Raw genomic sequence first — 56,445 nt, 5'->3', positions numbered from 1 at the left:
GCGGGCAGCGGGTCGTCCGCCGCACGGAAGCAGTGCAGCGCCGCCCGGCCGGCCTCGGCGCGCAGCCGGCCGGCCAGCCGGGTCGGCAGGACCACCGTGAAGAGCGCGCCCTCGCCCCCGAATCCCTCCACCAGCCAGGAGACCCAGGGGAGTTGCAGGTTGACCAGCGGGCTGAAGAAGGTCGGCCGCTGCCCCTCGAAGGTGATCTCGTAGGCGCCGAAGCGGCTCCAGTTGGAGAAGGTGAAGGTCCGGTTCGCGGGGTCGAAGCCGAGCGGGACGCAGGCCTCCAGCCGGTCCGGGCCGATCGCCGCCAGGAACGCCCGGTTGCTGCGCAGGCTCAGGTGGGCGCCCATGAAGCCGTCCACCGCCACCCGGATGTCGGCCGCCAGCCGCTCCGGCGTGCCGGCCGGCGGGCAGGAGAGGAAGACCTCGCCGAGCAGGTTGCCGACCACCCCGGCGGGCAGGTCCAGGAAGCGGCGGACGTTGACCGGCATGGTCAGCCGGCGGACCTCGGCGTCCTCGTCCAGGGTGCGGACGGTGTCGACCAGATGGGCGCAGAGCGCGTCGTTCGCCGACAGTCGCCGACCTGCGGCTGCGCTGAACTCCGCCCGCATCCGGGCGACTTCGGCCGGGCCGAAGTAGACCTGGGTGGTCCGGTTGGCCCGGGCCGAGACCGCCACCTCGCGCATCAGCTCGGCGGCCTCGGCCGGTCCGGTCAGCCGGAAGCCCGCCCGGCCGCAGTCCTCGGGCGGCAGCACCTCGTCCAGCAGGGCGTCCCGGTCCCCGGCGATCCGCACCGGCGGCAGCGGCAGGCCCTCAACGGCTGCGGACCAGGCCCGCATCAGCACCATGAAGCTCTGCACGTCGCCCACCGCGTGGTGCCACGAGCAGCCGAGGGCCGTGCCGCCGTCCGCCAGCCGGCTGAGCCGGACGGTCAGCAGCGGCTGCCCGCCGGCCCGGGCACCCGTCGCGTCCACATGGTCGACCAGGCCGGAGGCGGGCAGCGTCACCCGTCCCATCGCCTCGACGGCCGTCTCGTCCACGTCGCCGCAGGTCAGCGGCACACCCGCGTCGTCGCAGACGATCTCCAGGCCCCGGCCGGCAGTCCGCAGCCGGCCCGCGAAGACCGGCAGGTGCTCCAACGCCCGCGCCAGCCCGAGCGCCAACCGCTCCTCGTCCAGCGCCTGCGGGAAGAAGAAGACCACCGAGACCGGGAGGTCGGCCAGCATGGTGTCCATCAGCCCGCAGCGCACCACCGTGCCGGCGGCCCGGCCCGCGCGGACCGTCCGGGAGGAGATCGACTGCGGCCAGGCGCTCACCATCGGGACACCCTTCGACGTGGATGCCCGCAACGTTAGGGCAGCGGCCGCCCGCAGACCAGTGGTCCAGTCCAATCCGTCGCGATCGGGTGGCTCGGGAGACTCGGGCGGTTCAGGCGTCCTTCACCTGGACACCCAGCGCCTGCGCGAACTGCGGTGCCAGCTCCAGCAGCTGGAGCGAGGAGATGACCGCGCCGCGCAGCCCCTCGTGACCGTCCGGCAGGCCGAGCCGGGTGGCGCCGCGCAGGTCCACCTTCTTCAGGGTGGCACCGCCGAACCGCACCTCCTCCAGCGAACTGCCCGGAAAGGAGACGTCGGTGAGCTTCGCGCCGCCGAAGTCGACGTCCCGCAGCTGGCAGTCCTCGAAGACCACGTCGCGCAGCACGGCGGCCCGCAGGTTGACCGCCTCCAGCTTGCACTGGCGGATCGTCAGCCGGCGCAGCTGGGAGCCGTAGGCGGAGATCCCGGCCAGCAGCCCGGCCTGCACGGTGGCGTCCTGCCACTCGGTCTCGGCCAGGTCGGTGGCCACCCAGCGGCAGGCGTCCACCCACACCTCGTTGAAGCGCGCCTTGCGCAGCCGCGCCTCGGTGAGCGAGACGCCGGTGAACGCGCACTCCATGAACGTCGCCCCGCCGGCCTCGACGCCCTCGTAGGCCTCGCCCTCGAAGTGCGTGGTGTCGTAACGGGCGTCGCGGCGCAGCGGACCGCGGTGCGGCTGGAGCAGATGGGCGTAGGGCAGGTCGTCGAGCTGCTGGGCCATGACGGGGACCTCGATCGTGGTTCGGGTGCGGTCCCGCGATCGTCGCACGCGGGGCCGACACCGACCGGTCAGGCCTGCGCGGGCACCGGCTCCCGGCTGTGCAGCCAGACCCCGACGGCCACCGTGGCGGCGCCGACCAGCCCGGTGGCCAGGACGCCCGCCGTCCCCGCCGCCGTGCAGGCCAGCACCGCCAGCGAGGCGACCGGCAGCACCCACTGGGCGGCGCCGGTCTTGGTGTGCCGGGAGTGCAGGGCCCAGACGGTGAAGAGGTAGAGCGCGGCCGGCACGGTCACCGCGGCGGTCGCGGCGGCCTGCGAGATGTGCGCGGCGCCGACCGCGTACTCGACGGCGACCTCCAGGCCCGCGCCGATCGCCGCGGCCGATCCGAAGATCAGATAGTGCCCGTAACCCCAGAGGAAGGCCTGCCGATTGGAGCGCAGATGACCGTGGACCGGACGGGCGAAGTAGATCCACCACGCGGAGAAGCAGAGCAGCAGGCCGCCCACCGCGATCAGCACCAGCCTGCCCAGCGCCTCGTGCTCGTCGATCGCCGACTGGGTGGCGACGGTGGCCGCCGAGACCGTCTCGCCGAGCACGATCAGGGTGAACAGGCCGTAGCGCTCCGAGATGTGCTCCGGATGCCAGCTGGTCTGCACACTGCGCTCGGCGACGGCCGGCACCGAGAGCTCGATCAGCACGCCCACCGGGATCACGTAGGGGATCGCCGAGGACGGCAGCAGCAGCATCAGCACCCAGCCGATCTGCACCAGGGTGATCCCGGCGGCGTAGCGCCGGGCCATCGTGCGCGCGGCGCCGCTCTCCCCCTGCGCGGCCCGCAGCCACTGGGTCACCATGGCCAGGCGCATCACCACGTAACCGGCCACCGCCAGCCCGGTCGCACCGTTGGTGAAGAGCCGCGGGATACCCGCCGCCAGGATCAGCACGCCGGTGATCTGCACCAGCGTGGTGACCCGGTAGGGGACGTCGTCGCAGTCGTACGCCGAGGCGAACCAGGTGAAGTTCATCCAGGCCCACCAGACCGCGAAGAACGCGAACAGGTAGCCGACCAGCGCCACCCGCAGGTGCCCCTCACCGAGCGCCGTCGCCAGCTGCCGGCCGGCCTGGCCGACCGCGACCACGAAGCAGAGGTCGAAGAAGAGTTCCAGCGGGGTGGACGCGCGGTGCGCCTCGTCCCGGCTGCGGCGCACCATGTGGCGCACCACCGGATGCGGCGGCGCGGGAGCGGCGGAGGAGGGTCCTACGGTCATCGGGGGCTCTCTCGGGACGGCGGACGAGCGGCTCCCCGCGATGGTGGCACCCCTGACCGACGGGCGCACGCACCGCGACGGCACGCCCGACGTCCCGTCACCTGGCTCGCGCAACCTCCGGTTTGACCACGGGCCCGTCGAACGGGCTACCCCGTCAAGGAGAGTTGACGCCGCAGTGCGCGAACCGGGTGACAGCTCGGCCGCCACCGGGCGCGCCCCGCGCCGCCGGACGCGAACCTCCCGGCCGCCCGCTACATTCCTCGTCAGTGGAACGGCACGAAAGGCGTCCTGCGGGCAACGCGGAAGGTCAAGGCCGGCACGGCACGGACGGGGGCGACGCCTCCGTCCCACTGCCGCACCGGCCTCGTGATCACCGCGCTGCCCGGCAGCGCTTCAGCCTGCCCGTTTACCGACGGCGGGTCACTTCTGCCAGCCCACCTTGGTGTAGTCGGTGTCCGCGAGCCCCGTCGCACCGTAGTTGGCCAGGCCCTTGCGGAACGCGGCCACCGTCGGGCGCTGGTAGAGCTCGATGGTGTGGGCCAGCGCCCAGATGTCGCCGTCCGCCTGGTTGTAGAGCTTCGCGGCGGCGGCCGGGTCCAGGGTGGCGGCGGCCTGCTTGAGCAGACTGTCGATCTCCGGGGTGCTCAGCTTGGAGTAGTTGGAGAAGACGTTGTCGCCGACCGGCTCCTGGTAGAACGGGATGACCAGCGAGGGCGGGAACGAGTTGGTGTTGCGCCAGGTCGCCAGGTCGAACTTGCCGACGTTGATGTACTTGTCGTCGATGTCGTTGTCCGGCACCCGGTCCACGTCCAGCTTGATGCCCGCCTGCAGCAGCATGTTCTGGGTCGCGGTGGCCATGTCCACGGTGGCCTGGGAGGATCCCTGGGCCACGATGAAGTGCAGCTCCAGTGACTGGCCGTCCTTGGTGCGCGGCTTGCCGGCGCCCGCGTCCTGCCAACCGGCGTCGGTCAGCAGCTTCTTGGCCGCGTCCAGGTCGAACTTGCCCCACTCGCCGGAGTTGTCCTGGTAACCGGCCTGGTTGGTCATCAGGATGTGGTTGCCGAGCTTGGAGAAGGTCACCGGGACGCCCTGGTTCAGCACCTTGATCAGGGCGTCGCGGTCGACCGCCTTGTCGATCGCCTGGCGCACGTGCAGGTCGGCCAACGGCCCGTTGGAGCCGAGCGAGATGTGCACCTCGTCCCACGGGCTGGCCGAGCGGATCACCGCGTCCGCGTCGCCCTTCAGCTGGCCGTAGGCGTCCGCGCGGCCCGCGCTCGCCTCGTCGAGCTCGTTGTTCAGGAACGCCTGGGTGATCGCCGAGGTGGACAGCACCCGGTAGGTGAACTTGTCCAACTTGGGCTTGGCACCCCACCAGTTGGGGTCGGGAACGACCGTGATGGTCTGCGCCGCCTTGTCCTGGGTGCCGAGCTTGAAGGCGCCGCCGGTGATCGGGATCTTGCCGATCCAGCCCTTGTTGAAGTCGTCCGGGGTGGATACCCCGGCGGCCGGCAGCAGCGGGTAGAAGAGGCTCTGCCAGTCGGCGAACGGCTTGCTGAAGGTGATCTTGACCTGGGTCGGGTCGGCACCCTGCGAGACGTCGCTGATCTGGTCGTAGCCGGTGGTGGAGGAGACGTTGAACGCCGGGTTGCTGCCGTTGGCGGCCTGCCACTCGGCCTTGAAGTCCAGGTAGCTGAGCGACTTGCCGTCCGACCACTTGGCCTTGGGGTTGAGCGTGTACTGCACCACCTGCGGGGAGGTGGAGACGACCTTGGCGGAGACCAGGAAGTCCGGCACCGGCTGGAAGGTGCCGGTGGCGTCCACTCTGAAGAGCTCCGGCTCGACCATCTTCATGATCTCGACCGAGTCGCCGTAGGTGCCGTCCACCTGGATCGGGTTCCACTGGTCGATCCACTGCTGGAGCGGCAGGCGCAGTTCGCCGCCGTCCTTGACCTGGTCCAGCGGCTGCGGATTGATGTCGGTGCTGTTCAGGCTCGGCTGTGCGCTCTTGGAGGCGTCGGCGGTCGCCCCCGAGCCGCTGGAGCTGCAGCCGGCGACCAGCAGCACCAGGGCGGTTGCGGCGACGGCGCTCGTGGAGCGGCCGATTCGGCGGCGAGGGGCGGTGACGGCCATGGAGGGTTCCCCCAAGAGATTTCGAAGACAGGTTCGGTCGCCAGGTGTGGCGACGCTTGAGCGTGGGCAGCCAAGTCGGTGTCCCAGCCAGCAGAAGGTAACAGCGGATCAGTTCGCCCACCAGGGGTTGATGTTCAGACCTGATCGGATCGAAACAGGCGGAAACACTGCGGACACACCCCGTCCGTAGTGCGCTGAAAGACTCTGACCTGCCGCTTCGCCGTACCCCGCGAAGCGGCTCGCCGCACAGGTCTTGACCGGGCCGATCACCGGTCCCAGAATCCGTGCTGCACGAAGATGACTCGAACACCCCACGAGCGAAGGCAAATCTCCATGTTGATCAGGTCCCGCCGGTCCGGGCGCCGCTGATGCTCCGCTATCTGGCGAAGCGTCTCGCCTACTACCTGCTGCTCCTGGTCGTCTCGGTCTTCCTCGCCTACGCGCTCTCCAGCGCCTCGCTCAACCCCCGGGCCTACTTCGAGGCCAAGCAGCCGCGACCGTCCGCCGCCGCCGTGGACCGCCAGCTGACCGCGCTCGGCATCAACGACCACACCCCGATCGTGGAGCGGTTCGGCCACTGGTCGAGCGACCTGGTACTGCACGGCGACCTCGGCCGGAGCATCAACGACACCTCGGTCAACGCCGAGTTCGGCCGCCGGATCTGGGTCTCGCTGCGGCTGATGCTGATCGGCAGCCTGCTCGGGATGCTGCTCGGCGTGGCCGGCGGGGCGTGGAGCGCGGTGCGCCAGTACCGGATCTCCGACCGGGCGCTGACGATCTTCTCCTTCGTGGTGCTGTCCACACCGGTCTTCCTGATGGCGCTCTTCCTGAAGAACGGTGCCATCGCGCTCAACCAGGCCTCGGGGCATCAGCTGATCAACTTCACCGGCTACGAGACCCCCGGGCTGACCGGCGGGTTCGGCGCGCACCTGTCCGACTGGGCCGTCCACCTGCTGCTGCCCACGCTGTCCCTGGCACTCGGCGGCCTGGCCACCTACAGCCGCTACCAGCGCGGCACGATGCTCGACGTGCTCGGCTCGGACTACCTGCGCACCGCCGAGGCCAAGGGCCTGACCCGGCGCCGGGCGCTGGTCAAGCACGGGCTGCGCACCGCCGTCATCCCGATGTCCACCCTCTTCGCCTACAGCTTCCTGGGCATCCTGACCGGCGCCACCTTCACCGAGACGATCTTCGGCTGGCACGGCATGGGCGAATGGTTCATCAACGCGATCAACGAGAACGACACCAACGCGGTGGTCGCGGTCAACCTCTTCGCCGCCGTGGTGGTGCTGGCCTCCGGCTTCGTCGCCGACGCGCTGCACGCCGCCCTGGACCCCCGGGTCCGGCACTGATGACGGGAGCCGTACCCACCGTGACCACGGCGGACGCAGTGATCGAGAACGCCCCGACGACCGTCGCCGACGCGGCGCCGGCCGGGCGCGGCAGGCTGGTGCTCGGCCGGCTGCTGGCCGCCCGGGGAGCGGTGGCAGGCACGGTGATCGTGCTGCTGCTCTTCCTGCTGGCCTTCGTCGGGCCGTACCTGACGCACTGGCACTACACCGACATCGACTACGCGGCCATGCGCCAACCGCCGTCCGCCACCCACTGGTTCGGCACCGGCGGACTCGGCCAGGACGTCTACGCGCAGACCCTGCGCGGCCTGCAGAAGTCGCTGATCATCGGCCTGCTGGTCGCCCTGCTCTCCACCGTGGTGGCCGGCCTGGTCGGCGCCTGCGCCGGGTACTTCGGCGGCTGGACGGACCGCTTGCTGATCTTCTTCGTCGACCTGATGCTGGTCTTCCCCAGCTTCCTGGTGATCACCATCATCTCGCCCCGGCTGAAGAACACCGGCTGGATCGCCTTCGTGGTGCTGCTCGCCGCCTTCAACTGGATGATCACCGCCCGCGTCGTGCGGTCGATGACCATCTCCCTGAAGGAGCGCGAGTTCGTGCGCGCCGCGCAGTTCATGGGGGTGCGGCCGCTGCGGATCATCCTGCGGCACATCCTGCCGAACGCCGCCTCGTACCTCATCGTGGACGCCACCATCGCGGTCGGCTCGGCCGTGATGAGCGAGACCGCGCTCTCCTACTTCGGCTTCGGCGTCAAGGCGCCGGACGTCTCGCTCGGCACCCTGATAGCCGACGGGACGGACGCCGCGCCCACCTATCCGTGGATGTTCTACTTCGCGGCCGGACTGCTGGTGCTCTTCGTGCTGGCCGTCAACCTGATCGGCGACGGCCTGCGCGACGCGCTCGACCCGACCGCCGAGGCCGGCCGGGCCCCGTCCCGCCGCGCCGCCCGCCTCAGCCGCTCCACTCGCACCCCCAAGGGCTCCCGATGACCTCCCCCGCAGAGCTGTTGACCGTCCGCGACCTGCGGGTCGAGTTCGCCGGAGCCCGCGGCCGGGCCGCCACCCCCGCCGTCCGCGGCGTCGACCTCACGGTGCGCCGCGGCGAGACCCTGGGCATCGTCGGCGAGTCCGGCTCGGGCAAGTCGGTCACCGCGCTGGCCGTCCTCGGGCTGCTGCCCGGCACCGCCGGCATCACCGGCTCGGTCGAGCTGGACGGGCGCGAACTCGTCGGGCTGCCGGGCCGCGAACTGGCCCGGATCCGCGGCAGCCGGATCGCGATGGTCTTCCAGGACCCGCTCTCCGCCTTCACCCCGGTCTACCGGATCGGCGACCAGATCGCCGAGGCGGTGCTGGTCCACCAGAAGGTCGACAAGGCCGCCGCCCGCCGCCGGGCGGCCGAACTCCTGGACCTGGTCGGCATTCCGGACCCGGTCCGGGCCCTCGACAGCTTCCCGCACGAGTTCTCCGGCGGCATGCGACAGCGCGCGATGATCGCCATGGCGGTGGCCAACGAGCCGGACATCCTGCTCGCCGACGAGCCCACCACCGCCCTCGACGTCACCATTCAGGCCCAGGTGCTGGACGTGCTGCGGACCGCCCAGCGGGAGACCGGCGCCGCGCTCGTCCTGGTCAGCCACGACCTCGGGGTGATCGCCCAGATGGCCGACCGGGTCGCGGTGATGTACGCCGGGCGGGTGGTGGAGACGGCCGGCGTGGACGAGCTGTTCGCCGCGCCCCGGCACCCGTACACGCTCGGACTGATCGGCGCCGTACCGCGGTTGGACACCCGCGGCGGCCCGCTGGTGCCGATTCCCGGCACCCCGCCGGCGCCGTCCCAGCTGACCGGCGGCTGCCCGTTCGCCCCGCGCTGCCCGCTGGCCGAGGACCGCTGCCTGACTGGCGAGCCGCAACTCACCGGTCCCGAGTCGCACTTGGCCGCGTGCGTGCGGGCGGACGAACTCGCCGAGCGGCGGCCCGCGCCCGCCGAGGTCTACCCCGTCCCGGACGTCCCGCCGAGCGCACTGGCGCCGCTACGGGCCGACCGCGAGCCGGTGTTGCGGGTCTCCGGCCTGACCAAGACCTTCCCGATCCTCAAGGGCGCCGTCTTCAAGCGCAGGGTCGGCGAGGTGTACGCCGTCGACGGTGTCGAGTTGGACATCCGGCGCGGCGAAACCCTGGGCCTGGTGGGCGAGTCGGGCTCCGGCAAGTCGACCACGCTCTTCGAGGTGCTGGGCCTGGCCCGGCCCGAGGCCGGCCGGATCGAGCTGCTCGGCCAGGACACCGCCGGCCTCGACCGGGCCGCCGTCCACCGGCTGCGCGCCCAGCTCCAGATCGTCTTCCAGGACCCGATGGCCAGCCTCGACCCGCGGATGCCGATCGGCGACGTGATCGCCGAACCGCTGCGCGCCCAGCGGACGCCGAAGCCGGAGATCGACCGGCGGATCCCCGACCTGCTGCGCCTGGTGGGCCTGGAGCCCGCGCACGCGAGCCGCTACCCGCACGAGTTCTCCGGCGGACAGCGTCAACGGATCTCGATCGCAAGGGCGTTGGCGGTCGAGCCGCAACTCCTGGTGCTGGACGAGCCGGTGTCCGCGCTGGACGTCTCGATCCAGGCCGGCGTGCTGAACCTGCTGCAACGGCTCAAGGCCGAACTCGGCCTGGCCTACCTGTTCGTGTCACACGACCTGTCGGTGATCCGGCACCTCGCCGACCGGGTCAGCGTGATGTACCTGGGACGCACGGTCGAGCAGGGCTCGGTGGAGGCGGTCTTCAACACGCCGCGCCACCCGTACACCCGGGCCCTGCTGTCGGCCGTCCCACTGCCCGACCCGGTCGCCGAACGAGCCCGCGAGCGCGTCCTGTTGGCCGGCGACCCGCCGAGCCCGACCGAACGCCGGGCCGGCTGCCGGTTCCGCGGCCGCTGCGCCGTCTATACGGCACTCGCCCCCGAGCTGCGCACCCGCTGCGAGCAGGAGTCCCCCGTCCTGCTCGACGCCGCCCCGGACGCCGACCACGCAGCCGCCTGCCACTACCCCACCGAGGGCCAGGCCTAGAGGTACCCGGCCCGCAGGGCGTACGCGACCGCGTGGGCGCGGTTGCGCAGGTTGAGCCGGCTGGTCAGACCGTGCAGCACGTTCTTCACGGTCCGCTCGGAGAAGAACAGCCGGCTGGCGATCTCGGCGGTCTCCAGACCGTCCGCGATCAGCCGCAGCACGTCCACCTCCCGGTCGCCGAGCGCGGTCCGTGCGGGGACGCCCCCGGCGGGCACGCCCTCGCGCGACATCGCGGCGACCTCGCCGAGCAGGCGGCCCAGCAGGTCGGCGGGGACCTCGCCGCGCCCCTTGGCCGCGGCCAGCACGCCCCGGGCCAGCTGGTCGCTGCCGGCCTGGTGGCGCCACAGGATCGTGCCGACCCCGCAGCTCACCACGTCGAGCAGCCGGGTCTGCCCGATCTGCCCGACCACCAGGACGACGCGCCCGGAGCTCTGCCGGGCCAGCCCGCGCAGCGTCGTCAGGACCGCGTCGTCCACCGTGTCGGCGACCACCACGCCCACCGCCGCGGGCTCGGCCGCGTCCTCGGCCACCACCCTGATCCCCGGGTGGTCGCGCAGCTGCTGCGCCGCGCCGGCCCGGGAGATCGGGTCGGCGGCGTGCACGGCAACGGTCACCGTGTCGACCGCTGGGCCGGCCGGGGCCTCGGTGGGAGCCTGCGACCGTGTCGCCCGCTCACCCGGGTGTGTGAGTGTCTGCTGCATGAACGCCCCTCCGTGCGAGGTTCTCGTCAGTGCGGCCGCCGTCGCCGGCGACTACGCGCCGTGGGTCGGGAAGCTGGGGAACGGCGAGGTCCGGTGGCACGCGTCGTGCTTGTCGCCCGGAATGCAGACCGGCCAGCCCCAGCTGGTGTTCATCGCCGTCACCGAGGTGCCCTGACCGGCCGGAGCCGTCTGCTGCGGACCGGCCGCCTGCACCCCCAGGAACGCCAGAACGCCGATACCCATGACTGCGAGAGTGCGAGCTGTCTTCATCGGTGAATCCCCAGGTCTTACTCGTGCGCCGGCCTCTCGACCAGGCGCTTCAGGTCTCTTTCCCAGCTAGAGGGTCGCAGGGGGTGTGCACGGAGGACCAGAGCGTTCGGGGATCATAAAGGTGACGCCCAACAGGGGAGGGATGGATGAACCGGCCCATTTCGGGCATGCCAGATCGCGCCGAGCGCGCAGCTCCGTCTCCACGGCTGGACGAGCGGGCCCAGTCGCTCTACGGCTGGGTCGTACGCAGCGGACACATGGAAGCCGCGTACGTCGGCACGGCCGCCACCGAGCTGGGCCTGGAGCCGGCCCACTGCCAGGACGCCCTGGACACGCTGGCCGCTCTGCACCTCCTGCGCCCGCACGAGGAGCATCCGGACCGGCTGGTACCGGTCAGCCCGGAGGCCGCGACCGCCCAGCTGCTGGGGGCGGAGGAGGCGGAGCTGCGGGCCGCCGAGGCCGCGATCCGCGACCGGCAGGCCAGGCTCGACCAGCTCAAGGCGGACCTGTCCACCCTCAGCCCGCTCTACCTGGACGGCCGCGACCGTACCGCCGGCGCCTTCCAGCTACTGGAGGACATGCACATGGTCCGGGCGGCGCTGAGCGACGCCGTGGCCAACTGCACCCTGGAGGTGCTCGCCATCCAGCCCGGCGGCGGCCACCCGGAGGCGGCGCTCTACGAGTCCCTCGCCCGGGACACTGCGATGCTCAACCGCGGCGTGCGGCTGCGCAGCATCTACCAGCACCTCACCCGTTTCCACCAGCCGACTCGTTCGTACGCGGATGTGATCCTCGCCGCCGGCGCGGAGATCCGCACCCGTGCCGAGGTACCCAGTCAGATGATCATCGTCGACCGGCTGACCGCCTTCGTCCCGGCCCGTCTGGAGACGGGCGGGGCCTTGGTGGTCCGCGAGCCGTCGATGGTCGCCTTCCTGATCAAGCTCTTCGACAACGAGTGGGGCCAGGCCGTCCCGTTCGCCACCGGTCCGGCCGCCGCCCGCACCGTCTCCGAAGCGGTCAAACACACCATCGCGACACTCCTCGCGGACGGCGTCAAGGACGACGTGATCGCCCGCAGGCTCGGAATGTCCACCCGAACCTGCCGGCGCCACATCGCCGAGCTGCTCGAACAGCTCGGCGCCCAGAGCCGCTTCCAGGCCGGCGCACTCGCCGAACGCCTGGGGCTGACCACCCCGGACCGCCCACTCGACACCACCGAACCCGACGACGGCGCCGACGCGCCGGCCACCGCATGACCCACCCCGACGGGCGTGCGGCGGTCGACTGCGCCAGACGCTAGCCCAGCCACCGGCCAGGACGTACGTGTCCCGGGCGGAATCGTTCACAACTGCGCTCCCGGACGTCCGGACGGGCAGAATCCCTGCCCGTCCGGCCTCCGGGCGGCACGCACCGTGGCACCCCGGCCACGATTCGGTGGATCCCTCATCTGCGTGTAATGTTCTCCGGGTCAGCAGGCGCCGCTAGCTCAGTTGGTTAGAGCAGCTGACTCTTAATCAGCGGGTCCGGGGTTCGAGTCCCTGGCGGCGCACAGCGGATTCAGGGCCTTCTCACTTCGGTGGGGAGGCCCTGAGTCGTTCCCGCCGTCGTTCCCGCCGTCGTTCCCGGCTACGGGCGGGCGGGCTCGGCGCCGAGCCACCAGGTCGGGTTGGCGGTGCCGTCCGTGGTGCGGCCGTCGCGGTGGACGTAGTGCCGCACGTCACGCCCGGGCTCGGCGAACTCACCGTTCAGGGCGCGCTCCAGCCACTCGGCGGCGAACCGGAAGACCTCGGCCGCCACGCCGCCCAGCGGGTGGAACTCGTCCTCGTAGACGCGCATCTCCTTGGGCGCGCGGATCAGCTCGAAGCCGGCCAGCGCCTGTTCCAGCTGGGTGAGCTCGTCGAACTCGCCGATGCCGTACAGGACCGGGCAGGCGATCTCCCGGACCAGGTCGCCGAGCGGCATACGGGCGACCAGCTCGCGGTCGAAGGCGTCCTCGTCGGTGTAGCCGGCCATGAACATGTAGTTGTTCTTGAAGGTGGGCTGGGCCCGCTCGAAGATCGTCCGGAAGTCGCCGGTGACGGCCTCGAAGGCGGCCAGCGCGGCGATCCGGCGGTCGGTGGCGGCGGCGCGGGAACCCCAGTAGCCGCTCATCGAGATGCCGAACATGCCGATCCGCGCCGCGTCGACCTCCGACAGCGAGGCCAGGTGGTCGACGTAACGGCCGATCGCCCGCTCGTAGTTGGCCAGGTCGACGGTCAGCCCGTTCGCCCGGGTCTCGCCCTGACCCGGGCCCTCGATGGACAGGGCGACGATGCCGCGCGAGGTGTAGTACCGCTCGGCCGCGTAGATGTAGTCCTCCTTGATCATGTCCATCCCCGGCCCGAGGATGACCGCGGGGGCGCCCTTCACCTGGCCGGCCGGCAGGTGCAGCAGGCCGAAGATCTGGCCGCCCTCGAAGTCCAGGACCACCCGGCGCACCCGGTCCCCGCGCAGCGCGCCCAGGCGCCGCACGCAGTGGTCGGCGTGCTCGCGGAACGCGTGCTTGCGCGGGTCGGCGGCGTCGAAGATCGAGTACTGGGCCCGGCCCCACATCACGGCCGCCCGCACGTACAGGTCGGCGGCGGTCTGCGCGAAGCCGCCGCTCTCGTGGTGGGCGGCGCGCTCCTCGGCCTGTCCGGCCACGGTGGCCCAGGCCTTGGGGAGCATGGCACCGCTGCGCACCAGCTCGAAGACCTTGTCGAAGTCGGTGTGGTCGTGACCGAGCTGCTCCAGGGTGCCCTTGGCCTGGGGGTGCAGGGCGTCGAAGCCGCCCTGGGCCAGGGCGATGTCCAGGGCCCAGCTCTGGCCGGTGGATCGTGTCGTCATGAGGTGTCCTCGCTTCTTGCCTCGCCGGGTCCGGCGCTATTGCTAAGTACTTCTCTATTAAGTACTTAGGCTAATCTGGTGTCAAGCCCGCCTCACCGGCCCCCAGGAGACCCCGTGACCGACGCCGAACCGGACCGCCCCCGCGCCCTCGACCAGCTGGCCCGCGCCGCGTACAGCCTCAGCGCCGCCGACGCACGGCTGCGCGGCCGCGCCACCCGCACGCCCGGCGCCCTCTCGCTCACCCACGCCCGCGCCCTGCGGGTGCTCGCCGAGGACGGCCCGCTGCCCGTCAACCAGCTGGCCGCCCGGACCGAGACCACCGGCGCGGCGACCACCCAGCTGGTCAACGGACTCGCCGAGGCCGGCTACGTCACCCGCGAACGCCACACGAGCGACAAACGCTCCGTCCTCGTCACCCTCACCGCGACCGGACGCGGACGCCACGACGAACGCCAACAGGCCCTGGCCGACGCGCTGTCCGAGGCTCTCGGCCACATCGACACCAGCACGCTCGACGCGGCCACCGACGTCCTGCGGCGACTGGCGGGCATCTACGACGCGCTGTAGCCGCCGCCCGCGCGCGACCCCCGCGCGCGCCCCGTTGCGCAGCGGCCGCCGGTGCGTCAGGTTGGTCCCCGGCACGCCTTGATCGGTGCCGGAGACCAGAGTTGACTACGCATCAGAATCGAGGCCGAACCATGGCTGTGAAGATCCTGCTCGTCACCGGGGACGCGGCGGAGTCGTTGGAGGTGTTCTACCCCTACCAGCGGCTGCGCGAGGAGGGCTACCAGGTCGACATCGCGGCACCGGCGAAGAAGAAGCTGCAGTTCGTGGTCCACGACTTCGAGGACGGCTTCGACACCTACACCGAGAAGCCCGGCTACACCTGGCCGGCCGACCTCGCCTTCGCGGACGTCGACCCGGCCGACTACGCGGCACTCGTCATCCCCGGCGGCCGGGCCCCCGAGTACCTGCGCAACAACGCCGAACTCCAGCGCATCGTCCAGCACTTCTTCGGCGCCGAGAAGCCGGTCGCGCAGATCTGCCACGGACCGCAGATCACCGCCGCGGCCGGCGTGCTGACCGGACGCCGGACCGCCGCCTACCCCGCGCTGGAGCCGGACGTCGCCGCGGCCGGCGGCACCTACCAGGACGGCGAGGCGGTCGTGGACGGCGTCCTGGTCTCCGCCCGCGCCTGGCCGGACCACCCCGCCTGGCTGCGCGCGTTCATCGAGATCCTGCGGACCAAGGCCCCGGCCTCCTGAATCCTGCCTCCCCCGCCTCCCGTCTCCCCCGTCTCCCGCTTCGCGAACCGCCGGTCTGCCTGCCCGACTTCGGGCAGGCGGGCCACCCACCCGGGCCGGCCGGACCCCGCCTGGATAGCCTGACGATCCATGACCCTCACCACCGCACTGTGCTCCTTCGCCCTGGTCGTGGGACTCCTCACGCTCACCCCCGGCCTGGACACCGCGCTCATCCTGCGCACCGCCGCACTCGGCCGGCGCCGCCGGGCCTGGGGTGTCGTCCTGGGCATCCAGACCGGCACGCTGCTCTGGGGCTCCCTCACCTCGCTCGGCGTGACCGCCCTGCTCACCGCCTCCCGTCTCGGCTATGACGCCCTGCGGCTGGGCGGCGCCTGCTACCTGCTCTGGATGGGCGCCCGGATGCTCTGGAACACCCGGCAGCGCGTCCCCGCCGACACCACCACCCCAACCGACGAGGCGCCGACCTCCGACCCGGACTCCTGGTCGGCCGGCTGGCGCCAGGGCACCCTGACCAACCTGCTCAACCCCAAGGTCGGCGTTTTCTACGTCGCCGTCCTGCCGCAGTTCATCCCGGCCGGGGCACCGCACTTCACCACCGGCGTGCTGCTGACCTGCGTGCACGTCACGCTGGGCCTGCTCTGGTCGACCGTCCTGGTCGGCTTCGCCCAGGCGCTCCGGGCGCGACTTCAACGCCCGTCCGCCCGCAGGGTGCTGGACCGGATCACCGGCACCGCGATCATCGCCTTCGGCCTCCGGCTGGCCGCCGACCACTGAGCGCCGGCGCCGCCGCGTCCGGCCCGCGGGTCGGCGGCCCCAGCAACCGATTCGGAGTTCCGCCGCTGATCAGGTAATGTTCTCCGCGTTGAACAGGCGCCGCTAGCTCAGTTGGTTAGAGCAGCTGACTCTTAATCAGCGGGTCCGGGGTTCGAGTCCCTGGCGGCGCACAACAGACTTCGGGCTCCTCCGCTTCGGCGGGGGAGCCCGAAGTCGTTTCCGGCGCACACCGGTCCGTAACGGGTTGATCACACCGCCCACCCATCGACGGCGGCGCTGCCAGGCTGCACGCACCACCCAGCCCTCCTCTCCCGCCGGAGCAGCCGTGACGAAGCCCCCGAAGCCCCCCAAGCCCAGCTTCCAGCCGCAGTGGACGACGCCGGTCGGCCCGCCGCCGCGCCGGCCCGGCATGCCCAAGGGCGCGAAGGTCTTCCTCGGGATCGTCGGCGGGCTGGTCCTGATCGGCAGCTGCGGCGCCGCCTTCGGCAGCGACAAGAGCGACACGGCGAAGACCGTCACCGCCTCCACCCCCGCCTCCCCGAAGGCCCCACCCACCACCGCACCCCGACCACCGCCGCACCCGCCCCGCGCCCAGCACCGCACCCAGCACCGCACCCGCAGCCATACCGGCGATACCGACCCAGGCCCCGACCACCGCCGCAGCCCCCCGGCCGACCACCCCGCCGCCGACCCCCGCCCCCAGAAAGCCGACCCCCACCCCGTCCCACACCACCGCGAGCACCACCACCGGCGGCAGCGGCGGGACCAGCGGCGCCGACACCACCCCGACGGCCCCGGCCGCCGCGCCACCGGGAATCATCATGGCGCCGAGCGGCAACTACTACCGCGCCGGCGAGTTCTGCCCCAACGCCGACGCCGGCCTCTCCACCCTCGACGCCCAGCACCGCACCATCACCTGCAAGCTGATCAGCGGCCGCGAACACTGGGACTACTGAACGCACCGCGCCCGGCGACCGGCCCGTGCCCGCCGTGGCGGCTACCGCGACCGCCAGCGTGGCTCGGGGTCGGTCGATGTGGTGCTACAGACCACCGACTTGCCGTCCACGGCAGTCGTGGTCGCTCCCAGGTGGCTGCAGAACTCCCCCGCCCGGACACCCGTTTCCGACCTCGAGGGCGTGGCGACGGCGGTCACGCTCGCACTGGTGATGACACCGTTGCCGACGTCGTACGTCCCGGCGTACACCTGCGTCCCACCGGAGGCCAGCGTGGCGGTGAGACGGACGGACACAGCCGAGCCGGACACGCCGACGATCTGCACGTCATCCCGAACCGTGTCCGCGAAGCCGGCCACGAACGCGGAGTAGGACGGGCTCAAGTTCTCCCCGCCGAGGGACCAGGCGGTCGCGTAGTCGTGCGAGTTGATCGCCGCGAAGTACGCGCCCACCACAGCGGAAGCACTATCGGGCACGGTCGGCGTAGGTATGACCGTGGAAGTCGCCGTCGGGGTGACCGTCACCGTTGCGGAGGGCTGAGCCGCGGTGACGGTCACCGTGGCCGGACCGGCTGCGGAGGAGGACGGGGCCGCGACCGTCGCGGACGCGGAGGATGCCGCTGCGGGCGCGACGGGCTTGCCGCCGGATGTCCCGCACGCCACCAGCACGATCACGGGAAAAGTCAGCACTGCCGCGGTCCTTCGCCGCACGGTCACCACCGCCTGTCGCGTGCGTGCAACCCGGAACCCCCATCTCCAGGTTCACGCTCCAGCGCCACCACCGCCCGACGATCTTGCACTCGTCCGCCCCAGCCCCCTCCAGCCGCACCGGCCCCCGCCGCCGCTTGAGGTAGCGTCGCGCAGGACTTCGCGAGGGACAGGAGTGGCACGATGCCCAGGCAGACAGAGCCGACCCCGGGCGGCGGCGGCCGGGCCGTGCGGCTGGTCCGCCGGGTGTGGTGTCCGCAGCGGTGGTGGCACGCGTGGGTCGTGGACCTGGCGCTGGTGGTCACGGCCGGTCTCGACGCGCTGCTGAACTTCCCGCCGCCGCGCGACTGGCACTTCCTGGTGTCGCTGCTGGCGGCGGTCGTCCTGGTGGTGCGGCGACGGTTCCCGATGACCGTGCTGCTGGCCACCATGCCGGGGCTGTACGCGGGCAATGCGCTGATCGCCGCCATGATCGCGGCCTTCACGGTGGCCGGGACGAGACGCCCGGCCTGGCAGAAGGGGCTGGTCGCGCTCGCCGTGGCGACCGGCAGCTTCCTGCCCTGGCCGATCACCGCGTTCGGACAGGAGACGGTCAGCGACATCGTCCAACGCCTCATCTACGCGGCGATGCTGGGCATCGGGCCGGTGGTGCTCGGTCTGCTGGCGCAGACCCGGATGGACCTCTCCGAACGGGTCGCCGAGCTGGCCGTGCTGCGCGACCACGAGCGCGCTCTGTACGCCAAGACCGTGATCGCCGAGGAGCGCGCCCGGATCGCCCGCGAGATGCACGACGTGGTCTCGCACCAGGCGGGCCTGATCGCCGTGCAGGCCGGGGCGCTCCAGGTGACCACCAAGGATCCGCAGGTCAAGGAGGTCGCGGGGACACTGCGCAGGCTGGCGGTGGCGACCCTGGAGGAGCTGCGCAGCATGATCCTGGTGCTGCGCGCCGCCGGCGCCGGTCCCACCGAGCTGGTCCCGCAGCCCCGGCTGTCGGACCTGCCCCGCCTGGTGGCCGCGGCCGAGGTGGACGCCACCCTGCGGATCGAGGGCGAGACGCAGCGCACCCTGCCGGAGCCCGTCGAGCGCACCGCGTACCGCACCGTGCAGGAGGCGCTGACCAACGTCCGCAAGCACGCGCCCGGCGCGCGGACCGACGTGCTGGTGCAGATCGGCACCGACTTCCTGCGGGTCTGCGTACATAACGCCGCGCCGAACCAGCGGGCCGAGCGCCCCGAACTGCCCGGCGGACTGCACGGCCTGGTGGGCCTGCGCGAGCGGGCCGCCCTGCTGGACGGGACGATCAGCGCCGAGCCGGTGTCGGACGGCGGCTTCGCGGTCCGCCTCTGGCTGCCGCTGGACCGGGTACCGGCAGCGCCACACCCGGGCCTCGATCCCGCCCCCACCTCCACCTCCAACCCCGGCCTCGACTGAGCCCAAGGCCACCGCTCACCGCGTGTCGAGCACCGCGGCCGCCACCGCCTCCGGACGGTCCAGCATCAGCAGGTGCCCGGCCGGGGCGGCCGTGCGCAGCGTCCCGCCGAGCAGCTCGGCCAGCCGCTCCTGGCGTCGCAGCCAGTCCAGCGCGCGCCGCGAGCCGCTGCGGTCGTAGGCGGCCAGCACCGTGACGGGAACGTCCGGCAGCGGCGCCCGGGTGCGCAGCTCGGCGAGCTGGGCGGCGATGTCCAGGTAGTGGGTGTTCTCCAGCAGCGCCGCGGTCAGCGCCCGGCCGGGGCGGTAACAGCGGCGGACCAGCGCCGCGGGCGCCGGGTCGTGGCCCAGCACGGTGGCGTACCGCACCACCAGCCGCCGGCCGGCCGGTCCGGCCAGGTAGGGCACCGCGGCGGCGGTGAGCACTCGGCCGGTCGCCCGGGCCGTGGCGGCCCGGACGGCGGGCAGCGGACGCGGGCGCGGCGCGGGTTCGGTGCTGCCGTCGAGCAGCACCAGGCCCGCGACGCGCGCGGGGTGCAGCCGGGCGAAGGCCTCGACGTGGAAGGCCGCGAGCGAGTGCCCGGCGACGGTGCACGGGCCGGGCAGGCCGAGCGCGTCCAGGACCTGCCGGATCCGGTCCGCCTCCCGGACGAGCAGCTGCGCCGGCGCCACGGCGTGCCCGCTTCCGCTCCCGCGCCCGGGCGCGGGAGCGCTGAGGCCGTGGCCGGGGCGGTCGAAGCGGACGACGGTGCGGTGCGGGACGAGCAGCGCCGCCACCCGGTCCCAGTCGAACCAGACGCCGCCGAGCCCGCTGGTCAGGACGCAGACCGGCCCACTGCCCTCGCACACCACGTGCAGCGGTGCGCCGCCGAGCCGCAGCAGCCGGCTCCCGCCGGGGATCACCGGTGACCGCCCCGGCGATCGGCAGCACAGGCAGGAAGGCGGCGGGGGCGGCAGGTCGGCCGCGATTCGGTGGCGGACATCGACACCCACCCTAACCAGGAGCAATCGCCCGATCACGCACCTCCGCCGCAAAGCGGGACATAAGTCCCTACCGTCCGGCAAAGCCGCCCGGCACGCTGGCACGGTCCCCTCCCTTTGCCAACACTTTGCCTCTCGTCCGACTGAGCGACCGACTGAGCGACCGACCCAGGGCTCGCAGGAAAGGCTCCACCCCCGTGCCCCGACTCACGCTCCGCCGACCACGCAACCGGCCGCGCAACCGACCGCGCCGCACCGGCTGGCGCCGACTCGTCCCGACCTGGCGGTTCGCCCTCTTCGGCACCCTCGCCACCCTGCTGCTCGGGATCGGCCTCTTCGCCCTCGGCGTCGCCGTCGTCCAGGTCCCCGACGCACACGCGACCGCCACCGCGCAGAGCAACACCTGGCTCTACCGGGACGGCACGGTGATCGCGCAGACCGGCCGGACCAACCGCCAGAGCGTCCCGCTGGACAAGGTCTCGCCCGACGCCCGGCACGCCGTCCTCGCCGCCGAGGACCGCTCCTTCTACCAGGAGGGCGCGGTCAACCCGAAGGCCCTGGTCCGCGCGGCCTGGAGCACCGCCACCGGTCAGGGCGCCCAGGGCGGCTCGACGATCACCCAGCAGTACGTCAAGAACGCCTACCTCACCCAGCAGCAGACCGTCAGCCGTAAGGTGCGCGAACTGTTCATCGCGCTGAAGGTGGACGCCACGCTCTCCAAGGACGAGATCCTCGCCGACTACCTCAACACCACCTACTACGGGCGCGGGGCGTACGGCATCCAGGCAGCGGCCCAGGCCTACTTCGGGATCGACGCGGACCGGCTGAACCCCGCCCAGGGCGCCTACCTCGCCGCCCTGCTCAACGCGCCCAGCGCGTACGACGTCTCGACGGCCGGCCCGGCCGGCGAGCGCGGCGCCAAGGCGCGCTGGAACTACGTGCTGGACGCCATGGTCCAGGAGCACTGGCTCTCCGCGGACGACCGCGCCAGGGCCACCTTCCCCGAGGTCCTGAAGCCGCAGAGCACCCCGGGACTGTCCGGCCAGGCCGGCTATCTGGTCGAGGCCGCCAAGCGCTCGCTGCTCGCGCAGGGCGTCGTCGACGAGGCCGCGCTGGCCCGCGGCGGCTACCGGATCACCCTCAGCATCGACCCGGCCCGCCAGCAGGACCTGACCACCGCCGTCGCGCGCCAACTGACCGACCGCCTCGCCCCGGACCGCCGCGACAAGGACGCCGACGTGCAGGCCGGCGCGGTCTCGGTGGACCCGAAGACCGGCGCCCTCCTCGCCCTCTACGGCGGCACCGACTACACCGCGCACTACGTCGACAACGCCAACCGCCGTGACTACCAAGCCGGTTCGACGTTCAAGGCGATCGCGCTCGCGGCCGCCCTGGAGAGCGGCGCCAAGACCCAGGACGGCCGCACCATCGACGCCGCCACCGGCTACGACGGCACCAGCGGCCGCCCGGTCCGCGGCGGCACGGCGAAGCCGCCGTACGCACCGCCGAACGAGGACGACCGCAGCTTCGGCCCGGTCACCCTGCAACAGGCCACCAGCTGGTCGGTGAACTCCGCCTTCGCCCAACTCGCCCAGGACACCGGCCTGTCGACCGTCCGCGACACCGCCGTCGCGCTCGGACTGCCGGACGGCACCGGGGAGTTGCGCGCGGAGCCGGCGCTACCGCTGGGCGTCTCGACACCCAGCGTGCTGGACATGGCGGGCGTCTACGCGACACTCGACAACGACGGGCGGCAGATCACCCCGTGGATCGTGCAGTCGCTCCAACTGGGCGGCACGGGCGTCGCGTTGCCCTCCCCTCAGGTCAAGCAGGCGGTCAGCCCGGACACCGCCCGCAAGGTCACCTCGATGCTCCGGGGCGTGGTGTCGGACCCGGGCGGGACCGGCCACCGGGCCAAGGCGCTGGACCGGCCGGTGGCCGGCAAGACCGGGACCACGGACGGCAACCGCTCGGCCTGGTTCGTCGGCTACACACCGGAGTTGGTGACCTCGGTGGCGATGTTCGGCGAGCAGGCGGGTACCGGCAACCAGGTCTCGCTCTCCGGCGCGGCCGGCGGCGGCCGGGTCAACGGCGGCGGCTTTCCGGCGCAGATCTGGACCGACTACATGAAGGCCGCGCTCAAGGACCGCCCGGTCACCGGCTTCGACCCGCCCGCCGTCGACCGGCCGACCACCCCGACGAGCCCCACCGGCACGCCCGGCCACCCTGCCACCGCGACGCCCTCCGGCACAGCGACCGCGGATCCGGCCACCCCGCCGACCACCCCTCCGGCCTCCCCCGAAGCGCCGGCCCCGCCCGCGCCGCCGACCAGCCCGACCAACCCGACCAACCCGACCCGGCCGTCCCCACCGACCACCAGCCCATCACCCACCACCGCCAAGCCCTCGCCACCGCGCCCGTCCCCGCCGACCTCCAGCAGCACCCCGACCGCCTCACCCCCAGCCCCGGACGAGGACGACCCCGACCGCCTCCCGCAGTGACCTCGGCCACAGCCGCGCCGACGGCCCCCGCCGGCGCCCACCGCGCGCCGAGACGCCAGGCCGACCAACCGGTCGAAACTGGCACAATGCCCCGATGCGCAGCACATCGGCAGTCCCCCAACCCTCTCGTCGCGCCGTCGGACTCACCCTCGCGCTGATCTCCGCGTGCGCCTTCGGCGGCTCCGGCACGGCGGCGAAGCCGCTGATCGAGGCCGGCCTGTCGCCGCTGCACGTGGTCTGGCTCCGCGCCACCGGCGCCGCCCTGTTCCTGCTGCCGGTCGCCTGGCGGCACCGCGCGGTGGTCCGCCGGCGCCCGGGTCTGCTGCTGGGCTTCGGCGCCTTCGCGGTCGCCGGGGTGCAGGCCTGCTACTTCGCCGCGATCTCCCGAATACCGGTCGGCGTGGCCCTGCTGATCGAGTACCTCGGGCCGCTGCTGCTGCTCGGCTACGTCCGGCTCGTCCAGCGCCGCCCGGTCAGCCGCGGGTCGGCGATCGGCGCGGCGGTCGCCGTCACCGGGCTGGTCTGCGTGGTGGAGGCCTGGAACGGGATGACCTTCGACCCGCTCGGCGTCCTCTTCGCGCTGGTCGCGGCCTGCTGCCAGGTCGTCTACTTCGTCCTCGCGGACGCCGGCAGCCAGGGCGACAACCCCGTCAACCCGCTGGCCGTGACCGCGTACGGGCTGCTGATCGGCGCCGCCGTCCTGACCGCGGCCTGCCGCCCGTGGGAGGCCGACTGGGGACGGCTGGCCGGAAACGTGACGATGAACGGGCACCTGGTACCGGCCGTGCTGCCCGCCGCCTGGATGGTCCTGGTGGCGACGGTCCTCGCCTACCTCACCGGAGTGGTCTCGGTGCGGCACCTCTCCCCGCCGGTGGCCGGGGTGGTCGCCAACGTGGAGGCGGTGGTCGCCACCGTGCTGGCCTGGGTGCTGCTCGGCGAGCACCTCGGCGCCCCGCAGCTGCTGGGCGGCCTGCTGGTGCTGATCGGCGCCTTCGCCGCCCAACTCGGCCGCTCCGCACCGGAGCCCGCCGCACCACCCGTCGTCACGGCCACGCCCGCCGACCGCCCGTCCGACGAGCTGCACCCCTGCGCCTGAACGGCGCGGCAGGACGGCTTCTACGCCCGCGCGATCGCCTCGTGGTGGCGGATCACCTCGGCGATGATGAAGTTGAGGAACTTCTCCGCGAAGACCGGGTCGAGATGGGCCCCCGCGGCCAGCTCCCGCAGCCGCTCGATCTGGTCCCGCTCGCGCGCCGGATCGGCCGGCGGCAGCTTGTGCTCGGCCTTGAGCCGGCCGACCCGCTGGGTGGCCTTGAAGCGCTCGGCGAGCATGTGCACCACGGCCGCGTCGATGTTGTCGATGCTCTGGCGCAGGCCGGCCAGCTCGGCCCGGACGGCGTCGTCGACCCCCTCCAGGGGAGAGGTCGGGTCGGTGGTGGGCTGCTCCGTCATCGCTTCTGCTCCGGTTCGGGCGGTCCGGCGGGTGGGCCGGGGCTGGCTGGGGCTGGCTGAGGCCGAGCAAATCTAACAGGACGTCGCCCGCCGCCCCGCCCCGATTTCGGCGATCGTCCGCCATGTGGACAGCCCCTCACCCGCTCACCGTCCGCCGCACTGCGGTTGCGCTCCGTCAGGGCCGGGCCGATTCTGACCGCACGGACGCCCCCATGCCCGGCCGACCCCCGGCCGGGCCGTTCCGCTGCGAGAAAGGCCCACCCCGCCATGCCCGTGCGCGACTCCTACTCCGACGGCGCCCCTTGTTGGGCCGACCTGACCACCTCCGACCCGGCCGGCTCCCGGGCCTTCTACGGGCCGATCCTCGGCTGGGAGTTCCACGACAACGGCCCGGCCTACGGCGGCTACACCATGTGCCTCAGCGGCGGCCGCCCGGCCGCCGCCCTGATGCCGCCGCCGCCCGGCGCCGAGCAGCTGCCGACGATGTGGAACGTCTACTTCTCCACGCGCGACCTCGACGCGGTCTACGGCAAGGTCGCCGACGCGGGCGGCAAGCCGGTGATGGGCCCGCACGACATCCCGGGCGCGGGCCGGATGGCCTTCGCCTTCGACCCCGCCGGTGCCTCCTTCGGACTCTGGCAGCCCGCCGAGCACTTCGGCGCCGCGGTCATCGGCGAGCCCGGCGCGATGTGCTGGAACGAGCTCAACACGCCCGACGGTACGACGGCCGACGCCTTCTACGGCCGGCTCTTCCCCTACCGGCGCGAGCAGATCGGCGACGGCAAGGACTTCGACTACACGGTCTGGCGGCTTCCGGACGCGGGCGAGAACCCGGTCTGCGGCCGCTACCGCACCGCCGAACCGCAGCCCTTCTGGTCCACCTACTTCGCCGTGGCCGACGCCGACCGGGCCGCCGCCCAGGTCGCCGAGCTCGGCGGCCGGGTGCTGCGCGAGCCCTTCGACTCGCCGTACGGACGGATGGTGGCGTGCACCGACCCCGGCGGCGCGATGGTCACCTTCTGCAAGCTGCCGTGAACGCCACGTAGGCTGAGGGCGGCGTGACCGGAGCTGACACTCCGACAGTCCCCTTCAGCACAGGAGGAACCCGATCGTGGCTACCACCCGCACCGCCCGCACCGCTTGGCAGGGCAACCTGCTCGACGGCACCGGCGAGGTGACCTTCGCCTCCTCCGGGATCGGCGAGTTCCCGGTCTCCTGGCCGTCCCGCGCGGAGCAGGCGAACGGCAAGACCAGCCCGGAGGAGCTCATCGCCGGTGCGCACTCCGCCTGCTTCTCGATGGCGCTCTCGCACGGCCTGGCCGGCGCGGGCACCCCGCCCACCCGGCTGGACACCCAGGCGGACGTGACCTTCCAGCCCGGCACCGGCATCACCGGCATCCACCTGACCGTCACCGGCGAGGTGCCCGGCCTCGACGAGGCGGGCTTCCAGAAGGCCGCCGAGGACGCCAAGGCCAACTGCCCGGTCAGCCAGGCCCTGTCCGGCACCACCATCACGCTCTCGGCCAAGCTGGCCTGACCCCCGGTCGGCACCACCGCCCGCGAGGCCCCGGCCCCGCGTACGCCCCTGGCGTGCACCGACGTGTGCACGCCAGGGGCGCGGCTGTTTCCCGCCCGCTTCACCCGAAACCCGACGAATCACCCTGACGGCTGTGGCCGCCACTTCTCCCGGCGCCTTATGATCGGCCACAGTGCCCTGCCCCATACCCGGGAGCAGGCGCACTCGCAAGTTCTCGCAGCAGTGCGGGGAGTCGGCGGACCCGGCGCGGGCCACCGGCCGAGACAGCGTCAGCAGCGGACGGGAGCGTGCCGTGCGGGGCCGGAACGAAGGGGCCGACGCACACCACCACGGGGTGCGGCGCGAGGAGTTGCCCGACCCTACCGTAGGACTGGACGGCCGACTGCGCTCCGTCGCGCCCGACGTACTCTCCGAACCCGCGCCGGCCAAGTCCGCGCCGCCCGGCCCACCCGTGCCGCTCGCGCTCTGCCCCACCTGCGCGCAGCCGCTGGACATCGGCCGCGGCCTGGCCCTGGCCCGGGTCGGCGCCCCGGCGACCGCGGCCGGCCACGCCGCGCCGCGCGGCGGCACGGGCTGCGCCGAGACCGAGCAGCTGCTCGCCGCGCTGCGCGCCAGCGAGTCCCGGTTCCGTGCGGCGTTCGCGGACGCGGGCATCGGCATGGCGCTGATCGACTCCGACGACTGCATCATCGAGGCCAACGAGTGCTTCGCCACCATGCTCGGCCGCGAGGTCGCCGACCTGGTGCGGATGCACATCTACGACATCATCGACCCCGAGGACACCCCCCAGCGGCTCTACCGCGAGCTGGTCGCCGGTGAGCGCGACCGGGTGCGGGTGGAGAAGCAGCTCAAGCACCGCGACCCGGCCCGGGCGGTGTTCAGCAACGTCACCATCTCGCTGATCCGCGACGACGACGGCCGCCCGCTCTACACGCTGGTCATGTTCGAGGACGTCTCCGAGCAGCGCCGGCTCGGCGACCGGCTGGAGTACGAGGCACTGCACGACCCGCTGACCCAACTGCCCAACCGGACCTACTTCTTCGAGCAGCTGGACGCGGCCTGCCTGCCGGCCGGCGTCCAGCCCGCCACCGGCCCCGGTCGGCGGGTCGGCGTCTGCTATCTCGACCTGGACGGCTTCGCGGCCATCAACGACACGCTCGGCCACCACATCGGCGACCAGCTGCTGGTCGCCGTGGCGACCCGTCTGGAGCGCCGCTTCGCCCAGGGCGACGGGCACCTGGTGGCCCGGCTGGGCGGCGACGAGTTCGCGGTCCTGGTCGTCGACAGCGAGAACAGCGGCCAGCTCACCGGGCTGGCGGGCCAGTTGCTGACCGTGCTGGAGCAGCCCTTCGACGTGGCCGGCCACCGGCTGGTGGTCACCGCCAGCGTCGGCGTGGTCGAACGGCCCGTCAGCTCCACCAGCCCGACCGACCTGGTGAAGGACGCCGACGCCACGCTGTACTGGTCCAAGGCCGACGGCCGGGCCCGCTGGACGCTCTACGACCGCGACCGCGGCGCCCACCAGCTGACCCGTCAGCTGCTGGCCACCGCACTGCGTCCGGCCCTGGAGCGCGGCGAGTTCACCGTCGAGTACCAGCCGCTGGTCGGCCTCGCCGACGGGACGGTGCACGGCGCCGAGGCGCTGGTCCGCTGGCGCCACCCGCGCTACGGCACGCTCTCCCCGGACCGCTTCATCCCGCTGGCCGAGGAGTCCGGGGCGATCGTCCCGCTCGGCAAGTGGGTGCTGGAGGAGTCCTGCAAGCAGGCCCGCAACTGGCTGGCCGAGTTCCCGGACGCCGAGACCTTCGTCAGCGTCAACCTGGCGGCCCGCCAGATCTGGGACTCCGACGTGGTGGCCGACGTCGCCCAGGTGCTGGAGCGCACCGGCCTGCCGGCCAGGCTGCTCCAGCTGGAGCTCACCGAGAGCGCCGTCCTCGGCCCGGGCGGACGCCCGTTGCAGGCCCTGCAGGCCCTCGCCGACATGGGCATCCGGATCGCCATCGACGACTTCGGCACCGGCTACTCCAACCTGGCCTACCTGTCCCGGCTGCCGGTGCACGCGCTGAAGCTGGACGGCACGTTCATCGAGGGCTTCCGCGACCCGGCCCCCACCGGCCGCCCCGACGACCGCTCACGCCGCAGCGAGGCGGACGAGCAGATCGTCAGCGCGATGGTCCGGCTCGCCCACGACCTGGGCCTGACCGTCACCGCCGAGGGCATCGAGAGCGCCGCCCAGGCCGAACGGCTGCGGCTGACCGGCTGCGACACCGCCCAGGGCTGGTACTTCGCCCGCCCGGGCGAGGCCGAACTGGTCGCCGCCATACTGCGCAAGGGCCGGATCCACTGACTCCTAGGCGGCGGTGAGGCCGTAGGCCTCGGCGATCAGGCCGTAGGAGCGGTGGCGCACCTCGTGACCGTGGATGTGCGAGGTGACCATCAGCTCGTCGGCCCCGGTCCGCTTGCGCAGCTCCTCCAGGCCGTCGGCCACCTCGCCGGGCTCGCCCATCACGAGGTTGCCCAGCCAGGACTCGACGAACTCCGTCTCGGCCGCGTTGTAGGCGTAGCTCTCGGCCTCCTCCGGCGTCGGGATCGGCCCGGGACGGCCCTGGCGCAGCCGCATCATCCCCAGCGCCGCGGACCGGCCCAGCCGCCGCGCCTGTTCCCGGCCGCCCTCCGGCACCGCGATCGCGCCGACCCCGATCAGGGCGTACGGCTCGTCGAGGACCTCGGAGGGCCGGAAGCTGGAGCGGTAGAGGTCGAGCGCGGGCACCGTGTTGGCGGCGCTGAAGTGGTGCGCGAAGGCGAACGGCAGGCCCAGCCGCCCGGACAGCTGCGCGCTGAAGCCGGAGGATCCGAGCAGCCAGATCGGCGGGCGCCCGGCGCTGCGCGGCACGGCGGTGAGCCGGTGGTAGGGGTGCCCCGAGGGGAAGTCGCCGTCCAGGAAGTGGGTCAGCTCCGCGAGCTGTTGCGGGAAGTCGTCGGCGCCCTCGTCGCCCAGGCCGCGCCGCAGCGCCCGGGCGGTGGCCTGGTCGGTGCCCGGTGCCCGGCCGAGGCCCAGGTCGATCCGGCCCGGGTGCAGCGCCTCCAGCAGCCCGAACTGCTCGGCGACCACCAGCGGTGCGTGGTTGGGCAGCATCACCCCGCCCGAACCCAGCCGCATCGTGCGGGTGTTGGCGCCGAGGTGGGCGAGCAGGACGGCAGGCGAGGAGGACGCCACCCCGGGCATGCCGTGGTGCTCGGCCACCCAGAACCGGTGGTAGCCCCACTCCTCGGCACTGCGGGCCAGCGTGGTCGTGGCGGCGAGCGCCTGGGCCGGGGTGAAGCCGGCGCCGATGGGGGCCAGGTCCAGGATGGACAGCGGCGCGGGCGCGCTGCCCCGGGCGGTTCCCCGAATGTCGCCGCGGGTCTGCTGGTCCTCGGTGCTCATTGCGTCTGCCCTCCTGCCGGTGTGCGGGATCCCCGCCTGTCCGATCGGGGACAACAGGCGGCCGGGGCCCTGTGTTCCCGCCGCCCGCCAGCGCCTACGGTGGGTCGGGGCCGCACCGGCCAGCCCGTTCACCCACGAGCCCGTTCTGAGAGCCTGTGTCCGACTCATCTCCCGCTGTCACGACCACATCCACCGCAACGCCCGGCGCCGCGATACCCGCGGCCCACCGGGTCGGGCTGCTGCTGACCCTCGCCCTCGGTTCGCTGAGCGCGCTGGCGCCGCTCTCGATGGACATGTATCTCCCCTCGCTGCCGCGGATCACCGAGGGCCTGCACACCAGCGACACCCTGGTCCAACTCACCCTGACGGCCTGTCTGGTGGGACTGGCCCTCGGCCAGCTGGTGGCCGGTCCGCTGAGCGACGCGCTGGGCCGGCGCCGCCCGTTGCTGACCGGGCTGGCGCTGTACGTGCTGTCCACCGCGGTCTGCGCGCTGGCCACCGACGTCCGGGTGCTGATCGCCTGCCGGGTGGTGCAGGGGCTGTCGGGCGCCGCCGGGATCGTGATCTCCCGCGCGGTGGTGCGCGACCTGTTCGACGGACTGGCGGCGGCCCGGTTCGCCTCCTCGCTGACGCTCGTCTCGGGCTCGGCGCCGCTGCTGGCGCCGGTCCTCGGCGGCCAGGTGCTGCGGTTCACCTCCTGGCGCGGGGTGTTCATGGTGCTGGCCGGGCTCGGGCTGGTGCTCCTGCTGGCCTCCGCCGTGCTGGTGCGCGAGACGCTGCCGACGGCCCGGCGGCGCCGGGGCGGGCTGCCGGACACCCTGCGGACCTTCCGGGGGCTGCTGGCCGACCGGCTGTTCACGGGCTACCTGCTGACCATCTCCTTCGGCTTCGGGGCGCTGTTCTCCTTCATCGCCGCGTCGCCGTACGTGGTGCAGGACCTCTACCACGGCTCCGCACAGACCTACAGCCTGCTCTTCGCCCTGGTGGAGACCGGGCTGCTGGTCATGTCACTGGTCACCGGCCGGCTGCTGCTCGGCCGCTTCCCGAGCCACCGGATCCAGCTGACCGGCGTCCTGCTGCTGACCCTCTCCGGTGCGGCGCTGGTCCTGATGGCGACGGTCTGGCACACCGGACTGGCCGGCCTGACCGTCGGCCTGTTCGTGATGGCCGCCGCACTCGGCGTGGTGACGCCGCCGAGCGCGGCGCTGGCGCTGCAGCGCGCTCCGCACGCGGCCGGCACCGCCTCCGCGCTGCTCGGCACCCTGCAGTTCCTGACCGGGGCGATCGCGCCGGCCCTGGTGGGCCTCGGCGGGCAGGACAGCGCTGTGCCGATGGCGTCGGTCATCCTGGCGTCGGCCCTGCTGGCGCTGGGGGCGTTCGTCCTGTGCTGCCGCCCCTGGCAGGCGATCCCCGACCCGATGCGGACGCCGCCCGCCGGCGCCGACTCCACTGCGTGATGGCGGGATCACGCCAGCGCCGGAACTCGCCAGCGTGGAGACTCGCGCACAGCGGGTCACATCCGGCAGGCTGATCACCAGTAAAGGACCGCCAACCAGCGCCTTACTCCTCAGCAAGGCCGAGGACTGGACCAGTTCCGACCGACCCCGTGAGCCCCTGCACCGGCAACCCCGGCGCAGGGGCTCACGTCTGTCCAGACGTACCCTCGGTGACCCCCGCCACATGGGGGGTGCCCGAGGGTATGAAATGGGCAGCGGATAGCGTTGTCCACTGCAGCCACCTGTTCTCCCCCGGGCGGTGTGGAGGGAGTTACAACGTGAACAGCGCATCGCTCGTCAGCTCGTCATGGTTCTGCGTCCTGGCGCTCGTGGCCGTTCTCGGCGACGCCTTCCTCCCGTTCCTGCCCAGTGGCACCTTGGTGATCCTGGCGGTGCTCAAGACCTCCCGGATCGACGGCGCCCCGCTCCTGCTGGCCGCCGCGGTCGCCGTCGCGTCCTTCCTCGGCGACGTGCTGCTGCTCACCCTGGCCCGCCGCGGCGCGCCGTTCCTGCGCCGGCGGATAGACGGGCGTCCCAAACTCGCCGCCAGCGTACGGCGGGTGCAGCAGTCGCTGGACGGACGGACCAGCCACGCGGCCGCCGTGATGGTGATCGTCGCGCGCTTCGTGCCGGGCGGGCGGACGGTCCTCGACCTCGCGATGGGTCACTCCCCCAGCCAGCCGCGCCGGTTCCTGCGCTGGTCTGCTCTGGCCGCACTGGTCTGGGCCGCGTACATCGTCACCCTCGGCTGGCTGAACAGCCACTGGTTCAACACCGCCTGGCTGAGCCTGGCGGTCTCCTGCGCGGCCGCGACCTCGATCAGCGCCGCCGTCGCCCGGCTGGTCCGCCGCAGTCGCCAGCTGGCCGCGATCTCCGCCTGAGGTTTGTCTCAGGAGTGCAACAGAACACCTGTCCGTGCACCGTTCCGGACGGGTGCGGCGTCATGGCCTGGTGTGGGGCACGGTTGCTGGATCGGATCAGAGCTCCATGACATCCTGATTGAAAAGTCATGATTTAACGTGCCCGAACAGGCCCGCCACTCACCGCGATCCGCCCTGGTGAGCCGGGCTCGACCCTGGCAGGGGAGACGATGAGCCACATCTCGCGCAGGACCGTGCTGAGTGCCACCGCAGCTACCGCGGCCCTGGGAGCCGTCGCGGCATGCGGCAGCGCCACCAGTACCGCCGGCTCGGGATCCGATGCCCGCACCCCCGCCGGGAACGGCACGACCGGCTCCCCCGCCGGACAGCCTTCGGCCAAGGCCACCCTGATCGGTGACGGTTCGACCTCCGACACCGGGGCACAGCCCAACCAGCCCAAGCCCGAGAAGCTCAAGCCGGGCGAGCAGCCCCCGCAGTTCGTGGTCTTCTCCTGGGACGGCGCCGGAGCCACCGACGACAACCAGTTCCCCCGCTTCCTGAAGCTCGCCGAGCAGTACAAGGCGACCATGACGTTCTTCCTCTCCGGCATCTACACCCTGCCGAAGACCAAGACCGACCTCTACCACCCGCCGCAGCACTCGGTGGGCGCCTCGGACATCCCGTACCTGTCGGACGGCGCGATCCGCAACACGATCAAGCTGGTCAGCCAGGCGTGGCTGGCGGGCCACGAGATCGGCACCCACTTCAACGGCCACTTCTGTTCCAGCCGGCCGGGCGGCAACGGCGTCAACAAGTGGTCCTCCGACGACTGGCAGAGCGAGATCGACCAGGCGATCTCCTTCGTGACCAACTGGAAGACCAACACCGGCTTCACCGACCTGCCCGCGCTGCCCTTCGACTACAAGAAGGAGCTGATCGGCGGTCGGACCCCCTGCCTGGAGGGGCAGAAGGCGCTGCTGCCGACCGCCGCCAAGATGGGCTGGAAGTACGACGCCAGCTCGCCGGGCGGGCTGCAGATCTGGCCGCAGAAGGTGCAGAACGACCAGATCTGGGACTTCCCGCTGCAGTCCATACCGTTCCCCGGGCACACCTTCCAGGTGCTCTCGATGGACTACAACATCCTCGCCAACCAGTCGGCCGGCAGCACCAAGGGCGACCCCGGCAAGTACGACACCTGGCGCAGCGAGGCGGCCGCGGCCTACCAGGCGGGCTTCGACCGGGCCTACACCACCAACCGGGCGCCGTTCTTCGTCGGCAACCACTTCGAGCAGTGGAACGGCGGCATCTACATGGACGCCGTCGAGGCGACCCTGAAGTACGTCGCGGGCAAGCCCGACGTGCGGCTGGTGTCGTTCCGTCAGCTGGTGGAGTGGATGGAGGTCCAGGACCAGTCGACGCTGCGCAAGCTGCGCTCGCTGAACGTCGGCCAGGCACCGGCCGGCGGCTGGGGCAACTTCCTCGGTGCGGCCGGCGCGTCGGGCACTCCCACCTCCTGAGACGGCGGCCCTCAGCGGGCTGTCGCCAGCAGGCGTTCGGCCACCACGGTGGCTCCGACCGGGCCCATCACGATCGAGTAGTGGTTGGTGTCCGGGACCTGACGGATGGTCAGTCCATTGCCCTCCAGGCCGGCCCCGGCCAGGTGCTTGGCGTCGTACAGCCCCTGCGGCTGGTCCAGCAGGCCCCGCTCGGCCCACAACAGCTCACCGGGGCACGGCAGTTGGCGGATCGCCGCGGACGCCGTCGGGTCCAGCCGGACCTGGCGGGTGTCCGTGCGCACCGCCTCCAGCACGCAGGTGGAACGCAGTTCGGGCGCCGTGCCGGTCAGGTCCCGGTCGACGAACTCCTCCACCAGCGGGGACCAGAGCGGCCCGACCGCCGGGTGCGCGCGCCAGAACGCGTGGTACGCATCCCGGTCGGTGAAGGTCATCGACAGCCTGGCCAGCGCGGGGCCGAGGATCTCGGCCAGCTCCGCCTCCACCAGCGCCTCGGCGGGCAGCGGGAGGGTGACCGCACCGTCCACCAGCAGGACGCGGGCGACCAGTTCGGGGTGCCGCACGGCGGTGAGCGCCGCCACCCAGGCCCCCATCGAGTGGCCGGCCAGCAGCACCGGACCGCAGCCCAGCGAATCGATCAGCGCGGCCGCGTCGTCCGCGTGCCGGGCCAGGCCGAACGGACCGCCGACGCCCCGGCTGGCCCCACGCCCGCGCAGGTCCGGTGCCACCAGCGTCACCCCGCCCGCCAGCCGGCCGGCCACCTCGCTCCAGGCCGCCGCGTTGCCGGTGACCCCGTGCAGGGCCAGCACGGTGGGGGCCGCCGGATCGGCGGCGGGCCAGCGCAGTACCGCGAGCTCCCCCCCGGGTACCGCGACAGTGGACTCCTCGTACTGCGGCACGACGATCAACTCCTCGGGCGAGCGGCGGAGGCCTGTGCGTCGAACAGTAGTTGGGCACCGCCGCCCGCAACAGGGTGAACCCGGCTCAGATCGCCTTGAGGTTCGGCAGCCGCCAGTCCAGCGGCTCCTGGCCGAAGCCTTCCAGCGCCGCGTCGATCTGCGAGAACGGCTTGCTGCCGTGGAACAGCTTCGCGGACAGCGGCGACGGGTGCGCCCCCTGCACCACCACGTGCCGCTCGGTGTCGATCAGCGGCAGCTTCTTCTTCGCGTAGTTGCCCCACAGCACGAAGACACACGGCTCTGCCCGGTCGCTGACCGCCTTGATCACCGCGTCGGTGAACTTCTCCCAGCCCTTGCCCTTGTGCGAGTTGGCCTCGTGCGCACGGACCGTCAGCACCGCGTTGAGCAGCAGCACGCCCTGCTCGGCCCACGGCATCAGGTAGCCGTTGTCCGGCACCGGCACACCGAGGTCGGCGTTCAGCTCCTTGTAGATGTTGCGCAGCGAGGGCGGCGTCTTGGTCCCCGGCAGGACCGAGAAGCTCATGCCGTGCGCCTGGCCGTCGTCGTGGTACGGGTCCTGGCCGAGCACCAGCACCCGGACGTCCTGGTACGCCGTCGCCTCCAGTGCCGAGAACACCTGGCCACGCGGCGGGAAGATCTGCTGCTCGGCCCGCTCGCCCGCCAGGAAGGCGGCCAGCGCCGCGAAGTACGGCTGCTGCACCTCCGCCGCCAGGACCTCGCGCCAGGACTCCGGCAGCACCAGCTCCGACTCGTCCGACCCCGCGCCCGTGCTCAACTCAGCAACCTCGGTCACCACATCAACCTTCCACCGGCCCAAGCGGCGCAGGCCTGCCGACCCCGCCCCTTCTTGCACCACGCACGGTACACAGCGCTACCGACAACGACCCAAAAGGGGCAGCAGGAAGCCGGCGCGGTGCACGCCGGCCTCACCCCCGGCGCGCCGTACCGCCGCCGGGCAGCGCCCCGAGTTCCCGGCCGAACTCCTCGACGAGCGAGGCGATGCGCTCCTCGTCACGCCGGTAGTGGGTCCACTTCCCGACGCGCGTGGAGCGCACCAGGCCCGCCCGTTCGAGCACCGCCATGTAGGCGGAGACGGTGGACTGGGCGAGTCCGGTCTTGGCCTGGATGTGGCTCACGCAAACGCCGACCGCGCGCGGATCGGTGACGGCGGGATCAACCGGGAAGTGCGCCTCCGGCTCGGCCAGCCACTGAAGCACCTGGAACCGCACGGGGTTGGCGAGCGCCTTGAGGGGTTCCAGGAGTGCCAGGAGCTCACCTGTCGCAGGCGTGTCGTATGTCGTCATGGGCCTTCCGGTACTGCCGCGGAACCGACTGTGCTCCATCGACGATAATCGATGCGTCACGCCTTCGGCGGCACCCGGGCGGCTCACCCCTCTGGCCGCTACCGCACGGGCGCGGCGGCCGCCGCGGTGAGCGTGACGGCCTTTCCGACCGCCTCCAACGCCGTCGCCCTCTCCTCGTCCGTCAGGCGGGCCGGTCCGTAGGTGACCACAGGGTCGAGGACCTGGTACCCGACGAACTCCAACATCCCGCGGTGGATGTGGAACAGGAAGTCGTCCAGCGCACCGAAGGCGCCGCCCGGCTCGAACGCGGCACCGGAGCCGCCGGTGGTGAACAGCAGCATCGCCCGCTTGCCGGCGAGCGCGGCGTCACCGAAGAACCCGAGGTCACCGCCGAAGACCGCGCCCATCATGAAGACCCGGTCGATCCACCCCTTGAGGATGGCCGGCAGCGAGAACCACCACAGGGGGAACGACAGCACGAGAAGGTCGGCGGCGAGCAGCCGCTCCAGGTGCTCCTCGACGACCGCGTCGAGCGTGCCGTCCTGGAGCGCGCGCATCTGCTCGGCCTGCGGCTTGAACGGACCGTCCACCGGGGCGAATTCCTCGCGGCCGAGGACCGGGGTCCAGCCGTCGGCGTAGAGGTCCAGAACGTCGACGTGGTAGCCGGCGTCCCGCAGAGCCTGGGCGGCGGTGGCCATCTGGGCGGCATTGAACGAATCGGGCTCGGGATGAGCGTGAACGATCAGGGCGGTGGGAACGGCAGTTGAGGTCGACATGCAGAGATCATATCGATGAACTTCGATACGTCAATCCGATCCGGACGTCCGGCGGGCGGGACGACGCGCCGCCGCACGATAGCCAGTGGCCGCCAACGCAAAGGCCCTCCCGCGATCGCGGGAGGGCCTTCGTCGTAGCTACGGGTCAGATCATGTCGATCAGATCGGCGATGGAGTCGACCACCCGGGTCGGCCGGTAGGGGAAGCGCTCCACGTCGCCTGGCCTGGTGAGGCCGGTCAGGACGAGGAAGGTCTCCATGCCGGCCTCCATCCCCGAGATGATGTCGGTGTCCATCCGGTCGCCGATCATCGCGCTGTTCTCGGAGTGGGCGCCGATGGTGTTCAGGCCCGCCCGCATCATCAGCGGGTTCGGCTTGCCGACGAAGTACGGCTCCACGCCGGTCGCCTTCGTGATCAGCGCGGCGACCGAGCCGGTGGCCGGCAGCGCCCCTTCGGCGGACGGCCCGGTCTCGTCCGGATTGGTGGCGATAAAGCGCGCACCGGCGTTGATCAGGCGTACGGCCTTGGTCAGGGCTTCAAAGGAATAGGTTCGCGTTTCACCCAGGATGACGAAATCGGGCTCGGCGTCCGTCAGGATGTACCCGATGTCGTGCAGGGCGGTGGTGAGGCCGGCCTCCCCGATCACGTACGCGGTGCCACCCGGGCGCTGGTCGTCGAGGAACTTGGCCGTGGCCAGCGCCGAAGTCCAGATGTGCTCCGACGGAACCTCAAGTCCCATGCGGGCAAGGCGGGCGTGCAAGTCGCGCTGGGTGTACATCGAGTTGTTGGTGAGGACGAGGAACGGCTTGCCGGATTCCGTCAGCCGCTTGAGGAACCGGTCGGCCCCGGGAATCGGCACGCCCTCGTGAATGAGTACCCCATCCATGTCGGTCAGCCAGGACTCGATGGGCTTACGTTCTGCCACGTGTGTCTCCTGTGATCATGCGGTGGTCGTGCCGGCTGCCCCAACAGGGCCAGCCTAGTGCGCACACCTGCCCGGCAACAGCTTGTCCCGATCACCGGACTTCGCAGGCCGTTCTCGGTGGCCGACCGGGCCGACCGCGGGTGGTCGACTGCCTGAGCGGGCGGAGCCGGCAGAGGGCGTCGACGAATACGACAGACCGTGAATAAGTGATCTCCGCCGGTATAACGAGCGGTACTGCATCCGATACAACGTTCATCGGATTCCGCGAAAACCCTCGACCTGGGACACACGAAAGGGGCCCGACTTCAGTTGGTCCCCTTTCGTCTGTCGCACCTGGCGAACGTCGCCCGGCGGCGGCCAGTTGAGACTTCGATCACCGGGGCCGACAGCCCGGGCCCTCCCGGCGGGAGGGCCCGGGCGCTGCTGCGGCCGTCCGGGCGGGCCGTTGTGGTGAAGTAGGAGCATGAGCACCGCCCCCCTCACCCCGTACCGCGTCGGCCTGATCGGCTACGGCCTGGCCGGCTCCGCCTTCCATGCGCCGCTGATCGCCAGCACCCCCGGGCTGCGGCTGACCGCGGTGGTCACCAGCGACCCCGGCCGCCGCGAGCAGCTGGCCCGCGAGCACCCTGACGCCCGGGCGCTGGACAACCCCGAGCAGCTGTTGGCCGACGCCGGCTCCTACGACCTGGTCGTCATCGCCTCCCCGAACCGCACGCACGTGCCGCTGGCCAGGGCCGCCCTGACGGCGGGTCTGGCCACCGTGGTGGACAAGCCGCTGGCGGCCACCGCCGCCGAGGCGCACAGCCTCTGCGGCCTGGCCGAGGCGCGCGGCACGCTGCTCACGGTGTTCCAGAACCGGCGCTGGGACGGCGACTTCCTGACCGTCCGCCGACTGCTCGACGAAGGCGCGCTGGGCCGGGTGCACCGCTTCGAGTCCCGCTTCGAGCGCTTCCGGCCCAAGCCGAAGGCCGGCTGGCGCGAGCTGGCCGACCCCGCCGAGGTCGGCGGCACGCTCTACGACCTCGGCAGCCATCTGGTCGACCAGGCGCTGACCCTGTTCGGCCCGGTGAGCAGCGTGTATGCCGAGATCGACATCCGGCGCGACGGCGCCGCGGTCGACGACGACGCCTTCCTCGCCCTCACCCACGCCAGCGGCACCCGCTCCCACCTGTGGACGAGCGCCATCGCGCCGCTGGCCGGCCCGCGCCTGCGGGTGCTCGGCGACCGCGCCGGCTACGTCAAGTACGGCATGGACCCGCAGGAGGCCGACCTGCGCGCCGGCCGCCGCCCCGACACCCACGCCTGGGGCATCGAGGACCCGTCCCAGCACGGCCTGCTCGGCACCGACGAGGCCTCCGTCCACCTGCCCAGCTGCGCCGGCGACTACCCCGCCTTCTACGTCGCGCTGGCCACCGCGCTCGCCACCGGCACCCCGCCGCCCGTCGACCCCCGCGACGCCGTCGCCGTGCTGACCGTCCTGGAGGCCGCCCGCGACTCCGCGGTCACCGGTCATGTGATCCCGGTGGCCTGAACCCCTCGATTCGCGAGCTCCGCACCCGTACCATCAGCTGGAGAGTCCACACCACCGAGGAGGTCCGCCCGTGCATCCGCTCGCGCTGCTCCTCGGCCTGCTCCGGCTGCTGGTCGGTGACCTGTCCGCGCACGACCCGACGGCCGGGCTCACCGCGCTTGCCGCGGCCGCCGCACTGCTGCTGCTGGCCGGCGTGGTCAGCGGGGCGTACCTGGTGGCCCGGCTGCTCGGCGCGGCAGCGCCGCACGCCGTCCGCGACGCGGCGTTGCGCCGGCGCGCGCTCGCCACCGCCTTCCTCCCGCAACGCGATCCGGACGCCCGGGGCCGTCGCCGCCCCAGGGCACCGGGCGCGGCCCCGACGGCCGCGTAGCCCCCCGTACCCACCCGTACCTGAGCCGCGCTCGCGGCCGTCCTCCGCCGAACCTGTCGTCAGACTCCGGAGGGCCCGCCCCGCATGTCCATCTTCTCGATCTTCGATCCCGCCGTCGGCCTCGCCCACAGCGCGGTCGGCTCGCTCACCCAGTTCCTCCCGGCCGCCGCCGCGATCGTGCTCTTCACGGTCTGCGTCCGCCTCGCCCTGCACCCGCTGGCCCGGGCCGCCGCCCGCGGCGAGAAGCACCGCGCCCGGCTGGCGCCGCGCGTCGCCGAGCTGAACCGCAAGCACAAGGGCCGCCCCGAGCAGCTCCAGGCCGCACTGGCCGCGCTGTACAAGGAGGAGCAGGCCTCACCGCTGGCCGGCTGCCTGCCGATGCTGGTGCAGATCCCGTTCTTCTCGGTGATGTACCGGCTCTTCACCCTGCCGACGCTGGCCGGCGCGCCCAACGACCTGCTGCACCACACCCTGCTCGGCGTCCCGCTCGGCACCCACCTCACGGCGGCGCACGGCCCGGCCCAGCTGGCGGTCTTCGGCGTGCTGTACGCGGCGCTGGCGGCCATCGGCTGGGTGGGTTTCCGGCGGGCCCGGAAGGCCGCGCAGGCCAACCCCACCGCGCCCGGGGCCGGCTTCGCGCCGTACCTCACGTTCGGCACGGTGCTGTTCGCCGCGCTGGTCCCGCTCGCGGCCGCGCTCTACCTGCTCACCACCACGGCCTGGACGGCCGCCGAGCGCGGCCTGCTGCACCGCGAACCGGCGCAGGCAGCGACGACGACGGCCGCGCCCGCGCCGGTCGGCCGTCAGCGGCGCTCCCAGCCCGCCAGGTAGGCGTCGATCTCGCCGGTCAGCCTGGTCTTGCCGCCCTGGTCCAGGAACGAGGCCTCCACCGAGTTCCTGGCCAGGCCGGCCACGCCCGCCGCGTCCAGGCCCAGCAGCTTGGCGGCCACCGCGTACTCGGTGTTGAGGTCGGTGCCGAACATCGGCGGGTCGTCGCTGTTCACGGTGACCAGCAGCCCGGCGTCCACCATCTGCCGGATCGGGTGCTCCTCGATCCGCTCGACCACCCGGGTGGCCAGGTTGGAGGTCGGGCAGACCTCCAGCGGGATCCGGTGCTCGCCGAGGTAGTCCATCAGCGCCGGGTCCTTGACCGACTGCGTGCCGTGCCCGATCCGCTCGGCGCCCAGCACCCGCAGGGCGTCCCAGACCGTCTCCGGGCCGGTGGACTCGCCGGCGTGCGGCACGCTGTGCAGGCCGGCCGCCCGGGCCCGGTCGAAGTACGGCTTGAACTGCGGCCGCGGCACGCCGATCTCCGGGCCGCCCAGGCCGAAGCTGACCAGACCCTCGGCGCCGACGTCCAGCGCGAGCCGGGCGGTCTCCTCGGCCGAGACGAGACCCGCCTCGCCGGGGATGTCGAAGCACCAGCGCAGCACCACGCCGAAGTCCCGCTCGGCGCTCTTGCGGGCGTCCTCGATCGCCTCCATGAAGGCGACGTCCGGGATGCCCCGCCTGACCGAGCTGTACGGCGTGACGGTCAGCTCGGCGTAGCGGATCTGCTGACGAGCCATGTCCTCGGCCACGCCGTAGGTCAGCGCCCGGACGTCCTCGGCGTCACGGATCAGGTCGACCACCGACAGGTAGACCTGGATGAAGTGCGCGAAGTCGGTGAACGTGAAGTACTCGGCGAGCGCCTCCGGGTCGGCCGGCACCGCGGTCCTGCCCTCGTAGCGGGCGGCCAGCGCGGCCACCACGCGCGGTGAGGCGGAGCCGACATGGTGCACGTGCAGCTCGGCCTTGGGCAGGCCGGCGATGAACGCCTCGATCCCTCGGGACATCTTCGTCTCTCCCTCACCTATACGGTTTTCGTCCGGACCTCGCATCCTTTCACGGAGCTCAGCCGCCCAGCGCCGTCGCCATGGTGTGGATGAGCAGGCCGGCCAGCGCACCCACCACGGTGCCGTTGATCCGGATGAACTGCAGGTCGCGGCCGACGTTGGCCTCGATCTTGCGGGACGCCTCGTCGGCGTCCCACCCGGCCACGGTGTCCGAGATCAGCGAGGTGATCTCGGCCCGGTACGTCTCGACCACGTACTGCGCCGCGTCCTGCAGCCAGCCGTCCGCCTTGCCCTGCAGCCGCCGGTCGCGGGAGAGCCGGCGCCCGAAGGAGCGCAGCGCGTCGCGGATCCGGGTGCGCAGCTGGCTGTCCTCGTCCTCGGCGGCGTTCAGCACCAGCGAGCGGATGGCGGCCCAGGAGGAGGCGATCAGGTCCTGCACCTCGTCGCGGACCAGCAGCTCCGCCTTCGCCCGCTCGACCCGGGCCTTGGTCGCCTCGTCGGTCTGCAGCTCGACCGCGAAGTCGGCCAGGAAGGTGTCGATCGCGCCGCGGGCCGGGTGCTGCGGGTCGTCGCGGATCGCGGTGACGAAGCGCATCAGCTCCTTGTAGACCCGCTCACCGACCTGGTGGTCGACGAACCTGGGCGTCCAGCCGGGCGACTTGAGCGCGACCTTGTCCACCACGTCGACGTGGTGCTCGGCCAGCCAGTCGTGCACCCGCACCGCGACCAGGTCGACGACGCCATGGTGGCCGCCGTCCGCCACCACCTTGCCGAGCATCCGTCCTATCGGCTCGGCGACCTGGGTGGCCGCGGCCCGCCGGGTGACCGCCTCGCTCACCACCGCCTGGACGTCCTCGTCGCGCAGCACCGCCAGCACCCCGCGCAGCGCGGCGGCGGCCTCGGTGGTGACCCGCTCGGCGCTGCCGGGCGCGGCCAGCCACTCGCCGAGCCGGCGGGCGATGCCGAGCGAGGCCAGCCGGGAGCGGACCACCTGGGCGGAGAGGAAGTTCTCGCCGACGAAGTCGCCGAGCGACTTGCCGAAGGCGTCCTTCTTGGTCGGGATGATCGCGGTGTGCGGAATCGGCAGGCCGAACGGGCGCCGGAACAGCGCGGTGACGGCGAACCAGTCGGCCAGCGCACCGACCATGCCGGCCTCGGCGGCGGCCGCGACATACCCCGTCCAGCTGCCCCACCCGGCCGCACCGGCCCAGGTCGCCAGGGCGTAGACGACGGTGGCGACGGCGAGGAACCCGGTGGCGATCGCCTTCATCCGGCGCACGCCCTGCCGCTTCTCCTCATCGGCGGCGGTGAACCGGACCCCGGGGGCGACCGTCACCGGCTTGCTCTCGTTTCTGCTCTGCTCCACTCGGCCAGTGTGACTTAACGACCTTCAAATCCGGTGCTTCGCCCACCGATCACGATCCGCCGGACCCCGCTCCACCGGTCCGGGTCGGTCACACCGCGCCCGTCCAGCAGCACCCGCACCCCCGGAAAGTCGGCCGGCCCGACCTCCCGGTACTCGGCGTGGTCCGCCTGCACGACCACCGCCTCGACCGGCTCCCCCGCGTACGGCGCCAGCCCCAGCGCCGCCAGCGCCGCCGCGTCGTACAGCGGATCGCTGACGTACGCCGTCCCGCCCGCCGCCCGCACGGCCGCGACCAGCGGGAACACCCCCGAGCAAGCGGTCTCCCGCACCCCGCCGCGATAGGCCGCGCCGAGCACCAGGACCGCCCGGCCGGCCAGCTCACCGAGCGCGCCGCGCAGCAGGTCCACCGCGTAGCCGGGCATCGCCTCGTTGGCCTCCCGGGCGGCCCGCACCACGCCGGCCTGTGGGTCGTTCCACAGGTAGAGCCTCGGGTAGACCGGGATGCAGTGGCCGCCGACCGCGATCCCGGGCCGGTGCAGATGGCTGTACGGCTGGGTGTTGCAGGCCTCCAGGACCGGTGCCAGGTCGATCCCGCTGCGCTCGGCGAACCGCGCGAACTCGTTCACCAGCGCGATGTTGACGTCCCGGTAGGTGGTCTCGGCCAGCTTGGCCAGCTCGGCCGCCTCCGCCGAGCCGAGATCGCGCACGCCGTTGCCCTGCGGCAGGTCCGGACGCGGGTCGAAGTCCAGCACCGCCTGGTAGAACTCCACCCCGCGCCGGCCCGAGGCCGCGTCGATGCCGCCGACCAGCTTGGGATAGCGGCGCAGGTCGGCGAAGACCCGGCCGGTGAGCACCCGCTCCGGGCTGAAGACCAGCGCGAAGTCCCGCCCGGCCGTCAGCCCCGAGCCGGCCGCCAGCTGCCCGGCCCAGCGGCCGCGGGTGGTGCCGACCGGCAGCGTGGTCTCGTAGCTGACCAGGGCGCCGCGGCGCAGCCCGGCCGCGATGTCGGCGGTGGCGGCGTCCAGCGCGGTGAAGTCCGGCGCGCCCGTACCGTCCGTCAGCAGCGGGACGACCACGACCACCGCCTGCGCACCCGCGACGGCCGCGGTGGTGTCGGTGGTGGCGGTCAGCAGACCGTCGGCGACCACCCGCTTGAGCCGCTCGGCCAACTCCGCCTCGCCGGGGAACGGCTCCCGGCCCTCGGCGACGGCCGCGACCACGGCCGGCGCCAGGTCCGCCCCGGTGACCCGGTGACCCTTGCCCGCGTACTGCACCGCCAACGGCAGCCCGATCTTGCCGAGCCCGACCACACAGATGTCCACGACTCTCACTCCCCGCGGCACTAGGCCGTGTCTGACAATTCGCGTCGGATGAGCCCGCGGCGTTGGGCGCCCGGCTGGGCGTGCCGGCGGATCGTCCTCGTACTGGGTCGTACTTGGATGATCCGCCGGTGCGTCCAGCCGGGATGCCCGGCGTCGCGGGCCCGGCGGGAATTGTCAGACACGGCCTAGGCCCAGCGCTCGTACGTCCGCTCGGTGAATTCCCGCCAGCCCGAACTCCGGTGCAGCCGCCGCCGGACCTGGGCCGGGACCAGCCCGCGCCAGAGCTGCACCGGCACGGGCAGCGGCCTGGGCTCCGGCGCCTGCTCCACCGCCGCGTCCTGCGCCTGCTGCTCCTGCGCCGCCGGGGCCGACCGCTCGCCGTAGGCCGCCTGGTAGCGGATCAGCCGGCGCAGCGCGGCCACCCGGCCGCGCCGGGCCAGGTCCAGGCGCAGCCGGTCGCGCACCGGGAGCTCAGCCAGCGCCGCCTCCTCGCAGTGCAGCGCGACCAGGCGGCCGACCCCGGCGCAGACCCGTCGCTGGGCCGGTTCGGGCAGCGCGAGGAAGTCCGCGGTCAGCAGGCGCGGGATCTCCCAGGAGAACGCCCGGGCCCGCAACGCCTCGCGCTCCGCGCCGGGTTCGGCCAGCCGCTCCGCCACGCCGAGCATCGCGGCCACCCCGCGCAGCCGGTCCTCGTGCCGGGCCCGCACGGTCACGTTCCCGTGGTCCTCGCGCAGGACCGCGTAGTAGCAGTCGTAGTCGGCCAGCACCGAGATCCGCCGCGAGCGCAGGCAGGCCTCCAGGGTGAACGGCTGGTCGGAGTAGGCCGGCAGGTCCTCGCGCTTGCGCAACCCGTGCCGCTCGATCAGCTCCCGCCGGAAGAGCTTGGTGTCGGAGAGCGCCCAGGCCAGTGCGGAGTCGGTGAAGGTGATCCGGTCCCGGTTGGCCTCGAAGATCCCCTGCGGCACCTGCCGCCCGCCGACGCCGACCATCCGGCCGAGCACCACGTCCGACTCGGCGCGGTCCGCGAGCGCCACCAGCCGCTCCAGCGCGTGTTCGCCGAGCCAGTCGTCGGCGCCGAGGAAGAACACGTACCGGCCGCGGGCCAGCTCCAGCGCACGGTTGCCGGGTGCCGCCGGGCCGCCGGAGTTGGGCTGGTGAACGACCCGGACGAGCCCCGGATGGCGGGCCGCGAAGGCGCACAGCTCGGCGCCGCCGCCGTCGGTGGAGCCGTCGTCGACCGCGACCACCTCCAGGCCGCCGCCGGGCCGGCGGCGGATGGACTGGCCGGCCAGCGACTCCAGGCAGGCGGTCAGATAGGGCATCGCGTTGTAGACGGCCAGCACGACCGTCACGTCGACGTCGTTCACGGGATCAGCGCCTCCTGGCCGTACCGGGCGGCGGACAGGACGTCCTCGGCCAGCTCCACCGCGCGCAGGCCGTCCCGCAGGGTCACCGTCACGCCGGGCCGCCCGGCCAGCGCGTCGCGGAACCGCTCGTGCTCGGCCACTAGCGGCTCCGGACCGACGACGGCGCAGGCGGTGGCCGAGCCGTCGGCCTGCAGGGTCAGCGTCCCCGCCAGGGTGTCGGCGACCAGGCAGCCGCGCTCGCCGGTCACCACGACCACCCGCTCGCGCACCGGGCTGAGCCGGCTGACCAGGTGGCTGACCATCGTCCCGTCGTCCAGCGTGCCGATCACCGCTGCCAGGTCCTCGTGCCCGCCGGCGCTGCGGCGCACCGTGCGGGCCGACAGCGGGCCGTACTCCGCGCCGGTGATCCAGCGGGTCAGGTCGATGTCGTGGGTGGCCAGGTCCTGGACCACGCCGACGTCCACCATCCGTGCGGGAAACGGTCCCTGACGTCGCGTCATTACCTGGTGCAGGGGGCCGAGTTCACCGGCGGCCACCAGGTCGCGCAGTCGGCGCAGCGCCGGGTTGAACCGCTCGACATGGCCGACCGAGGCCACCAGGCCCCGCGACTCGAACGCCTCGACCAGCCGGCCGGCGGCGGCGGCGCAACGGGCCAGCGGCTTCTCGATCAGGGCGGCCACCCCGTGCGCGGCCAGGGCCAGGCCGATCTCCTCGTGCAGCCCGGTCGGGCAGGCCACCACGGCGTAGTCCAGACCCCGGGCGAGCAGGCCCTCCAGCGCCGCGAAGACCGGCGTCCCGTGCGCCGCCCCGGTGGGGTCGCCGGCCGGATCGGCCACCCCGACCAGCCGTACGCCGGGCAGCGCGGCCAGCACCCGGGCGTGGTGGCGGCCCATCGCACCGATGCCGACCAGCCCGGCCCGCAGGCGCGGACCGTCCGCGCTCACCGTTCGCCGCCCAGCAGCGTCGCGACCGCGTCGACCGCCGCGACCACCCGGTCCAACTCGCCCTCGGTCAGCCCGGGGTGGACCGGCAGCGAGAGCACCTCGGCCGCCGCCCGGTCGGTCGCCGGCAGCTCCAGGCCCGCCAGGGCCGTCCCCGCGTAGGCGGGCTGGCGGTGGATCGGCACCGCGTAGTGCACCGCGCTGCCGACCCCCCGCTTTGCCAACTCCTGCTGGAAAAGCTCCCGTTGGCCGGCGATCCGAACCGTGTACTGGTGGTAGACGTGTCCCGCCCCGGCCGCCACCGGCGGGGTCGGCACCCCGCGCAGCCGGGCGTCCAACGCCTTGGCGTGCTCCCGGCGCCGCTCGGTCCACCCGGAGAGCGCCGCCAGCTGGACCCGCCCGACGGCCGCCGACACGTCGGTCATCCGCAGGTTCGCGCCGACCAGCTCGTGGCGGTAGCGCTCAGCCATCCCCTGATTACGCAACATCCGCAGCCGCGCGGCCAGTCGGGCGTCCTCGACGACCACCATGCCGCCCTCCAGGGCGTGCATGTTCTTGGTCGGGTAGAAGCTGAAGCAGCCGGCCGTGCCGAGCGCGCCGACCGGACGGCCGTGCAGGGTGGCGGCGTGCGCCTGGCAGGCGTCCTCGACCACCGCCAGCCCGTGCCGCGCGGCCAGCGGGAGCAGCCGGTCCATCGCGGCGGGGTGCCCGTACAGGTGGACCGGCAACAGCGCCGCGGTACGCGGCCCGACGGCCGCCGCGGCGGCGTCCGGGTCCAGACAGAAGCTGTCCGCCTCGATGTCCGCGAACACCGGCTCGGCGCCCACCAGTCGCACGGCGTTGGCGGTCGCCGCGAACGAGAAGGACGGCACCACCACCTCGTCCCCGGGGCCGATCCCCAGCGCCAACAGGCTCAGGTACAGCGCCGACGTACCGGAGTTGACGGCCACGCAGGCCCGTCCGTCCACCAGCTCGGAGAACTCCCGCTCGAAGGCCGCCACTTCGGGCCCCTGGACCACCACCCCGGTGCGCAACACCCGGACGGCGGCGGCGATCTCCGCCTCCCCGATCACCGGCCGGGCCACCGGGACCGTCTCAGGCCCTGCCATCTCCGAGCTCCCTAGTGCCGGTCCACGCTTCCGGTCGTGTCAACGCCACCAGGCCCACCCGGGTTACTCGCCCCACCCTTTCGAGTGGGGCGAGCCGAACACCCGGGCGCCCGGCCGTACGACCGTGCGGCGTCCCCGTCTCAGCCGATCGGGACCTTGGCGTACATCCGGGCGATCACGTCCTCGATGGCGGGCTCGCGGACCGAGAGGTCGAGCAGGGGGTAACCGGCCGCCACCGCGGCGACGATGGGCGCGGCGCTGTCCTCGGCCGGGAAGGCCAGCCACTGGCGGGCGCCGTCCACCTTGACCACGCGGGCGCCCGGGACCTCGATCGGGGCCGACGGGCCGGCCAGGTCGACGACCAGGGTCCGTTCGCTGCGCCCGGTCGCGTGCAGGCCGTCCAGGCCGCCGTCGTAGACCATCCGTCCGTGGTCGATCACCATCACCCGGCCGCACAACTGCTCGATGTCGGTGAGGTCGTGGGTGGTGAGCAGCACGGTGGTGCCGGCGACGGTGTTGATCTCGCGCAGGAACTCCCGCACCCGCACCTTGCTGACCACGTCCAGGCCGATGGTCGGCTCGTCCAGGTACAGCACCTGCGGGTCGTGCAGCAGAGCAGCCGCCAGGTCGCCGCGCATCCGCTGGCCGAGCGACAGTTGGCGCACCGGGGTGTCCAGCAGCGGCCCCAGCTCCAGCAGTTCGACGCACCGGTCGAGGTTGGCCCGGTAGCGGGCGTCCGGGATCCGGTAGATCCGGCGGGCCAGGTCGTAGGAGTCGCGCAGCGGCAGGTCCCACCAGAGTGTGGTCCGCTGGCCGAAGACCACCCCGATCCGGCGGGCCAGCCGGGTGCGTTCTCGGGCCGGGTCGACGCCGGCCACCCGCAACCGTCCGGCGCTGGGGACCAGGATGCCGGTGAGCATCTTGATGGTGGTGGACTTGCCCGCGCCGTTCGGCCCGATGTAGCCGACGCACTCGCCGGCCTCCACGGTGAAGCTCAACCCGTCCACCGCACGCACCTCGCGGCGCTCACGGCGCAGCCGCCCGACCTTCGCGCGGATGGTGAACGTCCGTGCCACGTCTTCGAGTTCGATCAATGCCATGTCGTTGCTCCTGTTCGTGAGGTCGGGTGGTCCGGTCAGTTACCGGCGCCGCGGTAGGCCCGCAGCCCGGCCCGCCAGGCGAGGGCCGCCACCAGGACGCTGAGGGCCGCCGCGAGCGGCGAGGCGAACTGGAAGGCCGCGGGCAGGCCGAGCGGGTCCGGCTTGCCCAGGATGTGCAGCAGCGGCAGCCAGTTGACGAAGGCCAGCGGCACGCCGAAGGTGACCCCGGCGACCAGCTCCTTGGCGAAGACGGTCGGCGGGTAGTGCAGCAGCGTCGCGCCGCCGTAGGTGAAGGAGTTCTGCAGTTCCTTGGCCTCGCCCCACCAGAACTGCAGGGTGGCGCCGCCGACGAAGAGCGCGCCGAAGATCACCGTGCCGCTGACCAGCAGCGCCGCCAGCAGGAGCACCTTGTCCCAGCTCCAGTCGACCCGCAGCGCGCTCACCGACCAGAGCAGGACGACGGTCGCCTGGGCCGGGCGCCCGAGCCGGCGCAGCGTGAAACGCTCGGCGCAGACCTGCGAGAGCGCCGGGGCCGGGCGGATCAGCATCACGTCCAGGGTGCCGGCCCGGATCCGCTCACCGAGCGCGTCCACGCTGCCCACCAGCAGGTCGGCCATGCCGAGCGCGAAGGCCGACGTCCCGTACAGCAGCCCGAGTTCGGGCAGCGTCCAGCCGCCGAGCCGGTCGGTGTGCTGGAACATCAGGATCACCACGACGAAGTCGAGTGAGGTGATCATGATGTTGGCGCCGAGCATCAGCACGAAGGAGGTGCGGTAGGCCATCGCGGCCCGCGTCCACATCGCGGCACTCAACTGCCAGGAGCGCAGCGCCCAGCGCAGCCGCTCCAGCCGGCCCTGCGGCTCCAGCAGGCTCTCCGGCTCCAGCAGGCTCTCCGGCTCCAACGGGCGCTCCGGCCGCACCGAACTCCCGTTCTCCACCAGGTACTCAGCCACCCTGGACCACCACCTTGCGGGTTGCCAGCAGCTGCGCCGCCCGGCCGAGGGCCAGCAGCACGACGGCCCAGGCGAGTTGGAAGCCCAGGCCGGCCAGCAGGGCCGAACCGGTGCTGCGTTCGAGGAAGATGTCCGTCGGCACCTGGATCAGTGCTGCCCAGGGCAGCACCTGCGCGGCCTGGCGCAGCCCGTCCGGGAAGAGGCCGAGCGGCAGCAGCATCCCGGAGAAGAACATCGCCACCACCAGCATCACCGCGCGCACCCCGTCGGAGTCGTGCAACCAGAAGCCGCTGAGCGAGACCAGGTAGCGCAGCCCGAAACTGACCAGCACCGCGAGCAGCACCGACAGCAGGAAGACCGGCCAGGTCAGCGGCGAGTGCGGCATCCTGGCGTGGAAGGCGATCGCGCCCGCGGTGATCGGGGCCAAGCCCCGGGCGAGCAGCTGGAAGCCGGCCCTGCCGAGGTCGGCCGCCAGCCACCAGCCGAGGAAGTCGACCGGGCGGTAGAGGTCGACGGCGATGTCGCCGGTCCGGAACCGCTCCTGGACGTCGTCCTGGAATCCGCCGCCCCAGACCGCGACGGTGATCAGCAGCGACTGGCTGACCCAGATGTAGGTGACGGCCTGGCTGGTGTCGTACCCGCCCAGGCCGGGCCGGGCCCGCCAGAGCGCGAGGAAGGTGTAGGCGAGGATGAAGCCGAACACCGTGTTGGTGAAGACCCCGGCCAGCGTCGCCGCCCGGTAGGTCGAGTAGCGGCGGAACGAGCCGCGTGCGATGGCCAGATAGAGCCTGGCCGACGATCCCATCAACTGTCTCCTTATCGACTTTTCCATGTTCGGGAGCAACACGGAAATGCCCCGACCGGCAGGCCCCGGGGGTGTCCGGGCGTCGGGCGGAGCTACGGATATGAGGTTGTCCGAGCCCACCGTATCGCCGGAGCGCGCGGTTCCGCAGGGTATTTATTCGCGCACGCTCTGCCACGGATCGTGATCAAGATTCACCAGATTTCGCCCCGAATCACCCATAATCCAGCCATGGACCACGACCAGCTCAGCGCCGAGGACCGGGCGGAGGGCGGCGGCCCGGGCGCGCGCCGCCGCGATCTGCGCCGGTCCAGGCGCCGCGCCCGCCGCACCGCACGCGGCGCGCTCTCCCGCCGACGCCGGCTGATCCCGACCTGGCGGGTACTGGCCGGCACCCTGGCCGGACTGCTGCTGCTCGGCATCGCCGCGTTCGCGACGCTCTGCCTGGTCGTCCCGGTGCCCGACGCGAACGCCCGCGCGGTCGCCCAGAGCAACATCTACTACTGGTCCGACGGCAGCACCGAACTGGCCCGCACCGGCTCGGTGAACCGCGAGGACGTCCCGATCTCCGCGATCAGCACCGACACCCAACACGCCGTGGTCGCCGCCGAGGACCGCACCTTCTACCGCAACCGGGGCGTCGACCCGCTGGGCATGGCACGGGCTGCCTGGAACACGCTGACCGGCAAGGGCACCCAGGGCGGCTCGACGATCACCCAGCAGTACGTCAAGAACTACTACCTGACGCAGGACCAGACCCTCACCCGCAAGACCCAGGAGTTCTTCATCGCGCTCAAGGTGGACCGCACCGAGAGCAAGGACGCCATCCTGGCCGGCTACCTCAACTCCAGCTACTTCGGGCGCAACGCCTACGGCATCCAGACCGCGGCCCGCGCCTACTACGGCGTCGACTCCGATCAGCTGACACTCCCTCAGAGCGCTTACCTGGCCGCCCTGCTGCAGGCCCCCAGCGCCTACGACGTCCGCAACACCACCCCCGCCGACCGCGACCGGGCCGTCGCCCGCTGGAACTACGTGCTGGACGGCATGGTCACCCAGCACTGGCTGGACCCCGCCGCCCGCGGCGCGCTGACCTTCCCCGAACCGCTCGACCCGCAGCCCGCCGCCGGACTGAGCGGCCAGGCCGGCTACCTGGTGGGCATCGCCGACGACTATCTGACCGGCACCGGCACCATCGACGCGGCCACCCTCAAGGCCGGCGGCTGGCGGATCACCACCACCTTCGACCAGGCCAGACAGGGCGCCCTGGCCGCCGCCGTCCACCAGGAGCTGACCGCCGCACTGGATCCGGCCGCCCGGCCGGACAGCGACACCGACGTCCGGGTGGCCGGCGCCTCGGTGGAGACCGCCACCGGCAGGATCGTCGCGCTCTACGGCGGCCCGGACTACGCCACCCAGCCCTACGACGACGCGGTCCGCCAGGACAACCAGATCGGCTCCACCTTCAAGCCGATCGACCTCGCGGCCGGCCTGGAGGGTGCCCACCGCACCCAGGACGGCCGACTGATCACCCCCGCGACGCTCTACGACGGCACCAGCGGCCGCCCGGTGGTCGGCGGCCCCACCCCGTACGCCCCGCCGAACGAGGACGGCGTCGACTACGGTCCGGTGACCCTGCGGTACGCGATGACCCAGTCGGTCAACTCGGTCTACGCCCAGGAGGGCGTGGACGCCGGCCTGACCGGCGTGCGGCGGACCGCCGTCGCGCTGGGCGTCCCGGCCACCGTCCAGGGCATGTCGCCCGGCGACACCTCGATGACGCTGGGCACCGCGACCCCGAGCGCCCTCGACCTGGCCGGCGTGTACGCCGCGTTCGCCCACCACGGCCAGGCGATCACGCCGTGGCCCGTGCAGCGGATCGACCGGCCCGGCAACAACGACGACCTCCCGGGGCTGCCGCAACACCCGGCCGCCACCGCCGTCGCCCGGAGCACCGCGGACGCCGTCACCGACGTCCTGCGGGACGTGATCGGCCCGGGCGCCACCGGCGCCGCGGCCCTCGCCCTCGGCCGTCCGGCGGCCGGCAAGACCGGCAGCACCGACCAGAACCTGTCCGCCTGGTTCGCCGGCTACACCCCCGAACTCGCCACCGCGGTCGGCCTGTTCCGCGAGGACCCGACCAGCCACGGCAAGCTCCCGCTGACCGGGACCGGTGGGCTCACCCGGGTCGACGGCGGTGGGCTGCCCACCGCGATCTGGACGGACTACACGGCCGCCGCGCTGGCCGGCAGCACCCCGCAGGCCTTCGACCTCCAGCTACGCGGCAGCCCCTGAGGCGGCCGCCCCCTTCCGGGGACGACCGCCTCAGGGGCTGCCGTCTACAGGCTCTAGCGGTGCGCCTGGGCCTGCGCCGCCGCGGCGGCCTCGCCCAGTGCCTTGACGCTCTGCTGGATCTGCGCCAGCTCGCTCGGGGAGACCGAGCTGGTGCCGCTCCCCGTCGTCGGCGTCGACGGCGTCGACGGCAGGGCCGGCAGCGAGGGCAGCGAGATCGGCAGCCCCAGGCCGGCGAGCAGGCCCTTGATGGTGTTCAGCAGGCTGGTCACCAGTCCGAGGATCCCGCTGGTGTCGACGCTCGGCAGACTCGGGGTACTCGGCAGCGACGGAAGCGACGGCACGGTCGGCAGCGACGGCAGCGACGGGGCACCCGGCACGGTCGGCAGGGTCACCGACGGCACCCCGGCGGTGGGCACCCGCACCGGGAGGAGACCGAGGTCCCACGGCACGGTCGAGGCCGAGCCGACCCGCGGGGACTCCGCGCCGGAACTGGGGACGGCGGCGGTCGCCACGGTGACCGACGTGAGGCTCAGAGCTGCGGTGAGGGCGGCAGCCGTCCATATGGCACGCATGAGGGTGGTTCTCCTGTTCGGTGGGGAAGAGGCAGAGCGCCTGATCCACACGTTGGAGCAGACCCGGCCCGCCGGCCACCGCTCCTACGCCGAATGTGTGGCGACCTGCCCACACCCCGTCACCGGAAGTCGGCCTGGCCGACTTCCCCACCCGCACCGCCCCCTGACGCCCCCTCGGTCAGAGGTAGAGCCCGGTCGACCCGTCCGACTCCTTCAGCCGCTCGGCCGCCACCGCGTGCAGGTCGCGCTCGCGCAGCAGCACGTAGGTCGCGCCGCGCACCTCGACCTCCAGCTTGTCCTCCGGGTCGTAGAGCACCCGGTCCCCGGGCTCCACCGAGCGCACGCTCTGGCCCACCGCTGCGGCCTCGGCCCAGACACACCTCTTGCTGAGCTCGGCGGTCGCGGGGATGAGAATGCCGCCGGTCGAGCGCCGCTCACCCTCGCTGCCCTCGGTCCGGACCAGGACGCGGTCGTGCAGCATCCGGATGGGGAGCTTCTCACCCATCCGGTCATGGCTGAGCCGGTCCCGCTGCTGGTTCTGCTCGTCGTTCGCGCTCACGCCCCTGACCGTACCTGGCCCGGCCCGCCCGCGTGGCGACAGGGCCGGGTGCGCCACGCGCTCCCGGCCCCGCCCGCACCCTCGCGGTCGGTCGCGGTCAGTCGCGCCGGCGCTTGCGTGCCGAGGCCACCAGCAGCAGCACACCCGTGCCGACCAGCGCGGCGGGCACGATCCGCTCCTTGCGGGGCTGACCCTTCTCGTCCACGAACTGGGCCTTCAGCTGCTCCACGCCGCGGCTGGCACCGACGTACACGCGGCCGATCCGCTGCTCGACCGCGGCCAGCGCCTTGGCCCGCACCTGCGCGGCCACCGTGGTCGGGTGCACGCGCACCGCGAGCTCGTCCAGGGTCACCGCCAGCTGCGTCCGAGTCCGGGCGATGTCCGCCTCGATCTCGGCGGTGGTCCGCACCGCCTTGTCCTTCGTCTTCCCCTCGCCCACCAGGGCCACCTCACTCAGCTCGCGTCGCAGTCTGCTCCGGCCCAGTTTGTCAGCTCCCCGGCCGCCACGCGCAGTCCCACCCACCATCAGAGGTAGGTTTGCGACGGCACGACCGCCAGTCCAGCACGAGGAGAGATCCACCGTGAGTGAGCGCCTCCAGGCCGGGGACACCGCCCCCGCCTTCACCCTGCCCGACGCCGACGGCACGCAGGTGTCCCTCGCCGACCACCTCGGCCGCAAGGTGATCGTCTACTTCTACCCCGCCGCACTGACCCCCGGCTGCACCACCCAGGCCTGCGACTTCACCGACAACCTGGAGGTCTTCGCGGGCGCCGGCTACGACGTCATCGGCATCTCCCCGGACAAGCCCGAGAAGCTCGGCAAGTTCCGCGAGGCCGAGGACCTCAAGGTCACCCTGCTCGCCGACCAGGACAAGTCCGTCCTGGAGGCGTACGGCGCCTACGGCGAGAAGAGCCTCTACGGCAAGACCGTGGTCGGCGTGATCCGCTCCACCGTGGTGGTGGACGAGAGCGGCAAGGTCGAGCGCGCGCTCTACAACGTCAAGGCCACCGGCCACGTCGCCAAGCTGCTGCGCGACCTCAAGGTCGACGCCTCCTGACGGCACGGCACGGCGACGGCCCCGGCTCCCCCACAGGGGCCGGGGCCGTCGCGTTCCACCCGCAGCGTCAGCCGGGCAGGCCCACCGCCCGCTCGCCGCTGCGCCGCTGCTGGATCACCACGGCGACCACGAGCAGCGAACCCTGGGCCACGTTCTGCCAGAACGAGTTGATGCCCTGCACGGTCAGCCCGTTCTCCAGCGCGCCGAGCAGCGCCACCGCGAGCAGCGTGCCGCCGATACCGCCCTTGCCGCCCTTGAGCGCGCAGCCGCCCAGCGCGGCCGCGGTGATCGACTGGAGTTCCAGTCCCTCACTGCCCGAGGTCGGCTGCCCCGACCCGGTCCGCGCGGTCAGCAGGATGCCGGCCACCGCCGCGACCACGCCGAGCAGGCCGTAGACCGCGATCAGGTACTTGTTGATGTTGATGCCGGCCAGTCGGGCCGCCGTGTCGTTGCCGCCGATCGCGTAGATGTTGCGACCGATGTCGGTGTACTTCAGCAGCACGTGCACGGCCAGCGCCACCACGATCAGCAGCCACACCATCACCGGCAGCGCGGCGATCTTGCCGCGGCTGAGGAAGATGAAGATGCTGTTGTTCAGCACGTAGCCCTGGGCGGCGCCGTTGGAGATCAGCTGGGCGACACCCTTGTACGCGGCCAGGCCGGCCAGCGTGGCGATGGTGGCGTTGACCCGGCCGTAGACGATGATCACGCCGTTCAGCAGGCCGATCACCACGCCGACACCGATCGCCGCAGCCATGCCGACCAGCGCGTTGGAGCCCGCCGAGGTGAAGGCCATCGCGCTGACCACCGAGGCCAGACCGGCCTGCGAGCCGACCGAGATGTCCAGCCCGCCGCAGATGATCACGACGGTCTGCACGACGGCCAGCAGGCCGCTGATGGTCGCCGCCTCGGCGATCACCTGGATGTTGTTCCAGCTCAGGTAGTTGTCGTTCAGCGAGCCGAAGAGCGCCAGAACCACCACCAGCCCGCCGATCAGGCTGAGATTCTGCCCGCCGACCGAGGCGAGGAGCTCGGACAGCTTGCCGCGGCTCTTCACCTCCGGCGTGCTCTCGGACAGGGTCGTGGTGCTCATGCGGTCCTTCCTTCGTCACTCGACACCAGGTCGTCGGCCATGGCGAGGGAGAGGATCCGCTCCTCGGTGGCCTGCTCCCGGTCCAACTCGCCGGTGATCCGGCCGTTCTGCATCACCACGACCCGGTCGGCCAGCCCGAGTACCTCGGGCAGCTCGGAGGAGATCACCAGCAGCGCGATCCCCTCCTTCGCCAGGTCCGCGATGATCTGGTAGATCTCCGCCTTGGCACCCACGTCGATGCCACGGGTCGGTTCGTCCAGGATCAGCACCTTGGGCTTGCGTGCCAACCACCGTGCCAGCACCACCTTCTGCTGGTTCCCGCCGGAGAGCTTGCGCACCTCGTGCTCGATCGAGGGAGTGCGCACGCGCAGCCGGTCGGAGTACTCCTGCGCCAACTCCCGCTCGGCGGACCGGCGGACGAACCGCCAGCGGCGCAGCCGCTCCAACACCACCAACGAGGTGTTGTCCCGGATCGAGCGGTGCAGGAAGAGCGCCTGGGCCTTGCGCTCCTCGGGCGCCAGGCCGAGCCCGGCCCGGATCACCTCTCCGGGCCGACCGGACCTCAACTCCTGCCCCTCCAGCAGGACTTTCCCGCTGCGGATCGGACGGTCGCCGGCCAGCGCGAGCGCCAGCTCGGAGCGACCGGCCCCGATCAGCCCGGCCAGGCCGACCACCTCACCGGCCCTGACCTGCAGGCTGATCCCGGTGACGTCGTCGGTGGAGATGTCCTGGACGTCCAGCACCACCCGGTCGGTGGCCACCATCTGCCGCACGAACATGGTGGACAGATCCCGGCCCACCATCAACCGCACCAGGTCGGCCTCGCCGGCCTGCGCCGCGTCCAGCACCCCGGCCACCGCGCCGTCGCGCAACACCGCGATCCGGTCGGCGAGTTGGAAGATCTCCTTCATCCGGTGCGAGACGTAGACGACCGCCACACCCTGATCGCGCAGCCGCCGGATCAGCGCGAAGAGCGCGTCCACCTCCTGCTCGGAGAGCGAGGAGGTCGGCTCGTCGAACGCGATGACCTTCGCCTCACCGGTCAACGCGCGGAGGATTTCGACCAGTTGACGCTGCGCCGGGGTGAGCTCGGAGCCCAGCAGATCCGGGTCGAGCACCCGGGCGAACCCGAGCCGCTCCAGATCCGCCTCGATCCGCCGACGCAGCTCGGCACGGTCCAGCCGGCGCCCCGAACGACGGGGCAGCGCACCGGCGTAGACGTTCTCGGCGACCGAGACGTGCGGGATGATCTCCGGCTCCTGCGGGATGATCCTGATCCCGGCGGCCCGCGCCTGGGCCGGCGAGTGCAGGGCCACCTCGACCCCGTCCAGCAGGACGTGTCCCTCGGTCGGCTGATGGTCACCGGTGAGGATCTTCAACAGGGTGGACTTGCCCGCCCCGTTCTCCCCCATCAGCGCCGTCACCTGCCCTGGCGGGAACTCCAGGGTCACCCCGTTCAACGCTCGGACGGCACCGAAGCTCTTGCCGAGCCCCCGGACCGCCGCGCCCGGGTTCGTCAGTGTGGTCGTCACAACCTGTTCCTCAGCTGCACTTGAGGCCGGAGGCCTGCCAGTTGGTCGGGTCGACCATCGTGGTCGGCGCGAAGGCCTCCTGCGGGAACGCCTTACCGTTCTT

53 protein-coding genes and 2 tRNA genes (2 of these 55 only partly in view) are annotated in these 56,445 nt (G+C 72.5%); 24 read left to right on the top strand and 31 right to left on the bottom strand.

The features are described from left to right. The 4 genes from BS80_RS04960 to BS80_RS04945 all read right to left on the bottom strand — a co-directional run. Positions 1-1,322 carry the 5' portion of an acyltransferase gene (locus tag BS80_RS04960; RefSeq protein ID WP_035793630.1) on the bottom strand. Its footprint begins 31 nt before the window's first position, so only the first 1,322 of its 1,353 coding nucleotides appear in the window; it begins with the start codon at positions 1,320-1,322; the stop codon falls past the left edge of the window. 109 nt (positions 1,323-1,431) lie between these two features. After that, complete coding sequence (locus BS80_RS04955; RefSeq protein WP_035793628.1) at positions 1,432-2,079, bottom strand: pentapeptide repeat-containing protein; 648 nt, start codon at positions 2,077-2,079, stop codon at positions 1,432-1,434. Between the two features lie 68 nt (positions 2,080-2,147). Next, positions 2,148-3,347 (bottom strand): low temperature requirement protein A, encoded by a 1,200-nt coding sequence (locus BS80_RS04950; protein WP_083974252.1) that lies wholly within the window; start codon positions 3,345-3,347, stop codon positions 2,148-2,150. A 420-nt stretch (positions 3,348-3,767) separates the two neighbouring features. Beyond that, on the bottom strand, positions 3,768-5,477 hold the full coding sequence (locus BS80_RS04945) for an ABC transporter family substrate-binding protein (RefSeq protein ID WP_035793626.1): 1,710 nt from the start codon (positions 5,475-5,477) through the stop codon (positions 3,768-3,770). Positions 5,478-5,845: 368 nt separating this feature from the next. On the opposite strand from BS80_RS04945, the gene BS80_RS04940 reads away from it, so the two are divergent. Genes BS80_RS04940 through BS80_RS04930 form a run of 3 tightly spaced genes read left to right on the top strand, consistent with a single transcriptional unit; the run spans position 5,846 to position 9,881 of the window. Then, positions 5,846-6,829 carry an ABC transporter permease gene (locus BS80_RS04940; protein ID WP_035793624.1) on the top strand — a complete coding sequence of 328 codons (984 nt, stop codon included), beginning with the start codon at positions 5,846-5,848 and terminating at the stop codon, positions 6,827-6,829. Positions 6,830-6,849: 20 nt separating this feature from the next. Next, the gene (locus BS80_RS04935; RefSeq protein WP_051966041.1) at positions 6,850-7,818 is read left to right on the top strand and encodes an ABC transporter permease; all 969 of its coding nucleotides are present in this window, start codon (positions 6,850-6,852) and stop codon (positions 7,816-7,818) included. Then, the gene (locus BS80_RS04930) at positions 7,815-9,881 is read left to right on the top strand and encodes an ABC transporter ATP-binding protein (protein ID WP_035793623.1); all 2,067 of its coding nucleotides are present in this window, start codon (positions 7,815-7,817) and stop codon (positions 9,879-9,881) included. The genes BS80_RS04935 and BS80_RS04930 overlap by 4 nt, the downstream gene beginning before the upstream one ends. Here BS80_RS04930 and BS80_RS04925 read toward each other — a convergent pair. Both BS80_RS04925 and BS80_RS04920 read right to left on the bottom strand, forming a co-directional pair. Beyond that, positions 9,878-10,582, bottom strand: a complete 705-nt coding sequence (locus BS80_RS04925; RefSeq protein WP_051966039.1) for a helix-turn-helix transcriptional regulator — start codon at positions 10,580-10,582, stop codon at positions 9,878-9,880. The two genes, BS80_RS04930 and BS80_RS04925, sit on opposite strands and share 4 nt — an antisense overlap. Positions 10,583-10,633: 51 nt before the next feature. After that, positions 10,634-10,825: a hypothetical protein gene (locus BS80_RS04920; RefSeq protein ID WP_035793619.1), complete on the bottom strand. Its 192-nt coding sequence runs from the start codon at positions 10,823-10,825 to the stop codon at positions 10,634-10,636. A 194-nt stretch (positions 10,826-11,019) separates the two neighbouring features. On the opposite strand from BS80_RS04920, the gene BS80_RS04915 reads away from it, so the two are divergent. Together BS80_RS04915 and BS80_RS04910 are read left to right on the top strand one after the other, a co-directional pair. Further along, positions 11,020-12,108, top strand: a complete 1,089-nt coding sequence (locus BS80_RS04915; protein WP_157535916.1) for a helix-turn-helix domain-containing protein — start codon at positions 11,020-11,022, stop codon at positions 12,106-12,108. Positions 12,109-12,327: 219 nt separating this feature from the next. Then, positions 12,328-12,401, top strand: a tRNA-Lys gene (locus BS80_RS04910). Between the two features lie 77 nt (positions 12,402-12,478). Here BS80_RS04910 and BS80_RS04905 read toward each other — a convergent pair. After that, positions 12,479-13,717: an alpha/beta hydrolase gene (locus tag BS80_RS04905; protein ID WP_035793616.1), complete on the bottom strand. Its 1,239-nt coding sequence runs from the start codon at positions 13,715-13,717 to the stop codon at positions 12,479-12,481. A gap of 114 nt (positions 13,718-13,831) precedes the next feature. Between BS80_RS04905 and BS80_RS04900 the strand changes: the two genes are divergently transcribed. The 5 genes from BS80_RS04900 (at position 13,832) to BS80_RS43435 (ending at position 16,712) form a co-directional block, all read left to right on the top strand. After that, the gene (locus BS80_RS04900) at positions 13,832-14,284 is read left to right on the top strand and encodes a MarR family winged helix-turn-helix transcriptional regulator (protein ID WP_035793613.1); all 453 of its coding nucleotides are present in this window, start codon (positions 13,832-13,834) and stop codon (positions 14,282-14,284) included. A 131-nt stretch (positions 14,285-14,415) separates the two neighbouring features. Then, on the top strand, positions 14,416-14,982 hold the full coding sequence (locus tag BS80_RS04895) for a DJ-1/PfpI family protein (protein WP_035793610.1): 567 nt from the start codon (positions 14,416-14,418) through the stop codon (positions 14,980-14,982). Between the two features lie 129 nt (positions 14,983-15,111). Beyond that, positions 15,112-15,756: a LysE family translocator gene (locus BS80_RS04890; protein WP_035793607.1), complete on the top strand. Its 645-nt coding sequence runs from the start codon at positions 15,112-15,114 to the stop codon at positions 15,754-15,756. A 96-nt stretch (positions 15,757-15,852) separates the two neighbouring features. Beyond that, positions 15,853-15,926 (top strand) — tRNA-Lys (locus tag BS80_RS04885). 651 nt (positions 15,927-16,577) lie between these two features. Then, a complete protein-coding gene (locus BS80_RS43435) occupies positions 16,578-16,712 on the top strand; it encodes a hypothetical protein (RefSeq protein WP_269676092.1) in 135 nt (44 codons plus the stop codon). Positions 16,713-16,753: 41 nt separating this feature from the next. Here the strand turns inward: BS80_RS43435 and BS80_RS04880 are convergent, their stop codons facing one another. Next, complete coding sequence (locus tag BS80_RS04880; protein ID WP_051966035.1) at positions 16,754-17,398, bottom strand: CSN8/SAC3 domain-containing protein; 645 nt, start codon at positions 17,396-17,398, stop codon at positions 16,754-16,756. A 201-nt stretch (positions 17,399-17,599) separates the two neighbouring features. On the opposite strand from BS80_RS04880, the gene BS80_RS04875 reads away from it, so the two are divergent. Further along, entirely contained in the window at positions 17,600-18,847 is a 1,248-nt protein-coding gene (locus BS80_RS04875; protein ID WP_051966033.1) for a sensor histidine kinase, read from the top strand. A 15-nt stretch (positions 18,848-18,862) separates the two neighbouring features. Here the strand turns inward: BS80_RS04875 and BS80_RS04870 are convergent, their stop codons facing one another. After that, on the bottom strand, positions 18,863-19,747 hold the full coding sequence (locus BS80_RS04870) for an alpha/beta fold hydrolase (protein WP_232246362.1): 885 nt from the start codon (positions 19,745-19,747) through the stop codon (positions 18,863-18,865). Between the two features lie 275 nt (positions 19,748-20,022). On the opposite strand from BS80_RS04870, the gene BS80_RS04865 reads away from it, so the two are divergent. Both BS80_RS04865 and BS80_RS04860 read left to right on the top strand, forming a co-directional pair. Then, on the top strand, positions 20,023-22,326 hold the full coding sequence (locus BS80_RS04865) for a transglycosylase domain-containing protein (RefSeq protein WP_051966030.1): 2,304 nt from the start codon (positions 20,023-20,025) through the stop codon (positions 22,324-22,326). Positions 22,327-22,420: 94 nt separating this feature from the next. After that, positions 22,421-23,422: an EamA family transporter gene (locus BS80_RS04860; RefSeq protein WP_051966028.1), complete on the top strand. Its 1,002-nt coding sequence runs from the start codon at positions 22,421-22,423 to the stop codon at positions 23,420-23,422. Positions 23,423-23,442: 20 nt separating this feature from the next. On the opposite strand, the gene BS80_RS04855 is transcribed toward BS80_RS04860, so the two are convergent. Continuing rightward, positions 23,443-23,778 (bottom strand): chorismate mutase, encoded by a 336-nt coding sequence (locus BS80_RS04855; protein WP_051966026.1) that lies wholly within the window; start codon positions 23,776-23,778, stop codon positions 23,443-23,445. Between the two features lie 267 nt (positions 23,779-24,045). On the opposite strand from BS80_RS04855, the gene BS80_RS04850 reads away from it, so the two are divergent. From BS80_RS04850 to BS80_RS04840, 3 genes are all read left to right on the top strand, one after another. Next, positions 24,046-24,813 (top strand): VOC family protein, encoded by a 768-nt coding sequence (locus BS80_RS04850; protein ID WP_035793604.1) that lies wholly within the window; start codon positions 24,046-24,048, stop codon positions 24,811-24,813. 76 nt (positions 24,814-24,889) lie between these two features. Further along, positions 24,890-25,315 (top strand): OsmC family protein, encoded by a 426-nt coding sequence (locus tag BS80_RS04845; protein WP_035793601.1) that lies wholly within the window; start codon positions 24,890-24,892, stop codon positions 25,313-25,315. 349 nt (positions 25,316-25,664) lie between these two features. After that, the gene (locus BS80_RS04840) at positions 25,665-27,662 is read left to right on the top strand and encodes a putative bifunctional diguanylate cyclase/phosphodiesterase (protein WP_232246361.1); all 1,998 of its coding nucleotides are present in this window, start codon (positions 25,665-25,667) and stop codon (positions 27,660-27,662) included. 3 nt (positions 27,663-27,665) lie between these two features. On the opposite strand, the gene BS80_RS04835 is transcribed toward BS80_RS04840, so the two are convergent. After that, complete coding sequence (locus tag BS80_RS04835) at positions 27,666-28,742, bottom strand: LLM class flavin-dependent oxidoreductase (protein ID WP_035793600.1); 1,077 nt, start codon at positions 28,740-28,742, stop codon at positions 27,666-27,668. A gap of 155 nt (positions 28,743-28,897) precedes the next feature. Here BS80_RS04835 and BS80_RS04830 point away from each other — a divergent pair, with 155 nt between their 5' ends. The 3 genes from BS80_RS04830 to BS80_RS04820 all read left to right on the top strand — a co-directional run bounded on the left by BS80_RS04830 (position 28,898) and on the right by BS80_RS04820 (position 32,615). After that, complete coding sequence (locus tag BS80_RS04830; protein WP_051966021.1) at positions 28,898-30,199, top strand: multidrug effflux MFS transporter; 1,302 nt, start codon at positions 28,898-28,900, stop codon at positions 30,197-30,199. 317 nt (positions 30,200-30,516) lie between these two features. Further along, on the top strand, positions 30,517-31,119 hold the full coding sequence (locus tag BS80_RS04825; RefSeq protein ID WP_051966019.1) for a DedA family protein: 603 nt from the start codon (positions 30,517-30,519) through the stop codon (positions 31,117-31,119). A 209-nt stretch (positions 31,120-31,328) separates the two neighbouring features. Further along, positions 31,329-32,615 carry a polysaccharide deacetylase family protein gene (locus tag BS80_RS04820; RefSeq protein WP_035793598.1) on the top strand — a complete coding sequence of 429 codons (1,287 nt, stop codon included), beginning with the start codon at positions 31,329-31,331 and terminating at the stop codon, positions 32,613-32,615. A gap of 11 nt (positions 32,616-32,626) precedes the next feature. Here the strand turns inward: BS80_RS04820 and BS80_RS04815 are convergent, their stop codons facing one another. The 5 genes from BS80_RS04815 to BS80_RS04795 form a co-directional block, all read right to left on the bottom strand. Further along, positions 32,627-33,520, bottom strand: a complete 894-nt coding sequence (locus BS80_RS04815) for an alpha/beta hydrolase (protein WP_035793596.1) — start codon at positions 33,518-33,520, stop codon at positions 32,627-32,629. 76 nt (positions 33,521-33,596) lie between these two features. Beyond that, on the bottom strand, positions 33,597-34,325 hold the full coding sequence (locus BS80_RS04810; protein WP_198045437.1) for a uracil-DNA glycosylase: 729 nt from the start codon (positions 34,323-34,325) through the stop codon (positions 33,597-33,599). A 133-nt stretch (positions 34,326-34,458) separates the two neighbouring features. Continuing rightward, entirely contained in the window at positions 34,459-34,836 is a 378-nt protein-coding gene (locus BS80_RS04805) for an ArsR/SmtB family transcription factor (protein WP_051966017.1), read from the bottom strand. 98 nt (positions 34,837-34,934) lie between these two features. Then, positions 34,935-35,612, bottom strand: a complete 678-nt coding sequence (locus tag BS80_RS04800; RefSeq protein WP_035793589.1) for an NAD(P)H-dependent oxidoreductase — start codon at positions 35,610-35,612, stop codon at positions 34,935-34,937. A 145-nt stretch (positions 35,613-35,757) separates the two neighbouring features. Next, entirely contained in the window at positions 35,758-36,537 is a 780-nt protein-coding gene (locus BS80_RS04795; protein WP_035793587.1) for an HAD-IIA family hydrolase, read from the bottom strand. Between the two features lie 463 nt (positions 36,538-37,000). Between BS80_RS04795 and BS80_RS04790 the strand changes: the two genes are divergently transcribed. The 3 genes from BS80_RS04790 to BS80_RS04780 all read left to right on the top strand — a co-directional run bounded on the left by BS80_RS04790 (position 37,001) and on the right by BS80_RS04780 (position 39,269). Further along, complete coding sequence (locus BS80_RS04790) at positions 37,001-38,068, top strand: Gfo/Idh/MocA family oxidoreductase (protein ID WP_035793584.1); 1,068 nt, start codon at positions 37,001-37,003, stop codon at positions 38,066-38,068. A gap of 70 nt (positions 38,069-38,138) precedes the next feature. Next, positions 38,139-38,438 (top strand): DUF6412 domain-containing protein, encoded by a 300-nt coding sequence (locus BS80_RS04785; protein ID WP_035793581.1) that lies wholly within the window; start codon positions 38,139-38,141, stop codon positions 38,436-38,438. Between the two features lie 84 nt (positions 38,439-38,522). Next, positions 38,523-39,269, top strand: coding sequence for a YidC/Oxa1 family membrane protein insertase (locus BS80_RS04780; protein ID WP_063771898.1), 747 nt, complete (start codon positions 38,523-38,525; stop codon positions 39,267-39,269). On the opposite strand, the gene BS80_RS04775 is transcribed toward BS80_RS04780, so the two are convergent. From BS80_RS04775 to BS80_RS04735, 9 genes are all read right to left on the bottom strand, one after another. Then, positions 39,242-40,273: an adenosine deaminase gene (locus BS80_RS04775; RefSeq protein WP_035793578.1), complete on the bottom strand. Its 1,032-nt coding sequence runs from the start codon at positions 40,271-40,273 to the stop codon at positions 39,242-39,244. The two genes, BS80_RS04780 and BS80_RS04775, sit on opposite strands and share 28 nt — an antisense overlap. A gap of 58 nt (positions 40,274-40,331) precedes the next feature. Continuing rightward, a complete protein-coding gene (locus BS80_RS04770) occupies positions 40,332-41,543 on the bottom strand; it encodes a DUF445 domain-containing protein (protein ID WP_157535933.1) in 1,212 nt (403 codons plus the stop codon). 110 nt (positions 41,544-41,653) lie between these two features. Further along, positions 41,654-42,961 carry a nucleotide sugar dehydrogenase gene (locus tag BS80_RS04765; protein WP_035793572.1) on the bottom strand — a complete coding sequence of 436 codons (1,308 nt, stop codon included), beginning with the start codon at positions 42,959-42,961 and terminating at the stop codon, positions 41,654-41,656. 185 nt (positions 42,962-43,146) lie between these two features. Next, positions 43,147-44,328, bottom strand: coding sequence for a glycosyltransferase family 2 protein (locus BS80_RS04760; protein ID WP_051966012.1), 1,182 nt, complete (start codon positions 44,326-44,328; stop codon positions 43,147-43,149). Next, complete coding sequence (locus BS80_RS04755) at positions 44,325-45,272, bottom strand: Gfo/Idh/MocA family protein (protein WP_035793569.1); 948 nt, start codon at positions 45,270-45,272, stop codon at positions 44,325-44,327. The genes BS80_RS04760 and BS80_RS04755 overlap by 4 nt, the downstream gene beginning before the upstream one ends. Beyond that, entirely contained in the window at positions 45,269-46,378 is a 1,110-nt protein-coding gene (locus BS80_RS04750; RefSeq protein ID WP_035793566.1) for a DegT/DnrJ/EryC1/StrS family aminotransferase, read from the bottom strand. Before BS80_RS04750 ends, BS80_RS04755 begins: the two co-directional genes overlap by 4 nt. Positions 46,379-46,518: 140 nt before the next feature. Next, positions 46,519-47,478 (bottom strand): ABC transporter ATP-binding protein, encoded by a 960-nt coding sequence (locus BS80_RS04745; RefSeq protein WP_035793565.1) that lies wholly within the window; start codon positions 47,476-47,478, stop codon positions 46,519-46,521. Positions 47,479-47,513: 35 nt separating this feature from the next. Further along, a complete protein-coding gene (locus tag BS80_RS04740) occupies positions 47,514-48,431 on the bottom strand; it encodes an ABC transporter permease (protein WP_232246360.1) in 918 nt (305 codons plus the stop codon). Beyond that, positions 48,424-49,236, bottom strand: coding sequence for an ABC transporter permease (locus BS80_RS04735; protein ID WP_035793563.1), 813 nt, complete (start codon positions 49,234-49,236; stop codon positions 48,424-48,426). The genes BS80_RS04740 and BS80_RS04735 overlap by 8 nt, the downstream gene beginning before the upstream one ends. A 228-nt stretch (positions 49,237-49,464) precedes the next feature. On the opposite strand from BS80_RS04735, the gene BS80_RS04730 reads away from it, so the two are divergent. Beyond that, entirely contained in the window at positions 49,465-51,528 is a 2,064-nt protein-coding gene (locus BS80_RS04730; protein WP_051966010.1) for a transglycosylase domain-containing protein, read from the top strand. A gap of 53 nt (positions 51,529-51,581) precedes the next feature. On the opposite strand, the gene BS80_RS04725 is transcribed toward BS80_RS04730, so the two are convergent. The 3 genes from BS80_RS04725 to BS80_RS04715 form a co-directional block, all read right to left on the bottom strand. Next, a complete protein-coding gene (locus BS80_RS04725; protein WP_035793561.1) occupies positions 51,582-52,100 on the bottom strand; it encodes a hypothetical protein in 519 nt (172 codons plus the stop codon). Positions 52,101-52,278: 178 nt separating this feature from the next. Continuing rightward, complete coding sequence (locus BS80_RS04720; RefSeq protein WP_035793559.1) at positions 52,279-52,659, bottom strand: GroES family chaperonin; 381 nt, start codon at positions 52,657-52,659, stop codon at positions 52,279-52,281. Positions 52,660-52,756: 97 nt separating this feature from the next. Beyond that, positions 52,757-53,098 (bottom strand): DUF3618 domain-containing protein, encoded by a 342-nt coding sequence (locus BS80_RS04715; RefSeq protein WP_063771903.1) that lies wholly within the window; start codon positions 53,096-53,098, stop codon positions 52,757-52,759. 142 nt (positions 53,099-53,240) lie between these two features. Here BS80_RS04715 and bcp point away from each other — a divergent pair, with 142 nt between their 5' ends. Then, positions 53,241-53,717 carry a thioredoxin-dependent thiol peroxidase gene (gene bcp, locus BS80_RS04710; RefSeq protein WP_035793557.1) on the top strand — a complete coding sequence of 159 codons (477 nt, stop codon included), beginning with the start codon at positions 53,241-53,243 and terminating at the stop codon, positions 53,715-53,717. A 67-nt stretch (positions 53,718-53,784) separates the two neighbouring features. Here bcp and BS80_RS04705 read toward each other — a convergent pair whose 3' ends face one another. The 3 genes in view from BS80_RS04705 to BS80_RS04695 are tightly spaced (at most 10 nt apart) and all read right to left on the bottom strand, a layout consistent with a single transcriptional unit that may run on beyond the window. Beyond that, on the bottom strand, positions 53,785-54,810 hold the full coding sequence (locus BS80_RS04705) for an ABC transporter permease (protein ID WP_035793554.1): 1,026 nt from the start codon (positions 54,808-54,810) through the stop codon (positions 53,785-53,787). Next, positions 54,807-56,342 carry a sugar ABC transporter ATP-binding protein gene (locus tag BS80_RS04700; protein ID WP_051966008.1) on the bottom strand — a complete coding sequence of 512 codons (1,536 nt, stop codon included), beginning with the start codon at positions 56,340-56,342 and terminating at the stop codon, positions 54,807-54,809. The genes BS80_RS04705 and BS80_RS04700 overlap by 4 nt, the downstream gene beginning before the upstream one ends. Before the next feature lie 10 nt (positions 56,343-56,352). Next, positions 56,353-56,445, bottom strand: the end of a protein-coding gene (locus tag BS80_RS04695) for a substrate-binding domain-containing protein (RefSeq protein ID WP_083974243.1). Its footprint extends 957 nt past the window's final position; only the last 93 of its 1,050 coding nucleotides appear in the window; its start codon lies beyond the right edge, outside the window — the gene reads right to left on this strand; the stop codon is at positions 56,353-56,355.

It is taken from the genome of Kitasatospora mediocidica KCTC 9733, assembly GCF_000744225.1.
GTDB lineage: Bacteria > Actinomycetota > Actinomycetes > Streptomycetales > Streptomycetaceae > Kitasatospora > Kitasatospora mediocidica.
This window is presented reverse-complemented; position numbering and strand designations above follow the sequence as displayed.

Coding starts and splice junctions, on each gene's coding strand:
- BS80_RS04955 (WP_035793628.1), bottom strand. CDS start 2,079: ATGGCCCAGCAGCTCGACGACCTGCCCTACGCCCATCTGCTCCAGCCG.
- BS80_RS04950 (WP_083974252.1), bottom strand. CDS start 3,347: ATGACCGTAGGACCCTCCTCCGCCGCTCCCGCGCCGCCGCATCCGGTG.
- BS80_RS04945 (WP_035793626.1), bottom strand. CDS start 5,477: ATGGCCGTCACCGCCCCTCGCCGCCGAATCGGCCGCTCCACGAGCGCC.
- BS80_RS04940 (WP_035793624.1), top strand. CDS start 5,846: ATGCTCCGCTATCTGGCGAAGCGTCTCGCCTACTACCTGCTGCTCCTG.
- BS80_RS04930 (WP_035793623.1), top strand. CDS start 7,815: ATGACCTCCCCCGCAGAGCTGTTGACCGTCCGCGACCTGCGGGTCGAG.
- BS80_RS04925 (WP_051966039.1), bottom strand. CDS start 10,582: ATGCAGCAGACACTCACACACCCGGGTGAGCGGGCGACACGGTCGCAG.
- BS80_RS04920 (WP_035793619.1), bottom strand. CDS start 10,825: ATGGGTATCGGCGTTCTGGCGTTCCTGGGGGTGCAGGCGGCCGGTCCG.
- BS80_RS04915 (WP_157535916.1), top strand. CDS start 11,020: ATGCCAGATCGCGCCGAGCGCGCAGCTCCGTCTCCACGGCTGGACGAG.
- BS80_RS04905 (WP_035793616.1), bottom strand. CDS start 13,717: ATGACGACACGATCCACCGGCCAGAGCTGGGCCCTGGACATCGCCCTG.
- BS80_RS04895 (WP_035793610.1), top strand. CDS start 14,416: ATGGCTGTGAAGATCCTGCTCGTCACCGGGGACGCGGCGGAGTCGTTG.
- BS80_RS04890 (WP_035793607.1), top strand. CDS start 15,112: ATGACCCTCACCACCGCACTGTGCTCCTTCGCCCTGGTCGTGGGACTC.
- BS80_RS43435 (WP_269676092.1), top strand. CDS start 16,578: ATGGCGCCGAGCGGCAACTACTACCGCGCCGGCGAGTTCTGCCCCAAC.
- BS80_RS04875 (WP_051966033.1), top strand. CDS start 17,600: ATGCCCAGGCAGACAGAGCCGACCCCGGGCGGCGGCGGCCGGGCCGTG.
- BS80_RS04860 (WP_051966028.1), top strand. CDS start 22,421: ATGCGCAGCACATCGGCAGTCCCCCAACCCTCTCGTCGCGCCGTCGGA.
- BS80_RS04855 (WP_051966026.1), bottom strand. CDS start 23,778: ATGACGGAGCAGCCCACCACCGACCCGACCTCTCCCCTGGAGGGGGTC.
- BS80_RS04850 (WP_035793604.1), top strand. CDS start 24,046: ATGCCCGTGCGCGACTCCTACTCCGACGGCGCCCCTTGTTGGGCCGAC.
- BS80_RS04835 (WP_035793600.1), bottom strand. CDS start 28,742: ATGAGCACCGAGGACCAGCAGACCCGCGGCGACATTCGGGGAACCGCC.
- BS80_RS04820 (WP_035793598.1), top strand. CDS start 31,329: ATGAGCCACATCTCGCGCAGGACCGTGCTGAGTGCCACCGCAGCTACC.
- BS80_RS04805 (WP_051966017.1), bottom strand. CDS start 34,836: ATGACGACATACGACACGCCTGCGACAGGTGAGCTCCTGGCACTCCTG.
- BS80_RS04800 (WP_035793589.1), bottom strand. CDS start 35,612: ATGTCGACCTCAACTGCCGTTCCCACCGCCCTGATCGTTCACGCTCAT.
- BS80_RS04790 (WP_035793584.1), top strand. CDS start 37,001: ATGAGCACCGCCCCCCTCACCCCGTACCGCGTCGGCCTGATCGGCTAC.
- BS80_RS04780 (WP_063771898.1), top strand. CDS start 38,523: ATGTCCATCTTCTCGATCTTCGATCCCGCCGTCGGCCTCGCCCACAGC.
- BS80_RS04775 (WP_035793578.1), bottom strand. CDS start 40,273: ATGTCCCGAGGGATCGAGGCGTTCATCGCCGGCCTGCCCAAGGCCGAG.
- BS80_RS04770 (WP_157535933.1), bottom strand. CDS start 41,543: ATGAAGGCGATCGCCACCGGGTTCCTCGCCGTCGCCACCGTCGTCTAC.
- BS80_RS04750 (WP_035793566.1), bottom strand. CDS start 46,378: ATGGCAGGGCCTGAGACGGTCCCGGTGGCCCGGCCGGTGATCGGGGAG.
- BS80_RS04745 (WP_035793565.1), bottom strand. CDS start 47,478: ATGGCATTGATCGAACTCGAAGACGTGGCACGGACGTTCACCATCCGC.
- BS80_RS04735 (WP_035793563.1), bottom strand. CDS start 49,236: ATGGGATCGTCGGCCAGGCTCTATCTGGCCATCGCACGCGGCTCGTTC.
- BS80_RS04730 (WP_051966010.1), top strand. CDS start 49,465: ATGGACCACGACCAGCTCAGCGCCGAGGACCGGGCGGAGGGCGGCGGC.
- BS80_RS04725 (WP_035793561.1), bottom strand. CDS start 52,100: ATGCGTGCCATATGGACGGCTGCCGCCCTCACCGCAGCTCTGAGCCTC.
- BS80_RS04705 (WP_035793554.1), bottom strand. CDS start 54,810: ATGAGCACCACGACCCTGTCCGAGAGCACGCCGGAGGTGAAGAGCCGC.